The organism is Nonomuraea harbinensis (genome assembly GCF_019396385.1).
Classification (GTDB): Bacteria; Actinomycetota; Actinomycetes; order Streptosporangiales; family Streptosporangiaceae; genus Nonomuraea; species Nonomuraea ferruginea.
Genome location: NZ_JAHKRN010000013.1, coordinates 111,064 through 168,298 on the forward strand (window position 1 = coordinate 111,064; position 57,235 = coordinate 168,298).

At 71.2% G+C, this 57,235-nt stretch carries 51 protein-coding genes (2 of these 51 running past the window's edge); 29 read left to right on the forward strand and 22 right to left on the reverse strand.

Annotated elements, in window-relative coordinates:
* The 7 genes from KME79_RS16460 to KME79_RS16490 all read right to left on the reverse strand — a co-directional run.
* A protein-coding gene (locus tag KME79_RS16460; RefSeq protein ID WP_219545160.1) for a bifunctional glycosyltransferase/CDP-glycerol:glycerophosphate glycerophosphotransferase crosses the window boundary here: on the reverse strand, window positions 1-2,709 show its 5' portion. 81 nt of this gene lie to the left of the window's left edge; only the first 2,709 of its 2,790 coding nucleotides appear in the window; it begins with the start codon at window positions 2,707-2,709; the stop codon falls past the left edge of the window.
* 87 nt (window positions 2,710-2,796) lie between these two features.
* Window positions 2,797-3,492 carry an SRPBCC family protein gene (locus KME79_RS16465; RefSeq protein ID WP_219545161.1) on the reverse strand — a complete coding sequence of 232 codons (696 nt, stop codon included), beginning with the start codon at window positions 3,490-3,492 and terminating at the stop codon, window positions 2,797-2,799.
* Window positions 3,493-3,565: 73 nt separating this feature from the next.
* Complete coding sequence (locus tag KME79_RS16470; protein ID WP_148036878.1) at window positions 3,566-4,420, reverse strand: FAD binding domain-containing protein; 855 nt, start codon at window positions 4,418-4,420, stop codon at window positions 3,566-3,568.
* On the reverse strand, window positions 4,417-6,744 hold the full coding sequence (locus KME79_RS16475; RefSeq protein WP_219545162.1) for a xanthine dehydrogenase family protein molybdopterin-binding subunit: 2,328 nt from the start codon (window positions 6,742-6,744) through the stop codon (window positions 4,417-4,419). The genes KME79_RS16470 and KME79_RS16475 overlap by 4 nt, the downstream gene beginning before the upstream one ends.
* A complete protein-coding gene (locus KME79_RS16480) occupies window positions 6,741-7,223 on the reverse strand; it encodes a (2Fe-2S)-binding protein (RefSeq protein WP_148036880.1) in 483 nt (160 codons plus the stop codon). The genes KME79_RS16475 and KME79_RS16480 overlap by 4 nt, the downstream gene beginning before the upstream one ends.
* A gap of 75 nt (window positions 7,224-7,298) precedes the next feature.
* The gene (locus KME79_RS16485) at window positions 7,299-7,502 is read right to left on the reverse strand and encodes a hypothetical protein (protein ID WP_148036881.1); all 204 of its coding nucleotides are present in this window, start codon (window positions 7,500-7,502) and stop codon (window positions 7,299-7,301) included.
* Entirely contained in the window at window positions 7,492-9,654 is a 2,163-nt protein-coding gene (locus KME79_RS16490) for a PspC domain-containing protein (RefSeq protein ID WP_219545163.1), read from the reverse strand. Before KME79_RS16490 ends, KME79_RS16485 begins: the two co-directional genes overlap by 11 nt.
* 112 nt (window positions 9,655-9,766) lie before the next feature.
* On the opposite strand from KME79_RS16490, the gene KME79_RS16495 reads away from it, so the two are divergent.
* The 9 genes from KME79_RS16495 (at window position 9,767) to KME79_RS16535 (ending at window position 16,773) form a co-directional block, all read left to right on the forward strand.
* Window positions 9,767-10,975 (forward strand): ATP-binding protein, encoded by a 1,209-nt coding sequence (locus KME79_RS16495; protein ID WP_219545164.1) that lies wholly within the window; start codon window positions 9,767-9,769, stop codon window positions 10,973-10,975.
* Window positions 10,972-11,604: a response regulator gene (locus tag KME79_RS16500; protein WP_148036884.1), complete on the forward strand. Its 633-nt coding sequence runs from the start codon at window positions 10,972-10,974 to the stop codon at window positions 11,602-11,604. The genes KME79_RS16495 and KME79_RS16500 overlap by 4 nt, the downstream gene beginning before the upstream one ends.
* A gap of 156 nt (window positions 11,605-11,760) precedes the next feature.
* A complete protein-coding gene (locus KME79_RS16505; protein ID WP_219545165.1) occupies window positions 11,761-13,224 on the forward strand; it encodes a glutamate-cysteine ligase family protein in 1,464 nt (487 codons plus the stop codon).
* A 5-nt stretch (window positions 13,225-13,229) separates the two neighbouring features.
* The gene (locus tag KME79_RS16510; RefSeq protein ID WP_148036886.1) at window positions 13,230-13,883 is read left to right on the forward strand and encodes a neutral zinc metallopeptidase; all 654 of its coding nucleotides are present in this window, start codon (window positions 13,230-13,232) and stop codon (window positions 13,881-13,883) included.
* A gap of 75 nt (window positions 13,884-13,958) precedes the next feature.
* Entirely contained in the window at window positions 13,959-14,216 is a 258-nt protein-coding gene (locus tag KME79_RS16515) for a WhiB family transcriptional regulator (protein WP_219545166.1), read from the forward strand.
* Window positions 14,217-14,259: 43 nt separating this feature from the next.
* On the forward strand, window positions 14,260-14,970 hold the full coding sequence (locus KME79_RS16520) for a CPBP family intramembrane glutamic endopeptidase (RefSeq protein WP_219545167.1): 711 nt from the start codon (window positions 14,260-14,262) through the stop codon (window positions 14,968-14,970).
* Window positions 14,970-15,956 (forward strand): DUF2804 domain-containing protein, encoded by a 987-nt coding sequence (locus tag KME79_RS16525; RefSeq protein ID WP_148036889.1) that lies wholly within the window; start codon window positions 14,970-14,972, stop codon window positions 15,954-15,956. Before KME79_RS16520 ends, KME79_RS16525 begins: the two co-directional genes overlap by 1 nt.
* Before the next feature lie 194 nt (window positions 15,957-16,150).
* Window positions 16,151-16,351, forward strand: a complete 201-nt coding sequence (locus tag KME79_RS16530; RefSeq protein ID WP_219545168.1) for a type II toxin-antitoxin system VapB family antitoxin — start codon at window positions 16,151-16,153, stop codon at window positions 16,349-16,351.
* A gap of 8 nt (window positions 16,352-16,359) precedes the next feature.
* The gene (locus KME79_RS16535; RefSeq protein ID WP_308248935.1) at window positions 16,360-16,773 is read left to right on the forward strand and encodes a PIN domain nuclease; all 414 of its coding nucleotides are present in this window, start codon (window positions 16,360-16,362) and stop codon (window positions 16,771-16,773) included.
* Between the two features lie 6 nt (window positions 16,774-16,779).
* Here KME79_RS16535 and KME79_RS16540 read toward each other — a convergent pair whose 3' ends face one another.
* The gene (locus tag KME79_RS16540; RefSeq protein WP_219545169.1) at window positions 16,780-17,499 is read right to left on the reverse strand and encodes a PIG-L deacetylase family protein; all 720 of its coding nucleotides are present in this window, start codon (window positions 17,497-17,499) and stop codon (window positions 16,780-16,782) included.
* Between the two features lie 124 nt (window positions 17,500-17,623).
* Here KME79_RS16540 and pcrA point away from each other — a divergent pair, with 124 nt between their 5' ends.
* Window positions 17,624-19,846, forward strand: a complete 2,223-nt coding sequence (pcrA, locus tag KME79_RS16545; RefSeq protein ID WP_219545204.1) for a DNA helicase PcrA — start codon at window positions 17,624-17,626, stop codon at window positions 19,844-19,846.
* A 9-nt stretch (window positions 19,847-19,855) separates the two neighbouring features.
* On the opposite strand, the gene KME79_RS16550 is transcribed toward pcrA, so the two are convergent.
* The 3 genes from KME79_RS16550 to KME79_RS16560 form a co-directional block, all read right to left on the reverse strand.
* Complete coding sequence (locus KME79_RS16550; protein ID WP_148036893.1) at window positions 19,856-20,815, reverse strand: L,D-transpeptidase; 960 nt, start codon at window positions 20,813-20,815, stop codon at window positions 19,856-19,858.
* A 198-nt stretch (window positions 20,816-21,013) separates the two neighbouring features.
* Window positions 21,014-21,895, reverse strand: coding sequence for a hypothetical protein (locus KME79_RS16555; protein WP_219545170.1), 882 nt, complete (start codon window positions 21,893-21,895; stop codon window positions 21,014-21,016).
* 122 nt (window positions 21,896-22,017) lie between these two features.
* Window positions 22,018-22,845 carry a hypothetical protein gene (locus tag KME79_RS16560; RefSeq protein ID WP_219545171.1) on the reverse strand — a complete coding sequence of 276 codons (828 nt, stop codon included), beginning with the start codon at window positions 22,843-22,845 and terminating at the stop codon, window positions 22,018-22,020.
* A 270-nt stretch (window positions 22,846-23,115) separates the two neighbouring features.
* On the opposite strand from KME79_RS16560, the gene sucC reads away from it, so the two are divergent.
* The 3 genes from sucC to KME79_RS16575 all read left to right on the forward strand — a co-directional run bounded on the left by sucC (window position 23,116) and on the right by KME79_RS16575 (window position 26,965).
* Window positions 23,116-24,297 (forward strand): ADP-forming succinate--CoA ligase subunit beta, encoded by a 1,182-nt coding sequence (gene sucC / locus KME79_RS16565; protein WP_148036896.1) that lies wholly within the window; start codon window positions 23,116-23,118, stop codon window positions 24,295-24,297.
* Window positions 24,298-24,300: 3 nt separating this feature from the next.
* Window positions 24,301-25,176, forward strand: coding sequence for a succinate--CoA ligase subunit alpha (gene sucD, locus KME79_RS16570; RefSeq protein ID WP_148036897.1), 876 nt, complete (start codon window positions 24,301-24,303; stop codon window positions 25,174-25,176).
* A gap of 163 nt (window positions 25,177-25,339) precedes the next feature.
* The gene (locus KME79_RS16575) at window positions 25,340-26,965 is read left to right on the forward strand and encodes a cell division protein PerM (RefSeq protein WP_219545172.1); all 1,626 of its coding nucleotides are present in this window, start codon (window positions 25,340-25,342) and stop codon (window positions 26,963-26,965) included.
* Here the strand turns inward: KME79_RS16575 and KME79_RS16580 are convergent, their stop codons facing one another.
* Window positions 26,966-27,385 carry a hypothetical protein gene (locus tag KME79_RS16580; protein WP_261809072.1) on the reverse strand — a complete coding sequence of 140 codons (420 nt, stop codon included), beginning with the start codon at window positions 27,383-27,385 and terminating at the stop codon, window positions 26,966-26,968.
* Between the two features lie 76 nt (window positions 27,386-27,461).
* Here KME79_RS16580 and purN point away from each other — a divergent pair, with 76 nt between their 5' ends.
* The 3 genes from purN (at window position 27,462) to KME79_RS16595 (ending at window position 29,930) form a co-directional block, all read left to right on the forward strand.
* A complete protein-coding gene (gene purN, locus KME79_RS16585; RefSeq protein WP_261809073.1) occupies window positions 27,462-28,091 on the forward strand; it encodes a phosphoribosylglycinamide formyltransferase in 630 nt (209 codons plus the stop codon).
* Complete coding sequence (purH, locus tag KME79_RS16590) at window positions 28,088-29,629, forward strand: bifunctional phosphoribosylaminoimidazolecarboxamide formyltransferase/IMP cyclohydrolase (RefSeq protein ID WP_148036900.1); 1,542 nt, start codon at window positions 28,088-28,090, stop codon at window positions 29,627-29,629. The genes purN and purH overlap by 4 nt, the downstream gene beginning before the upstream one ends.
* 118 nt (window positions 29,630-29,747) lie before the next feature.
* A complete protein-coding gene (locus KME79_RS16595; protein ID WP_148036901.1) occupies window positions 29,748-29,930 on the forward strand; it encodes a hypothetical protein in 183 nt (60 codons plus the stop codon).
* Here KME79_RS16595 and KME79_RS16600 read toward each other — a convergent pair.
* From KME79_RS16600 to KME79_RS16610, 3 genes are read right to left on the reverse strand one after another with little or no spacing between them, the layout of a single operon-like run.
* On the reverse strand, window positions 29,909-30,838 hold the full coding sequence (locus KME79_RS16600) for an ROK family protein (protein WP_219545173.1): 930 nt from the start codon (window positions 30,836-30,838) through the stop codon (window positions 29,909-29,911). The two genes, KME79_RS16595 and KME79_RS16600, sit on opposite strands and share 22 nt — an antisense overlap.
* On the reverse strand, window positions 30,835-31,623 hold the full coding sequence (locus tag KME79_RS16605) for a DUF7158 domain-containing protein (RefSeq protein ID WP_219545174.1): 789 nt from the start codon (window positions 31,621-31,623) through the stop codon (window positions 30,835-30,837). Before KME79_RS16605 ends, KME79_RS16600 begins: the two co-directional genes overlap by 4 nt.
* Complete coding sequence (locus KME79_RS16610) at window positions 31,620-36,023, reverse strand: glycoside hydrolase family 38 N-terminal domain-containing protein (protein ID WP_219545175.1); 4,404 nt, start codon at window positions 36,021-36,023, stop codon at window positions 31,620-31,622. The genes KME79_RS16605 and KME79_RS16610 overlap by 4 nt, the downstream gene beginning before the upstream one ends.
* Before the next feature lie 115 nt (window positions 36,024-36,138).
* On the opposite strand from KME79_RS16610, the gene KME79_RS16615 reads away from it, so the two are divergent.
* From KME79_RS16615 to KME79_RS16625, 3 genes are all read left to right on the forward strand, one after another.
* Entirely contained in the window at window positions 36,139-36,990 is an 852-nt protein-coding gene (locus tag KME79_RS16615) for a bifunctional methylenetetrahydrofolate dehydrogenase/methenyltetrahydrofolate cyclohydrolase (protein ID WP_148036905.1), read from the forward strand.
* 129 nt (window positions 36,991-37,119) lie between these two features.
* Window positions 37,120-38,094 carry a DUF8094 domain-containing protein gene (locus tag KME79_RS16620; protein ID WP_219545176.1) on the forward strand — a complete coding sequence of 325 codons (975 nt, stop codon included), beginning with the start codon at window positions 37,120-37,122 and terminating at the stop codon, window positions 38,092-38,094.
* Window positions 38,095-38,193: 99 nt separating this feature from the next.
* The gene (locus KME79_RS16625; protein WP_219545177.1) at window positions 38,194-38,976 is read left to right on the forward strand and encodes an IclR family transcriptional regulator; all 783 of its coding nucleotides are present in this window, start codon (window positions 38,194-38,196) and stop codon (window positions 38,974-38,976) included.
* 22 nt (window positions 38,977-38,998) lie between these two features.
* Here KME79_RS16625 and KME79_RS16630 read toward each other — a convergent pair whose 3' ends face one another.
* Together KME79_RS16630 and KME79_RS16635 are read right to left on the reverse strand one after the other, a co-directional pair.
* The gene (locus KME79_RS16630) at window positions 38,999-39,868 is read right to left on the reverse strand and encodes a MurR/RpiR family transcriptional regulator (RefSeq protein ID WP_148036908.1); all 870 of its coding nucleotides are present in this window, start codon (window positions 39,866-39,868) and stop codon (window positions 38,999-39,001) included.
* Window positions 39,865-41,295 carry a glycoside hydrolase family 3 protein gene (locus KME79_RS16635; protein ID WP_219545178.1) on the reverse strand — a complete coding sequence of 477 codons (1,431 nt, stop codon included), beginning with the start codon at window positions 41,293-41,295 and terminating at the stop codon, window positions 39,865-39,867. The genes KME79_RS16630 and KME79_RS16635 overlap by 4 nt, the downstream gene beginning before the upstream one ends.
* A gap of 88 nt (window positions 41,296-41,383) precedes the next feature.
* Between KME79_RS16635 and KME79_RS16640 the strand changes: the two genes are divergently transcribed.
* Window positions 41,384-42,913, forward strand: coding sequence for a glycoside hydrolase family 10-like protein (locus tag KME79_RS16640; protein ID WP_219545179.1), 1,530 nt, complete (start codon window positions 41,384-41,386; stop codon window positions 42,911-42,913).
* 4 nt (window positions 42,914-42,917) lie between these two features.
* Window positions 42,918-44,039, forward strand: a complete 1,122-nt coding sequence (locus tag KME79_RS16645) for an anhydro-N-acetylmuramic acid kinase (protein ID WP_219545180.1) — start codon at window positions 42,918-42,920, stop codon at window positions 44,037-44,039.
* On the opposite strand, the gene KME79_RS16650 is transcribed toward KME79_RS16645, so the two are convergent.
* Window positions 44,013-44,654, reverse strand: coding sequence for an FHA domain-containing protein (locus KME79_RS16650; RefSeq protein WP_148036912.1), 642 nt, complete (start codon window positions 44,652-44,654; stop codon window positions 44,013-44,015). The genes KME79_RS16645 and KME79_RS16650 overlap by 27 nt on opposite strands.
* Window positions 44,655-44,835: 181 nt before the next feature.
* Here KME79_RS16650 and KME79_RS16655 point away from each other — a divergent pair, with 181 nt between their 5' ends.
* The 4 genes from KME79_RS16655 (at window position 44,836) to KME79_RS16670 (ending at window position 48,680) form a co-directional block, all read left to right on the forward strand.
* A complete protein-coding gene (locus KME79_RS16655; protein ID WP_219545181.1) occupies window positions 44,836-45,957 on the forward strand; it encodes a citrate/2-methylcitrate synthase in 1,122 nt (373 codons plus the stop codon).
* Window positions 45,954-46,259: a DUF3017 domain-containing protein gene (locus tag KME79_RS16660; protein WP_219545182.1), complete on the forward strand. Its 306-nt coding sequence runs from the start codon at window positions 45,954-45,956 to the stop codon at window positions 46,257-46,259. Before KME79_RS16655 ends, KME79_RS16660 begins: the two co-directional genes overlap by 4 nt.
* 51 nt (window positions 46,260-46,310) lie before the next feature.
* Window positions 46,311-47,525 carry an NADP-dependent isocitrate dehydrogenase gene (locus tag KME79_RS16665; protein ID WP_219545183.1) on the forward strand — a complete coding sequence of 405 codons (1,215 nt, stop codon included), beginning with the start codon at window positions 46,311-46,313 and terminating at the stop codon, window positions 47,523-47,525.
* Window positions 47,526-47,678: 153 nt separating this feature from the next.
* A complete protein-coding gene (locus KME79_RS16670) occupies window positions 47,679-48,680 on the forward strand; it encodes a polysaccharide deacetylase family protein (RefSeq protein WP_308248936.1) in 1,002 nt (333 codons plus the stop codon).
* On the opposite strand, the gene KME79_RS16675 is transcribed toward KME79_RS16670, so the two are convergent.
* Both KME79_RS16675 and KME79_RS16680 read right to left on the reverse strand, forming a co-directional pair.
* Window positions 48,677-49,735 carry a hypothetical protein gene (locus KME79_RS16675; RefSeq protein WP_219545185.1) on the reverse strand — a complete coding sequence of 353 codons (1,059 nt, stop codon included), beginning with the start codon at window positions 49,733-49,735 and terminating at the stop codon, window positions 48,677-48,679. The genes KME79_RS16670 and KME79_RS16675 overlap by 4 nt on opposite strands.
* Window positions 49,732-51,264 (reverse strand): hypothetical protein, encoded by a 1,533-nt coding sequence (locus tag KME79_RS16680; RefSeq protein WP_219545186.1) that lies wholly within the window; start codon window positions 51,262-51,264, stop codon window positions 49,732-49,734. Before KME79_RS16680 ends, KME79_RS16675 begins: the two co-directional genes overlap by 4 nt.
* 254 nt (window positions 51,265-51,518) lie before the next feature.
* Between KME79_RS16680 and KME79_RS16685 the strand changes: the two genes are divergently transcribed.
* From KME79_RS16685 to KME79_RS16695, 3 genes are all read left to right on the forward strand, one after another.
* The gene (locus tag KME79_RS16685; protein WP_219545187.1) at window positions 51,519-52,049 is read left to right on the forward strand and encodes a hypothetical protein; all 531 of its coding nucleotides are present in this window, start codon (window positions 51,519-51,521) and stop codon (window positions 52,047-52,049) included.
* Window positions 52,050-52,157: 108 nt separating this feature from the next.
* Entirely contained in the window at window positions 52,158-54,230 is a 2,073-nt protein-coding gene (locus KME79_RS16690) for a serine/threonine-protein kinase (RefSeq protein ID WP_219545188.1), read from the forward strand.
* Between the two features lie 55 nt (window positions 54,231-54,285).
* A complete protein-coding gene (locus tag KME79_RS16695; RefSeq protein ID WP_148036921.1) occupies window positions 54,286-55,260 on the forward strand; it encodes a malate dehydrogenase in 975 nt (324 codons plus the stop codon).
* Window positions 55,261-55,305: 45 nt separating this feature from the next.
* Here the strand turns inward: KME79_RS16695 and KME79_RS16700 are convergent, their stop codons facing one another.
* Together KME79_RS16700 and galE are read right to left on the reverse strand one after the other, a co-directional pair.
* A complete protein-coding gene (locus tag KME79_RS16700) occupies window positions 55,306-55,455 on the reverse strand; it encodes a hypothetical protein (protein ID WP_219545189.1) in 150 nt (49 codons plus the stop codon).
* A gap of 59 nt (window positions 55,456-55,514) precedes the next feature.
* A complete protein-coding gene (gene galE, locus KME79_RS16705) occupies window positions 55,515-56,462 on the reverse strand; it encodes a UDP-glucose 4-epimerase GalE (protein WP_219545190.1) in 948 nt (315 codons plus the stop codon).
* An 86-nt stretch (window positions 56,463-56,548) separates the two neighbouring features.
* Here galE and KME79_RS16710 point away from each other — a divergent pair, with 86 nt between their 5' ends.
* Window positions 56,549-57,235, forward strand: the 5' portion of a protein-coding gene (locus KME79_RS16710; RefSeq protein WP_148036923.1) for a hemolysin family protein. The gene runs 627 nt beyond the window's last position; 687 of the gene's 1,314 nt are visible here — the first part of the coding sequence; its start codon is at window positions 56,549-56,551; the stop codon falls past the right edge of the window.

A 57,235-nucleotide genomic window follows, 5' to 3' on the forward strand; every position in this document is an offset into this window, starting at 1 on the left:
TGAACTCGCGTACCCGGAGGAAGCGACGGGCCGGACGTTCCCGGACGGGCTCGCGTTTCCGGACGGGCCCGCGTCCTTGGAAGGGCTCGCGGCGAAGAAGTCCGTGACGATTCTGGCGGCGGCGTCGCCGTGCTCGTCGGCGCACCACAGCTCGCGGAAGGCCGCGTACCGCGCGGCGTGGGCGGCGTGACCGGCGGGCAGGTCGCGGAGCCGGTCGACGAGCTCCTCCGTGGTGGTGACGCACGGTCCCGGCGCGATGGACGGCAGGTCGTGGTAGACGCCCCGTTCCGTGAGCCGGTACTCGTCCCAGTCGTCGATGAGGAAGAGCATCGGCTTGCCGGTGATCGCGTAGTCGCACATCACGGACGAGTAGTCCGTGAGCAGCGCGTCCGAGACCAGCATCAGGTCGTTGATCTCCGGGTACGTCGCGGCCGGCCGCACGAAGTGGAGCAGGTGCTCGGGCGGCCGGTACCGCTCGACCGGGTGGGTGCGCAGGATGACCACCCACTCGCCGGCCAGTTCCTCGGCCATGAGCTCCAGGTCCGCCCGGACCGAGCGGCCGCTGCTCTTGGCCCGGTCGCGGTACGTGGGCGCGTACAGCAGGACCTTCTTGCCGGCGGGCAGCTCCAGTCGCGTGCGCGGGTCACCGGCGAACTCGCCCCTGACCAGCGCGTCGCAGCGCGGCGTGCCGTGCCGGTAGACCGGGCCGGTGTAGCCGTTCGACGGGACGAACCGGCGGGAGAACTCGGCGCTGGGCGAGATCAGCGCGTCCCAGCGGGCGACCGCGGCCCGCCACCGCGCGCGCGGCCCGTCGAAGTCGCCGCGCAGGTCGGGCGCGTCGAAGCCGATGGACTTGATGCCCTGCCCGTGCCAGGTCTGCAGGTAGCGGGTGCCGCGCGGTTTGGGGTAGTCCAGCGGGAAGCCGTGGCTGTCCACCCAGTAGCCGGCCCTGGCCAGCGTCCATACGTACTTCCAGCCGCCGCGCCGGACCCCGCGCGCGCCGGTCGGCGCCTCGCCGCGGCCCTTGGCCACCGACCAGACCACCTCGACGGGCAGGCCGCGCCGGCGCAGCTCCTCGTACAGGGCCCTGGGGCTGCCGGTGCAGCCCTTGCCGACGTCCGACTCGAACAGCGCGAGGTCGCGGCGCGGCCGCAGCACCTTGATCATCAGCTTGTACGCGCGCAGCTTCATCGCCGGGGTGCTGATCCTCCTGATCAGCGCCCGCTTGACCCGTCCGGGCAGCGCCCGCCGCCGGGCGGAGCGTCGCACGCGCAGGTAGGCGGCGTGGCCGTCGCAGCCGACCGTGGCTCCCGGCAGCTCGATCGGCGTCATCTTCGGGTCCACGATGAGCCGGTCGGTGGTAGTGAGGCCGTCGGCGAGCCGGGTGAAGCCGATGCGCGGCTCGCAGGAGCCGTCCGGGGTGAAGGTCACCTCGGTGACGTAGCCGCCGTCGCCGGACGGGTGCGGCCGGAGCGGGACCCGCCGCCCGCCGAGCTTCAGGAACGCCTCCCAGTCCACCGGCAGCACGCCGAAGGGATCGTACGTGCGCACGGTCATCCGCACCCGGCGGCCGTCGCCGGCGATCTCGGTGACCTCGTGCCGCAGCCGCGACGCCGAGAACGGCAGCTCGGCCAGGCGCAGCGGGGTGATGTCCAGGCCGGGCGAGACCGTGGTGCCCCAGTAGGTGCGCCCGCCGAGCTGCACGGCGGCGCGCGGCACGGCCCGCGGCCCGGTCAGGCATCCGGCGGCGACGCGCAGGTCCTCGGCCCGGTCGTCCATGATGAGCCGGCAGCACACCTTGACCAGCGGGTCCACCCGCTCGTACACCTCGGCCGGTATCCCCTCCAGGTACGGGCGGACGACGGCGGCGAACTCCTTGACCCACACCAGGTCCCTGGAGGGCAGCGGGTTGAGGTAGACGCACAGGTCCTGCCGGAGGAAGCGGTGCTGCCGCTCGGGCACCAGATCGGCGGCCCCGTGCCGGCGCAGCGCCTCGTCGCTCAGCCTGGCGGCGGTCACGCGGTGGCGGACGTTGTCCATCTCCTCGATCGACAGCGAGATGGACGAGGCGCCGCGGGCCCGGCGCCAGTGGTAGACCACCCACGGCACGATCGCGAACCGCCGCGCGTGCGCGTACAGCTCGGTGGCGAAGACGTGGTCCTCGTAGTGGATGTCCTCGGGGAAGCGCACCCCGCTCTCGCGCAGGAAGCGCACGTCGTACAGCTTGTTGGTGCTGAACGAGTCCAGGAACAGCTCCGGGTCCTCCCGGATGCCCTCGACCACGCGCCGCCGGGCGAACAGCGTCGGGTAGTACGGGCGCAGCCGCCCGTTCCATTCGTACAGCCGGGAGATCTGGCCGGACACGAAGTCGGCCCCGGTCCGCTCGATCTCGGCCAGCAGGCTCTTGCAGGCGTGCCGGGGCAGCTCGTCGTCGCTGTCGAGGAACATCACGTACGGGGCCGCGGCGGCGTCCAGGCCGTCGTTGCGCGGGGCGCCGCAGCCGCCGCTGTTGCGCTCTCTGCGCAGGTAGCGGACGCGCGGGTCGGACGCCGCCAGCCCGGCCGCGACCTCGGGGGTGTCGTCCGTGCTGGCGTCGTCGGAGATGATCACTTCGAGGTCGCGCAGTGTCTGGCCGAGCACCGAGCGGACCGCTCTGGGCAGCCGGGGGGCGTCGTTGTAGGTGATCACGACAACCGTGCAATCCGCCATGCCTACCCCCCGTGCGTCACGACGTGGGAGTAGGCATTCCCGGCACTTCAGGAGGTACGGCCGAATGGCAGTGTTTTTTGCCCAAAATCATCGAATAAGGCGACGAATCACCCAAACAATGACAAGTAGCGCGGCGACTCCGCCCAGCACCGGCGCCAGCCGCTTGAGCAGCGGTGCGCCCGCGATGTCGAGCAGGTCGAGCGCCTCCTCGTCGGGCGTGCGTGACGTGCGCATGGTGCCCGCCGGGTGGGCGTCCTCGCCGGGCGCCGGCACGGCGGCCAGGTGGCGCTCCGCCGGTTCCTCGGCGACGGCCTCCTGCTGCGGCTCCTGCGCGGGCTCGGCGAACAGGTCGGCGAGGTTCGCCGCGAACCGGTCGATGAGCTTCGCCCCGACCTCGGCCATCACCCCGCGGCCGAACTGGGCGGGCCGCCCGGTCACGTTGAACGACGTCTCGACCGTCACGGACGTGGCGCCGTCGACCGGCGTCAGCCGCGCCTTGACCGTCGCGGCGGCGGTCCCGGAGCCGCGCGCCTCCTTGCCCGAGGCCTGGATGGTGAGCGTGTGGGAGTCCTTGTCGACGTCCTCGAACGCGGCCGAACCCCGATAGGTGACGGTGATCGGTCCGACCTTGACCTTCATCCTGCCCGTGAACTGCTGACCCTCGACGCTGTCGAGAGCCGCCCCCGGCAGGCACGGGGCCACTCGCTCGACATCCAGCAGGACCGCCCAGGCCTGCTCGATGGGGACCGGGACCGTGAACTCGTGCTCGAACCGCATCGCCATCGATTCGCTCCTTCCCGCTGCTGCGAGACTACGTGCCGCGGGGGCGCCCCGGAAGAGGGGCGCCCCCGCCTGATCAGGGTGCTCCGGCCGCGGTGCGGACCGCCCGGTGCGTCAGCACCCTGGCCAGATGCCGCCGGTAGTCCGGCTGCGCGTGCAGATCGGCGGGCGGCGAGGTGTCCGCCGCCGCCTCCTCGCACGCCTGCCGGAGCCCGTCACCCAGCTCCAGACCCTCCAGCGCGGTCTCGGCCGCCCGTGCCCGCACCGGTGTCGTCCCCATGTTGGTCAGCCCGATCCTGGCCTCCTGGATCGAGCCGTTGGAGCGCCTGACGGCCGCCGCCACGCCGACGATCGCCCACGCCTGAGCGGTGCGGTGGAACTTCTCGTAGTGGAAGCCCCAGCCGTCGCCCAGTTTCGGGATCTTCACGCCCACCAGGACCTCGCCCTGCCGCAGCGACGACTCCAGATAGTCGACGAAGAAGTCGGCCGCCGGGATCTCCCGCTCGCCCTGCGCCGAGCGGGCCACCAGGACGCCCTCCAGCGCCAGCACCACCGCGGGCAGGTCGCCCGCCGGGTCGGCGTGCGCCAGCGACCCGCCGAACGTGCCCCGGTGCCGGACCGCCGGGTCCGCCACCATGGCGGTCGCCAGCGCGAGCAGCGGGGCGCCCGCGGCCACCACGCCGGAGCGCATCACCTCGTCGTGCGTGGTCATCGCGCCGATGAACACGTGGTCGCCGCGGTCGTGCACGCCGGCCAGCTCCGGCAGCCGTGCCACGTCGACCAGTTTCGTCGGGTACGCCAGCCGCAGCCGCAGCAGCGGCAGCAGCGACTGCCCGCCCGCGATCACCTTGGCGTCCTCGTCCGCCGCCAGCTCCTGGCAGGCCTCCGCCAGCGAGCCGGGGCGCACGTAGTCGAACGATGCCGGGATCATGCCCGCCCTCCTTCCAGCGCGCGCCACACCCGCTCGGGCGTGCACGGCATCGGCACGTCCCGCACGCCGTGCGGCCGGAGCGCGTCCACGATGGCGTTGACCACCGCGGGCGTCGAGGCGATGGTGCCCGCCTCGCCGACGCCCTTGGCGCCCAGCGGGTTGCTGGTGGCCGGCGTCTCGGTCCTGTCGGTCACGAAGTCCGGCAGGTCCGCCGCCGACGGCAGCAGGTAGTCGGCCAGCGTGGCGGTGAGCAGGTTGCCCTCCGCGTCGTAGACGGCCTCCTCGTACAGGGCCTGCCCGATGCCCTGCGCGATGCCGCCGTGCACCTGGCCCTCGACGATCAGCGGGTTGACCACCTTCCCCACGTCGTCGACCGCCACGTACGAGCGGATCTTGACGTGTCCGGTCTCCGTGTCCACCTCCACCGCCGTCAGGTGGGTGCCGTGCGGGAAGGAGTAGTTGACCGGGTCGAACGTGGCGTCCGAGTCCAGCCGGGCCTCCGCCCCCTCGGGCAGGTTGTGCGCGGCGAACGCGGCCAGCGCCAGCTCCTGGATCGTCGTCTGGGAGTCGGTGCCCTTCACCTTGAACGCGCCGTCGGCGAAGTCGAGGTCGTCCGGCGAGCACTCCAGGAGGTGCGCGGCCAGCTTGCGTGCCTTCTCGCGCACCTTCTCGCACGCCTGCAGCACCGCGACCCCGCCGACCACCAGCGAGCGCGAGCCGTAGGTGTCCATGCCCTTGTGCGAGATCGCGGTGTCGCCGTGCACCACCGTGACGTCCTCGAACGGCACGCCGAGCGCGTCGGCCGCGATCTGGCTCCACGAGGTCACGTGGCCCTGCCCGTGCGGCGACGTGCCGGTGACGACCTCCACCTTGCCGGTCGGCAGCATCCGCACCGACGCGTGCTCCCAGCCGCCCGCGCCGTAGTTCGCCTCGCCCAGCATCCGCGACGGCGCCAGCCCGCACATCTCGGTGAACGTGCTGACGCCGATGCCGAGCTGCACCGGGTCGCCACGGTCACGCCGGTCGGCCTGTTCGGCGCGCAGCTTGTCGTAGCCGAACAACTGCAGCGCCTTGTCGGTCGCCGCCTCGTAGTTCCCGGAGTCGTAGGTCAGGCCCGCGATCGTGGTGTACGGGAACTCCTCGTGCTTGATCCAGTTGCGCCGCCGCACCTCGATCGGGTCGAGCCGCAGCTCCGCCGCGAGCTCGTCCATGATCCGCTCGATCGCGAACGTGGCCTCGGGACGGCCCGCGCCCCGGTAGGCGTCCGTCGGCATCTTGGTGGTGAACACGCCCTTGCAGGCGAACTCGTACGCGTCCATCTTGTAGATGCCGTTGAACATGGTCGCGCCGAGCATCGGGACGCCCGGGGTGACCAGCATCAGGTACGCGCCCATGTCGGCGAGCAGGTCGACCTGGAGCCCGCGGATGCGGCCGTCGGAGTCGGCCGCGAGCCTGATGTGCTGGAGCTGGCCGCGCCCCTGGTGGACGGCCAGGTTGCCCTCGGTGCGCGACTCGGCCCACTTGACGGGCTTGCCCAGCTTCCGGCAGAGCAGCAGGCAGAGCACCTCTTCGGCGGTGACCTGCAGCTTGGTGCCGAACCCGCCGCCGACGTCCGGCGCGATCACGCGGAGCTGGTGCTCGGGGACGCCGGTGACCATGGCCAGCATCACCCGCAGCACGTGCGGGATCTGCGTGGACGTCCACATCGTGAACGTGTCGCCGTCGGTGGAGACCAGCACCGCCCTGGGCTCCATGGCCGCGCCGATCAGGCGCTGCTGCACGTACGTCCGGTCGATGACCACCGGGGCGTCCCTGAAGGCCGCGTCGAGGTCACCCGAGGTGATCTTGACGGAGAACGCCTGGTTGCCCGTCTCGTGCACCTTCGGGCTGTCCGGCGAGAGCGCCGTCTCCAGGTCGATCACCGGCGGCAGCGGCTCGTAGTCGACCTCGATCGCCTCCAGGGCGTCGGCCGCCTTGAACCGGTCGGTGGCGACCACGCAGGCCACGATCTCGCCCGTGTACCGCACCTCCGTCACCGCCATCGGCGGGTGCTCGGGGATGACGATGTCGTCCGACACCGGCCACGCGCACGGCAGGCTGCCCTGCTCGCCGGCGACGTCCTGGCCGGCGAACACCGCGACCACGCCGGGCAGCTCGCGCGCCGCCGACACGTCCACCCCGGTGATCCGCGCGTGCGCCATCGGGCTGCGCAGGAAGGCCACGTGCAGCATCCCCGGCTGCTGCAGGTTGTCCGTCCACCGCGTGCGCCCGGTCAGCAGCCGGGCGTCCTCCTTCCGCCTTCTCGCCTTGCCCACCTCGGTCATGACGACTTCACCGCCTGACCCATCTCCTGGGCGCCCCGTTTCACCGCTCTGACGATGTTGCAGTAGCCGGTGCACCGGCAGAGGTTGCCTTCGAGCCCTTCCCTGATGGCCTCCTCCGACGGGTCCGGAGTGTCTCTCACCAGGTCGATCGCGGCCATGACCATGCCTGGCGTGCAGAATCCGCACTGCAGCGCGTGTTCCTCGTGGAAGGCCCGCTGCATCGGGTGCAGCGACCCGTTCGCGGCCAGGCCCTCGATGGTGACGATGTCGGAGCCGTCGGCCTGCACCGCGAGCACCGAGCAGCTCTTGACGGTCTTGCCGTCGAGCATCACGGTGCAGGCGCCGCAGTTGCTGGTGTCGCAGCCGGCGGGGGTGCCGGTCTTGCCCAGCCGTTCTCTTAGTAGGTGAACGAGAAGAAGTCGCGGTTCGACGTCCTCCTCGTAGGCGATTCCGTCCACTTTGACGGATATCCGGGGCATACGTCCTCCCTCACAGGAGCAGGGGAAAGGCGGACAAGGCCAACGTATGCCCGTGTTTGTCTCGGTAGTCAAGGGTTACTTACCACGAATAACCCTCGCCAGGATCGCCACCAGCCCCGCGAAGCCCAGGCCCGTCACCAGCACCGGCAACAGGACCAGCGGATCCGTGATCGACCGCGTCATGATCAGGATGCCCAGCACGACGAACAGGGTCCCGCTCAGCAGCGCCATCCAGTCGGTCCTGTGCAGGCGCCGCGGCCGGTCGACGTCACGCGGCACGCCGCACCTCCAGGTCTCCGACGCCGCCCCGGATGTGCAGCACGATCGTGGCCGGCTCGCCCTCGGGCGCGACCTCCGGCTCCATCACCCTGTCCAGCTGGACCTCCAGGCCGCCCCGGAGCGACTGGTCGACCTGGATGTCGCCGACCTTGTTGGTCGCGTGCACCTCCACCCGCGCGTCGGGCGGCACCACCACGTCCAGCGTCCCCACCGAGACCGCGGCCCGCACCTCGACCGTCGACCCCGGCTTCAGCGCGAGCTTCGACAGGTCCAGCTCGCCGTCTCCCACGCCCACGTCGAACACCTGGCGCGTCTCCTCCACGGTGAGGGGCTGCCACACGGCCGACCCCACCTTCGCCGGGAGCCCGCCGAACATCAGCCCGACGCCGATCAGCAGCGCCACCGTGGTGCCCGCGGCCACCAGCCCGGCGCCCTTGCCCCACCAGGCGGCGATCAGCAGCCCGGCCCCGATGGTGACGAGCACCGCGCCGCCGACGATCGTGGGCTGCACGCCCGAAGGCGATGCCGCCTGCACGGCCACGAGGATCCCTCCAATGATGGTTGCCAGCAGGATGGTGATGGCGCCGATGAACGACTTCGGCCGTTTCTGCCGCTTCGGCAGCGGCACCCCGTACAGCGCGGGGTCGTACGGCGAGTAACCTCCGCCGCGCTTGGCCGGGTCCAGCGGCTGGTACGGCCCGTGCGGCGCGAACGGCTCCCCGTACGAGCCGTACCGGGTCTCCCGGTGCTTGGCGAGCGGCCGGTATGCGGGCATCTCCCGCGTCTCACCCGCCGCGAACACCGACTCCTCCTGCACCCCGTACGACCGAACCCGCTCCCCCTCGGCCCCTTCGCCGGTCGCGGATTCGGCCCTGAAACCGGCCCCGGACCCGGTCCTGGAACCCATCCCGGACCCGATCCCGGCCCCTTCCTCGGTCCCGGACCCGGACCCGATCCCGGCCCCTTCGTCGGTCCCGGTCCCGGCCTTGTCGCCGGTCCTCGTACCGGTCTGATCGGCACTTTCGCCCGTACCGGCCTCCGCTCGGAAGCCCGCCCCCGCCGGCTCCTCACCCGGGGCACCGTGCCGCGGCAGCTCAACCGCGGGCTGCGCCACCGTCTCGTCGCCCCGGTCCGCCTGCGCCCGGTCGCCCTCGGCGGCCGTCTCCGCCCCCGCGTCGGGGGAAGCAGCGGCGTGTGCGGCTGCGGCGGGCGGCGCGGTTGCCTCGTCTCGCCCCGTTTCAGGCCGGCCGTCCTGTGCGGCCACGTTGGGTGGAATGTTCGTGGGCGTCGCCGCCTCGTCCCTCCCCGTTTCGGGCTGGTCGTCCTGCGTGGGCGATTCCGCCGCGTCGGGTGAGACGCCCGTGGGCGTCGCCGCCTGGGCCTGCCCCGCTTCGGTCAGGCCGTCGGTCGTCTCGTCCTGGTTCGGTTCCGTACGGTGGGGGGTCTTCGGTGAGACGTGGGCGTGGACCGCGCTGGGTCCGGCGTCGGTGAGGGGGACGGCGCGAGGGCCCTTGCCGGGCTCGGCCGCCGGGTGGGACGCGTCCTCCCACGTACCGGACTCGTCCGTACGGGGCTGGTCTGAGAGCGGGGGGCCTCCCGCGCGGGGCCCCGGCGGGCGGTGACCCATCGGGGGAGTCGCCTGCGCGTACGGAGGCACGCGGGGGGTTTCCTGGTATCCGTCCAGGTCCATCGCCCGGGGCCGCCGGTTGAGGCGTTCGGGCATCGAGCGCACCAGCCCCAGCAGGTCGACCCCGTGCGCGTGCGCCGCCAGCAGCGCGACGGCCAGGAACAGCCCCGCCACCAGAGTCCCGGTGTCCAGCCACACGGTCGACAGGTTGATGCCCAGCCCGAGCGCCAGCACCGCCGTCAGCAGCGCCATCACCGTGTCGGCGTCGAAGTCGCGGTGGGTCCACTGCTCGATGAGCCCCGGCCGCCCACTGGGCTCCTTCATCAGCAGAAAAGCCGCGATGTACAGAAACAGCCCGATACCGGACCCGAACAGCAGGATCACGAACCCCACGCGGAACACCACGGGGTCGATGCCGGTGTGCCTGCCGAGCCCGGCGCACACCCCCATGAGGAATCGTCCCTCGCTGCTGCGGCGCAGCACGCTGGGGGGCGCGGCCGGTTCCCTGGGCGGTGCTTCTGTCATGGAACCATCGTGACCCACCCCCAAGGGGGCACGCATCGGGGAGACCCCTGACCCGACCCGGGGGTTGTTCCCTGATGCCCCCAACGCTGCGACATGTGACGATGGCGGTGTTATGACAGACCAGAAGACACTCGCCGAGCCCGAGACCAGCGGGCCGTACCGCCGCATGATGCGCCCCATGGAGGGCCGGCTCGTCGGCGGCGTCGCGCAGGGCCTGGCCGCGCAGCTCAAGCTCGACCCCGTCGTGATCAGGCTGGTGTTCGTGCTGCTCAGCGTGGTCGGCGGGGTCGGCGGTGTGGCGTACGCGGTGCTGTGGATGATCACGCCGCGCGAGCCGTACAGGGGAGAGCCGCCCGCCCGCGACTGGAGCCAGCTCGCCGCGTTCACGGCGATCGGGGTGGCGCTGCTCGCGTTCGGGTTCCTGACGGGAGCCTCGCGGGGCGGCATCGGCATGCTGCCGTTCGCGGTGGGCGGCATCGGCGGGCTGATCCTGTGGCAGCAGGCCGATCCCGACCGCCGCAAGAACTGGGTGAGCGGCGCGACCAAGAGCATCAGGAAGAACCGGGTGCGCACGCTCCTCGGCGTGATGCTCGTGGTGGCGGGCGGGATCGGCTTCCTGGTGGTCGAGGGCCAGCTCCAGGAGGCGGGCCAGGGCCTGCTGTTCACCGCGGTCGTGGTCGGCGGGCTGGCGGTCATCGCCGCCCCGTGGCTGGCCGGCCTGTGGAAGGAGCTCCAGCTCGAACGGCGCGAGCGCATCCGTCAGGAGGAGCGCGCCGAGGTCGCCGCGATGGTGCACGACTCCGTCCTGCACACGTTGACGCTCATCCAGCGCGTCGCGCACGACTCGCGCGAGGTCACCCGCCTGGCCCGCTCCCAGGAGCGCGAGCTGCGCAACTGGCTCTACCAGCCGGCCCAGGACGCCGACGCCACCCTCGCCGCCGCCGTACGGCGCATCGCGGCCGAGGAGGAGGACGCGCACGGCGTGCCGATCGAGGTGGTCTGCGTCGGCGACATCGACCTCGACTCCGGCGGCAGGCTCGGGGCCATGCTCAAGGCGGCCCGGCAGTCGATGGTCAACGCCGCGAAATACTCTGAGAGTCCGTCCATTTCCGTGTACGCGGAAGTAGAGGGTGAAGAGGTCACGATTTTCGTGAAGGATCGGGGCAAGGGGTTCGACCTCGACGCGGTGCCGGTCGACAGGATGGGGATCAGGGAGTCCATCATCGGAAGGATGGAACGTCACGGCGGCGCCGCCAGGGTGCGTACCGAGCCTGGCGAGGGCACTGAAGTGATGCTGACGATGAAGGTGGAAAAGCAATGACGCGGGTGCTGATCGTGGACGACCACCGGCTCTTCCGCTCCGGCGTGCGGGCCGAGCTGGGCGACTCGATCGAGGTCGTGGGCGAGGCGGAGGACGTCGACTCGGCGGTCAAGGCCATCGCCGAGCTGCAGCCGGACGTCGTCCTGCTCGACGTCCACATGCCCGGCGGCGGCGGCCAGGAGGTGCTGCGCCGCGTGCTCGGCGCCGGCTCCCAGGTGCGCTTCCTCGCCCTGTCGGTGTCGGACGCGGCCGAGGACGTGATCGGCGTCATCCGCGGCGGCGCCCGCGGCTACGTCACCAAGAACATCAGCGGCAAGGAGCTGACCGACGCCATCAGCCGGGTCGCCGACGGGGACGCGGTCTTCTCGCCGCGTCTGGCCGGCTTCGTCCTCGACGCCTTCGCCTCCTCCGAGGCGCCTCCGATCGACCCCGAGCTCGACTCGCTGACGCAGCGCGAGCGCGAGGTGCTGCGGCTGATCGCCCGCGGTTACGCGTACAAGGAGATCGCCAAGGAGCTGTTCATCTCGGTCAAGACGGTGGAGACCCACGTCTCGTCGGTGCTGCGCAAGCTCCAGCTCTCCAACCGCCACGAGCTCTCCCGCTGGGCCACCGCCCGCCGCCTCGTCTGACCGCCGGGGAGAAAGTCGTCCATGAACGACTCCGGCTGGGCGTGGGCGGGGCTGGCGGCACGGGGAAGTCGGGGCGTGGGCGCCTTGCCTCAGCCCAGGACGAAGGCTGGGCGTGGTGGGGTGGTCTAACAGGGGACGGCGTGCGACATTCCAGGTATGGGCAGGGATGTGCCGATCGTCGTGTTCAGCCGGGACGACCGACGGAAGTACCGCGAGAAGGTCCACCGTTGCCTCGACGTCTTCGCGGAGCTGCTCCGGGAGTCGAAGTTCGAGGTCGACCGGTCGCTCGCCGGTCTGGAGATCGAGCTCAACATCGTGGACGGCGCCGGCGAGGCGTGCATGCGCAACGCCGAGGTGCTCGCCGCCATCGCGCGGCCTGACTGGGCCACCGAGCTGGGTCAGTTCAACGTCGAGATCAACATCGAGCCGCAGGAGCTCGGCGACGGCGGGGCCCGGCGGCTGGAGGACGACGTGCGCGCCCGGCTCAACCACGCCGAGGAGCGCGCCCGGTCGCAGGGCGCCCGTCTGATGCTGGTCGGCATCCTGCCCACGCTGCGCGAGCGGGACATCGGCGAGGGCACGCTCTCCGCCAACCCCCGCTACAAGCTGCTGAACGAGCAGATCTTCGCGGCCAGGGGCGAGGACCTGCACCTGCGGATCGAGGGCGTCGAGCTGCTGGACACGCGCGCCGACAGCATCACCCCCGAGGCCGCCTGCACCAGTGTCCAGCTGCACCTGCAGGTCAGCCCGCCGGCCTTCGCCGCGCACTGGAACGCCGCCCAGGCCATCGCCGGCCCCCAGGTCGCCGTCGCCGCGAACTCCCCGTACCTGTTCGGCAAGGAGCTGCACCGCGAGACCAGGATCGCGCTCTTCGAGCAGGCCACCGACACCCGTCCGGACGAGCTGAAAGCACAGGGCGTGCGGCCCCGGGTGTGGTTCGGCGAGCGCTGGATCACCAGCGTCTTCGACCTGTTCGAGGAGAACGTCCGCTACTACCCGGCCCTGCTGCCCATCTGCGATGACGAGGACCCGAGGGCCGAGCTGGAACAGGGCCGCGTCCCGCAGCTGCACGAGCTGACCCTGCACAACGGCACCGTCTACCGGTGGAACCGTCCCGTGTACGCGGTGGTGGACGGCCGCCCGCACCTGCGCGTGGAGAACCGGGTGCTCCCGGCCGGCCCGTCCGTGCTCGACATCGCGGCCAACGCCGCCTTCTACTACGGCCTGATGAGCGTGCTGCCGCACGCGGAGCGGCCGGTCTGGAGCCAGATGTCGTTCGCCGCCGCCGAGGAGAACCTCTACAACGCCGCCCGCCACGGCCTGGAGGCCAGGCTGTACTGGCCGGGGCTCGGCGAGGTGCCGGCGGACGAGCTGATCCTGCGCCGCCTGCTGCCCATGGCGTACGAGGGACTGGACCTGCGGGGTGTGGACCACGACGTCTCCGCCCGCCTGCTGGGCGTCATCGAGGGCCGCTGCCTGACGGGCCGCACGGGCGCCACCTGGCAGGTCGAGAAGGTACGGGCGATCGGCGGCGACCGGCATGAGGCGCTGCGGGCGATGACGCTGGAGTACCTCGACCGTATGCACGCGAATGAACCCGTACATACCTGGGCAGTCTGAGGCATGTGACGCCTCCCCTCGTCGTGCGCCTCCTGCTCGTCGTGCTGCTGCTGGCCCCCGTCTCCGCCTGCGGTGTGATCGACGTGCCGTCCAGGGACCGGCGCGGGCTCGACTCGTTCGAGGACGACGTGTGGGGCGCCAGGACGCTGTCGGAGGAGTTCTGGAAACAGCAGTTCGCGGCGTCCGGGATGACCTATCGCCCGGTCAACCGGTTCATCCCCTACTCGGGGACGAACGGGCCGCGTTGCGGCGGGCAGCCGTCCGTGCCGAACAACGCCTTCTACTGCTCGGCGGGACATTTCATCGCCTACGACGAGGAGTGGATGCGGGCGCTGTGGAGCCGGATGGGCGACGGCTCCGTCTATCTGATCATCCCGCACGAGTTCGGCCACGCCGTGCAGGCCCAGCTCCGCACCAGTTTCCGCCTCAACGTGGAGATGGAGCTGCAGGCCGACTGCTACGCGGGCGGCACGCTGCGCGCCCTGATCGACTCGGGGGCGCTGGTGGCCGAGCCGGGCGACGAGGACGAACTCCTGCTCAACCTCGCCGCCGCCGGCGACCCGACCGACGACTGGCTCGACCCGGCGGCCCACGGTACGGCCGAGCAGCGCCAGCGGTCGTTCGCCGTCGGCTACACCCGCGGCGTGAGCGCCTGCTGACACCTCCCGCGATGTAGTCGCGTGTCAATCCCCAGGATGATGCGACTGATCTTGTACACGTCATAGCGTTAGCCCATGCCATTGGAGGAGATCGGCTGGCTGCGCAGGGGGGCCTGCAGATCCAGCGACCCGGAGCTCTTCTTCCCCCTCGCCCCCTCACCCGTCCAGGAGGCGCGGGCCAAGGCCGTCTGCGCGACGTGCCAGGTCCTCACCGAGTGTCGTTCGTACGCGTTGAAGGCGGGCGAGGCCGATGGCATCTGGGGTGGGCTCACCCCGGAGGAGCGCCGCCGCTCCCGCGTTCCCGAAGGTGTGCGCCGCCCCGCGGCCTCGTGACCCTCCGGCGCGGGTTAAGAGTGAGCGCGACTAATCTTCAAGGGTGCTGCTTCGCTCGATCGCCGTGCTGACCGCGGCCAACGTGCTCAACAACCGCGTCGCGCCACGGCTCGGCCCCCTCACCTCCGCCGCGGCCACGGCGGCGCTGGTGGCGATGGCCCGCCAGTCGGGGGTCACGTGGGAGGAGCTCGGGTTCGAGCACGGGCGCCGGGGGGCCGTCATCGGCGGGGTGCTGGTGGCGGGCGTGGCCGCGGTCTACACCGTCGGCATCACCCTCCCTCGCACCCGCCCGCTCTTCCACGACGAGCGGGCGCTGTCGCTCACCCGCGCCCGCGTCCTGGAGGAGGCCCTGCTCCAGGTCCCGGTCGGCACGGTGCTGCTGGAGGAGGTCGGGTTCCGCGGGGCGCTGCACGCGATGCTCCGCCGGGCCCACGGGCAGGCCACCGCCACGGCGGTGTCGTCGGCGCTTTTCGGCCTCTGGCACATCCTGCCGGCCGTCGACATGGCGCGCGCCAACCCGGCGCTGGGAGCCGTCGTCGCGGGCGAGTCCCCCGGGCGGCTCGACACGGCGCGGGTCGTGGCGGGCAGCGTGGTCTCGACGGCCGCCGCCGGGGTCCTGTTCACCGAGCTGCGCCGCCGGGGCGGGCTCCTCGCGCCCTCCATGCTGCATCTGGCGACCAACTCGCTGGGCTACCTCTTCGCCCGTCTCGCCGCGACCAAGACCGAGCCCGTCCAGCAGGAGGTCTCCCACTGATGACGACCCGCGAACGGGAGATCACCGAGCCCGTGGACCTCTGCCTGCCCGACGGCCGGCTCAACCCGGCCGCCGTCGGCTGGACGCGGAGGCCGCTCCACCGGGCCAACCTGCGCGGCTGGGGCCGCACCAAGCGCTGGGAATACTGGGGGATCGTCACCCCATCCCACATCATCGGCGTCGTGGCGTCCTCGCTCGACTACGCGGGCGTGCACGGCCTCTACGTCCTCGACCGCGCCGCCGGCGAGGAGATCAGCAGGGACGTGGTGGTGCCGTTCGCCCGCGGCACCGTCATGCCCGACCGCAGCGGGGAGGGCACCGCCGTCGCGAAGGGCGGCGGCGGGCTGGACATCCGGATCACCCAGACCCCCGGCGCCACCGCGCTGCGCGCCCGCGCGGAGGGCATCGAGGTCGACCTGGAGATGCCGTCGCGCGAGGGCCACGAGTCACTCGGCGTGGTGGTGCCGTGGGGCCCGCGGCGCTTCCAGTACACGGTCAAGGATGTCGGCCGCCCGGTCCGGGGCAGGCTCGTGCTCGGCTCGGTCCCGTACGAGGTGCGCGAGGAAGACTCGTTCGCCGTGCTCGACCACGGGCGGGGGCGCTGGCCGTACTCGATCGCCTGGAACTGGGCGGCGGGCAGCGCGCCCGGGAAGGCGATCCAGCTCGGCGGGCGGTGGACGGCCGGCACCGGGATGACGGAGAACGCCCTGTTCATCGGCGGCCGGCTGCACAAGATCGGCGAGGAGCTGGCGTGGAGCTACGACCGCGCCGACTGGATGCGGCCGTGGCGGATCACCGGTCCCCGGGTGCAGGTGGAGTTCACGCCCTTCTACGAGCGGGTGGCCCGCACCGAGCTGGTGGTGGTGGGCTCCGAGACCCACCAGTGCTTCGGCCACTTCGCCGGGCGCGCCCAGGCCGACGACGGCACCTGGGTGGAGCTCGACGGGCTGACGGGGTGGGCGGAGGAGGCCCGGCAGCGCTGGTGATGTTCTCCCGGTGGTGAGGGTGCTTTCCGCCCCGGGATGAGGATCCTTCACCTCGCGGCCCTGGCCTGCGTTCATGCTCTTTGCCGCGGCTTTAAAGTCACTGCCGCGCCTCAACGTGTTCGATCAAACACGGAGAGTGCGTATATCAAGATCACAATCCGTGATATACGCTGGAGGTACGGAGGTGGTTTTCCATGCGAACAGTCGTGGATATCGACAAGGACCTGTTGCGGCGTGCGCAGCAGGAGTTGGGGACGGACACGATGAAGGAGACGGTACACGCGGCCCTTACGGAGGTCGCCGAGCGGGCAAAGCGTCGCGAAGCGTTCGAGTACTGGACCTCGCGGGACAATACGGATCTGCTGGATCCGGAAATCAGGAAGGAAGCGTTCTAGCGGTCGGCGTGGTCTACCTCATCGACAAGAGCGCTCTGGCACGCATGCCCAACCCCGTGGTGGCACGCGCCCTCGAGCCGCTCATGCTCGACAAGATGCTCGCCGTCTGCGTCGTCACACAGCTCGAGGTCCTCTACAGCGCCCGCGACCCCGAGGGCTACGCGCGGGACGCCTACCACCTGCGCGAGGACTTCCGCCATCTGCCGGTGGACCCGGCGGTGCAGGCACGGGCGCTGGAGGTGCAGGAGCTCCTGGCCCAGAAGTCGCAGCACCGGGGGATAAGCCCCGGAGACCTGCTCATCGCCGCCTGCGCCGAGGTGTACGGCGCGACGGTGCTCCACTACGACCGCGACTACGACCGGATCGCGGAGGTCACCGGGCAGCCGTCGCTGTGGGTGGTGCCGCCCGGTTCGGTGCCGTAAGCCGGCCTACGTCGTGTTGACGACCTGGAAGCCCTCGGCGTAGTGCCCGTCGGGGAAGCCCGCCTGCCGCGCCCAGGCGGCGAAACGGTCCCTGACGATCTCCGCGAACCCCTCGATGTGACCCACCTGACTGGCGTGCGACTGCAGCGCCGCCAGTTTGCGGTCGACGACCGGCGTGATGTCCACCCAGTGGTTGCGGGTGGGCCCGCCCATGAGCCACACCTCACGCACCGTCCACGCCTCCAGGCCCTCCTCCTCCACGAGTTCGGGGAAGGCGTACGGGTTGCGCGCGTCGGGATAGACGGCGTCCAGGGTGGCGCCGCCGACCGCCCGGTGGTCGGGATGGCTGGGGGCGATGAACTCGTAGTTGCGCTCGGGGTGATGGGTGATCACCAGCTCGGGCCGTACCTGCCTGATGACGCGGGCGATGTCCCTGCGCAGATCCAGCGACGGGACGACGGTCCCGTCGGCGCGGCCGAGGGAGCGCAGGTCGGTCACGCCGACGCACTTGGCCGCCGCGGCCTGCTCGGCGCGGCGCAGTTCGGCCATGCCGGAGTGGTCCAGGGAGCGGTCGTTGCCGCCCGCGTCGCCGTCGGTGACCAGCAGGTAGGTCACCTCCACGCCCTTGTCGGCGAACAGCGCCACGCTGCCGGCCGCGCCGAAGTCGGCGTCGTCCGGGTGCGCAGTCACGACGAGGACCCTGGTGATCTCACTCTCCGGCAGCATGGCTCCCCTTTCTGAGGCGTCTGTCCGCACAACGGGAGCCCGGTCCCCGGCATTCCGGGCGCCGATTGTCGGTGAGGGGGCCTAACCTAGGGGCGTGCCCACCCAAGTCTCTGTTGACCACCCTTTGCTCGACGGCCTCAACCCTCAGCAGCGCGAGGCCGTGCTCCACCACGGCAGCCCGCTGCTGATCGTCGCGGGCGCCGGGTCCGGCAAGACGCGGGTGCTCACCCACCGCATCGCCTACCTTCTGGCCGAGCGCGACGTCCATCCGGGCGAGATCCTGGCCATCACGTTCACCAACAAGGCCGCCCGCGAGATGAAGGAGCGCATCGACAAGCTCGTCGGCCCGCGCTCGCGGGCGATGTGGGTGATGACCTTCCACAGCGCGTGCATGCGCATCCTGCGCCGCGAGGCCAAGCGGCTCGGCTTCCCTTCGAGCTTCTCCATCTACGACCAGGCCGACTCCCAGCGCCTCATGGCCATGGTCTGCCGCGAGATGGAGCTCGACCCCAAGCGCTATCCGCCCCGGTCGTTCTCCGCCCAGGTCAGCAACTTCAAGAACGAGCTGATCGACTACGAGACCGCGATCGAGCGGGCGGGCTCCCACCTGGAGAAGACGCTCGCCCAGGCCTACAAGAGCTACCAGCTCAAGCTCACCGAGGCCGGCGCGATGGACTTCGACGACATCATCATGAACACGGTGACGCTCTTCCAGCTCTTCCCCGAGGTGGCGGAGCACTACCGGATGCGCTTCCGCCACGTCCTCGTCGACGAATACCAGGACACCAACCACGCGCAGTACATCCTGATCAGGGAGCTGGTCGGGTTCCCCGAGCTGCGCACCGCCGACGGCGACCAGGTGCGCTCCGGCACCAGCCAGTCGGAGCTGTGCGTGGTCGGCGACGCCGACCAGTCGATCTACGCCTTCCGCGGCGCGACGATCCGCAACATCCTCGAGTTCGAGCGCGACTACCCCGACGCCCGCACGATCCTGCTGGAGCAGAACTACCGCTCCACCCAGAACATCCTGGCCGCCGCCAACGCGGTCATCTCCCGCAACGAGTCGCGCAAGCCGAAGAACCTCTGGTCCGACCAGGGCGACGGGCCCAAGATCGTGGGATACGTCGCCGACAACGAGCACGACGAGGCCGTGTTCGTGGCGCAGGAGGTCGACCGGCTGGCCGACGAGGAGGACGTCAGGCCGGGCGACGTCGCGGTCTTCTACCGCACCAACGCCGCCTCCCGCGTGTTCGAGGAGATCTTCATCCGCACCGGCCTGCCCTACAAGGTCGTCGGCGGGGTGCGCTTCTACGAGCGCAAGGAGGTCAAGGACCTGCTGGCCTACCTCCGGGTGCTGGCCAACCCGCTCGACGTGGTGTCGCTGCGCCGCATACTCAACGTGCCCAAGCGCGGCATCGGCGACCGGGCCGAGGCGATGGTGGAGGCGTTCGCGGCGCGCGAGCGGATCCCGTTCTGGGAGGGCCTGCGCCGGGCCGACGAGGCGCCGGGCATGGCCACCCGCTCGCTCAACGCGATCAGGGAGTTCGTCGCGATGATCGATGAGCTGATCGCCAAGGGCGAGGGCGTGCCGCCGTCCGCGCTGGCCGAGGAGGTGCTGGTGGCCACCGGCTACCGCGCCGAGCTGGAGGCGTCCGAAGATCCTCAGGACGAGTCCCGCCTGGAGAACCTCCAGGAGCTGGTCTCGGTGGCCGGCGAGTTCGAGGAGGCCAACCCCGAGGGCACGCTCGTGGAGTTCCTGGAGCAGGTGTCGCTGGTGGCCGACGCCGACCAGATCCCCGAGCAGGACGGCGGCCAGGGCGTGGTGACGCTGATGACGCTCCACACCGCCAAGGGCCTGGAGTTCCCGGTGGTGTTCCTGACCGCCATGGAAGACGGCGTCTTCCCCCACATCCGCTCCATCGGCGAGCCGAAGGAGCTGGAGGAGGAGCGCCGCCTCGCCTACGTCGGCATCACCCGCGCCCAGCAGCGGCTCTACCTGACGCGGGCGGCGGTGCGCAGCTCGTGGGGCGCGCCGTCGTTCAACCCGGCCTCGCGGTTCGTCACCGAGGTGCCGGCCAAGCTGGTCGAGTGGCGCACCGACCCCGACAAGTCCGCGTGGAGCGCCGCCACCCGCCGCGAGCCCGTCCCGGCCGCGGCCCCGAAGAAGACCGGCGGCCGGGCCGTCCCGTCGCTGACGCCGGGCGACCGGGTCACCCACGACGCGTTCGGTCTCGGCACCGTGGTGTCGGTCGACGGCGTGGCCGAGAAGACCAAGGTCAAGATCGACTTCGGCTCGGGTGGTGAGAAGACGCTCCTGCTCGCGTACGCGCCGCTGGAGAAGCTCTGACCTCGTGCGTCAGCTCTGGGCGGTGCGCAGGGCGCTGCCCTTCTTCCACTGGGTCCAGTTGAGCTGCCAGTAGCTCCAGCCGTTGTTCCACTGGAGCTTGCGCTTGGTGCCGACGATCTTGACGACGTCGCCGCGCTGGCTGATCTGGTAGAACCACTTGGCCCCGGCCGGGGTGGCGCGCACGCAGCCGTGGCTCTGGTTGGACCGGCCGAGATACTGGTAGTCGCCGAAGCTCTGGTGGACGTACTCGCCGCTGTCGGAGATGCGCACCGCCCACGGGATCTCCTCCTTGTAGTAGCGGGGGTCCTTCGGGTCGGTCACCCCCATCCACGACGAGGTCATGGTCTCCACGGCCTTCTTGCCCATGGTCAGGTGGACGCCGCTGGTGGTCAGGTAGACGTCGACGCCGTTCCTGACCAGCCCGCCGCGGCCGGCGCTGATCGGGATCTTCTTGGCCAGCTTGCCGTTGCGGTAGACCTTCATGACGTGCTTGCGGGTGTCGACCAGCGACACGTGCTTGGCGCCGACGGCGAAGCGGCGGCTGACGTTCTTCGCCTTCTCGTTGCCGGGGATCTCGCTGAGCAGGGCCTTGAACAGCACCTTCTGGTAGGGCTTCCAGTAGGTCTTGGTGCGGTAGATGACCTTGCGCGGCGACACCCACCGCCAGGCGCCCTCGACGGGCTGCTCCGCCTCGACCTGGAGCACGGACTCGACGGCGGCCTTGTCGGGCACGTCGCGGTCGAAGGTGACGATGATGGGGAAGCCGACGCCCACCTTCTCCGTCTTCTCGCCCATGGGGGTGATGTCGGCGATGCCTATCTTGAACTTCTTCTTCGCCTTCGTGACGGTTTGAGCCGCCTGCACCGTCTGCGGCCGGGCGGCCTGCTGAGCGACGGGGGCGCCCTCCGCCGCGCAGGCCACCGCCGTCACCAGCGCGGCGGCGGCGAGAATCCGGGGGAAGACATTCACGGGTCGTACTCCTGAGCTATGGTTCTCCGCGTTACGCGTCTGTACGTGTGACAATTGGGACGCGTGTTTCGACGGCGGATAACTCGTCACGATGTTGTAACGGTCCAAAGGAGCACGAACCCGACCTCCGTACCCGCGGGCTCTCGTGCCCGGGGGACGGGCACGAGAGCGCTCACTCGTACGGGAGAGGAAAGGGAACTAGCCGCCCAGCATCCCGGTCTTGGCGCCGTTGAGGATGTCGAGGTTGTCGAGGGTCTCCTCCGAGCCCTCCTTCGGCTTGCTGCTGGCGTCGCTGTCGGTCGGCGCCTTGATGCTGACCTTGGTGCCCCAGCCGGTGTAGCGGGTGTCCACGCTCACCATCTCGCTCTTCTTCGGCGTGCCGTTGGTGATGCCGAACGGGAACGTGGTCACCAGCCGCGTCGGCAGGCCCTTGGCGTCGACGCTCAGCCGCCAGGAGATCTCGGTCTTGAGCACCTTGGCCGGGAACTTGTCCCGCAGGACCGTGGCACGGAACCACGGAGAGACCTTGCGTGCCTGGCTGACGGTGATCTTGCCGGAGTAGCCGCCCCTGGCCGCCTTGGCGTTCTTGAGCATGGCCTTCAGCGTGGCCGGCTCGGCGACGTTCAGCAGCTGGCCGTAGCCGCCCGTGATGCCGCCGGTCGGGCCGTTCGGCAGCTTGAACCACGTCTTGTCCTCGGGCAGCAAAGCGGACCAGATCCCGCCCGACAGGTAGGAGGTCTTGCCCAGCCAGATGGTCCGCTCGGGGCTGAGCATCGCCTTGGCCAGGTCGGAGTCGTCCTCGCCGAGGTCGCTGGCCTTGATGTTGAACTTGCCGGTGATGTCCGACGCTGCCACGCCGTTCTTACGGAAGCCGATGGTGCCGGTGCGGCGGATGAAGACCATGCGGGCGACAGGGTCCTCGACGGTGGTGCGCTCGGTGAACTTCACGCCCTTGCCCGCGACGAGTTGCTTCTTCACGGCGGTGAGCGGGTTCTTGGGCGCAACCTGAGCCTGTGCGGGAACGGCCGTGACGAAGGTCGCGGCCGAGGCCACAGCGAGGCCCGCGATCAAGCGCTTCATGCGATTTTCTCGATTCATTGAGGGGGATGTGGCCACTCAGGGGCCACGACAAGTGAACGAATCACCCCATGCCCTTCACAGGCATGGGGGTGTTACGTCTCTCGTACGGAGAGAAAGGGGAGCTAGCGGCCCACCCCGAGAGAACTGATCGCGTTGTCCGGGATCTCCGACGGCACATCGCTGTCGGTCCTGCCGGAGAGCAGGTCGGCGCTGTCGATCCATTGCGACTTCGGCGGAGCCGTGATCTTCACCTTGGCGCCCCACGCGGTGTAGCGGCTCTCGGTGACCGAGCGGCTGCGGCCCATGATCCCGTAGTCGAGCGTCCAGTCGCTCACCACGCGGGTGATCAGGCCCTTGCCGTTGGTGTCGATCAGGTAATTGACCTTGACCTTGGCGAAAGTGCCCGACAACTGCACGCCCTGGAGCGAGGCCAGGTGCTTGAGCGTGGTCGTGCCCTTGTAGTCACCCTTGACGTTCTTGGCCTTGGAGACCAGACCCTTGAGCACCTTCGGGTTGAAGATGTCGACGAGCTGGTTCGTCTGGTAAGTCGTGGCGCCTTCGTAGCGGATCCACTTCTTGCCCTCGGGGAGCTCGTCCGCGAACAGGCCGCCCTGCATGTAGGTGGAGCCCCCCGCACTGATCGTGCGCGTGGCGCCGAGAATCGAAAGGAATGGATCGCCCTGCTTGCCCCGCGGCGACTTGTAGCGGTTGCTCAGGTCGGCGCCGACCACTGCGGACTTGCCGAATTCGAGCTTCCCGGTCGTTCGGGTGACGCCGGCGGCCTTTCCGTCATTGAAACTACGGACCGTTTCGGAAACGCGCACTCCGTGTCCGGGCTTGAACTGCTGCTTCAGCGTTTTGACCGGATTCGCCGGTGCGGCCTGCGCTGGCGCCACCGTGACCAGCGTCGCCGCGGTGGCCAATGCCAGCCCGGTAATGACTCTTCTCATCGTTGTCCTCGGTTGAAAAGGAAGGGGAAAAAGGTATCTTGCCGATCGAAGATCACAGCGATATCTCAATAGGCGGACAAGAGCTGATGATTCGGTGCACATTTCGTGCAGGCGGAGTGAGATCACCGTCACATCCAGGCACAACCGCGACCCGGTGACCGGGAAGGGTCAAGTCTGGGGCTAGGCTTCACTGGCGGAAACGCCCGGCACGGACGTACGGGGTGGCCCGGGCCGTCGAACATTCAGTCGGAGAAGCAAGGACGGACCCTCGTGGACCTGTTCGAACATCAGGCGAAGGAACTCTTCGCCGACTACGGCATCCCGGTGCCACGCGGCATCGTCGCCCACACTGTGGAGGAGGCACGCGCGGCCGCCGAGGAGCTCACCGGTCGCGTCGTCGTCAAGGCGCAGGTGAAGACCGGAGGCCGCGGCAAGGCCGGTGGCGTGAAGGTGGCCGACGACGCCGCCGACGCCGTCGAGAAGGCCCAGGCCATCCTGGGCATGGACATCAAGGGCCACACGGTGCACAAGGTGCTCGTGGAGGAGGCCAGCGCGATCGCGGAGGAGTACTACTTCTCCTTCCTGCTCGACCGCGCCAACCGCACTTTCCTGGCCATCTGCTCCGCCGCGGGCGGCATGGACATCGAAGAGGTCGCCCACTCGACCCCCGAGAAGGTCGCCAAGGTGCCGGTCTCGCCGCTGACCGGCGTCGACCGCGCCACGGCCCGCGAGATCGCGGCGGCCGGCGGGCTGCCGGAGAAGGCGCTCGACGGCGCGGCCGAGCTCATCGAGAAGCTCTGGTGCGCGTTCGTCGACGAGGACGCCAGCCTCGTCGAGGTCAACCCGATGATCCTGTCGGCCGACGGCCAGGTGAAGGCCCTCGACGGCAAGGTCACGCTCGACGACAACGCCTCCTTCCGCCAGCCCGACCACGAGGCCTTCGTCGACCAGGCCGCCGAGGACCCGCTGGAGGCCGCGGCCAAGGCCAAGGACCTCAACTACGTCAAGCTCGACGGCACCGTCGGCATCATCGGCAACGGCGCCGGCCTGGTCATGTCCACGCTCGACGTGGTCGCCTACGCGGGCGAGGCCTTCCCCGGCAAGCCCGCCCCGGCCAACTTCCTCGACATCGGCGGCGGCGCGTCCGCCGAGGTCATGGCGGCCGGCCTGGAGATCATCATGTCCGACCCGTCGGTCAAGTCGATCTTCGTCAACGTGTTCGGCGGCATCACCGCCTGCGACGCCGTGGCCAACGGCATCGTCTCGGCGTTCAAGCTGCTGGAGAGCCGCGGCGAGTCGGTCAACCACCCGCTGGTGGTCCGCCTCGACGGCAACAACGCCCAGCTCGGGCGACAGATCCTGGCCGACGCCGCGCTCCCGCGCGTCGAGCTGGTCGACACGATGGACGACGCGGCCAAGCGGGCCGCCGAGCTCGCTGCGGTAGGTGCGTGACACATGGCAATCTGGCTGACCGAGAACAGCAAGATCATCGTTCAGGGCATGACCGGCTCGGAGGGCACCAAGCACACCCGCCGCATGCTCGCCGCCGGCTCCCGCGTCGTGGGCGGCGTCAACGCCCGCAAGGCCGGCACCACCCACGAGGGCCTGCCCGTGTTCGGCACGGTCAAGGAGGCGATGGAGAAGACGCGCGCCGACGTGTCCGTCGTCTTCGTCCCCCCGGCGTTCACCAAGGACGCCGTCAAGGAGGCCGTCGACGCCGAGATCCCGCTCTGCGTGGTGATCACCGAGGGCGTGCCGGTCCACGACACCACCGAGTTCTGGGCGTACGCGACCGAGAAGGGCAACAAGACCCGCATCATCGGTCCCAACTGCCCCGGCATCGCATCGCCCGGCGCCTCCAACGCCGGCATCATCCCCGCCGACATCACCACCGCGGGCCGCATCGGCCTGGTGTCGAAGTCCGGCACGCTGACCTACCAGCTCATGTACGAGCTGCGTGACTTCGGCTTCTCCACCGCCGTGGGCATCGGCGGCGACCCGGTCATCGGCACCACGCACATCGACTGCCTCCAGGCGTTCCAGGACGACCCCGGCACCGACGCGATCGTGATGATCGGCGAGATCGGCGGAGACGCCGAGGAGCGCGCGGCCGCCTACATCGAGAAGCACGTCACCAAGCCGGTCGTCGCCTACGTCGCGGGCTTCACCGCGCCCGAGGGCAAGACCATGGGCCACGCCGGCGCCATCGTCTCCGGCTCGGCCGGCACCGCCCAGGCGAAGAAGGAGGCCCTGGAGAAGGTCGGCGTGCGCGTCGGCAAGACCCCCTCCGAGACCGCCCGCCTGATGCGGGAGATCATGCAGTCACGCTAGACAGCGGCGAAGGCCCCCACGGACGGCTCGTTCGTCCGGGCGGGGCCTTCCGCGTGTCCGGGGCTCGGAAAGCCCGTGCCCGTCGCGGAAACACCGTATAAACCGGGCGGGTGCGGCGCGTCAACCAAGCGCCGGTCGGGAAAGATTGAGAAAATCACTTGTTGTGACGGCGATACTCGACCAGCTCCGCACCGCCCCCCGGTCGGTTCTCGGCAAGCTGCCGGGGGTCTCGGGTGACGACGAGTCCCGCCGGCCCCTGCCCGTGTCCGGCATGCTCGCCGCCGCCATCGCGCTGGGCGCCGGGCTCGCCGTCCTCACCACGCTCACCATCGTCGGCTGGATGGCGGCCCCGCGCGGCGCGCTCGGCCAGGGGCTGCCCGGCGTGTTCCGCACGGCCGCGCAGATCTGGCTGGCCGCCCACCACGCGGGCTTCGACATCCCCGGCGGCCGGGTCGGGCTGCTGCCCCTGGGCCTGATGGTGCTGCCCGCCCTGCTGCTCTACAAGGCGGGGCGGTGGATGGCCCGCGACGCCGACCTGCGGCTGCGGCTGCCGGCCCGGCTCCCGAAGAACAGCCCGAAGGAGAAGGCCAACGCGCGGCGCCGGGCCCAGCTCGTGCTGGTCGTGCAGGCGGGCGTCTCGCTCGCGGCCCCCTACGCCATGCTGGCCGGCGGCATCGCGCTGGCCACCACCAACGACCTCACCAAGCCGTCCATCGGCGAGGCGCTGATCAGCCACTTCCTCCTGGCCTTCCTGGCCGGCACGCTCGCCGTCGCGCGCACGATCGGGCCGTGGCGGGTGATGCCGAGGCTGCTGCCCGAGCGGGTGCGGGCGGTGACCGTCGGCACGGCGGTGGCCACCGCGATCATGCTCGCGGCCGGGCTGGTGCTCGTGCTGGTCGCCATCGTGCTCAACTTCGACCAGGTGCGGGAGCTGTCCGACGTGCTCGCGCCGGGGTTCGTGGGCGGCGTGCTGCTCCTGCTGGTGCAGCTGCTCTACCTGTTCAACGTGGTCATCTGGGGGCTGTCCTACATCGCCGGGCCGGGGTTCGCGGTCGGCGCCGACACGCTGGTCGCGCCGACGGGTGTGCAGCTCGGCACGGTGCCGAGCCTGCCGATGCTGGGCGCACTGCCCGACAGCGGCCCGGCGCCCGTCTGGATGATGGCGGTGATCGCGCTGCCGTTCGCGGCGGGCGCGGTGGCGGGCGTCGTGGTCGCCAGGATCTCGCCCTCTCCCGCGTACGAGGCCGCGCCGCTCTGGGGTTTCCTCACCGGTGTCACGACCGGGCTGGTGGCGGCGGCGCTGGCCGCGTTGTCCGGCGGGCCGATCGGCGGCGGCAGGCTGACGGTCGTCGGGCCGCCGGTGTGGGAGGTGGCCCTGTCGGTCGGGCTGGAGGTGGGCGTGGCCGCCGGCATCTCCGCCGGCGTGACCAACCTGCTGCTGCTCAGCCGCAAGGCCCGCGCCCCGCTCGACAAGGCCGCCGCGCCGGTGCGGAAGGCGGGGGCGGCGATCGCCAGGGCGGCGAGCAAGGTCGGGCTGGCCGAGTCGGACGCCCGCCCGCTGCCCGGCCACTGGATGGACGCCACCGAGGCCGACACGCAGCCCATCCCGGTCATCAGGGACGACTGGCAGGACGAGCACGCGTCGGCCGCCGCCGAGACCCTGGCCCAGGCGCGCCCGCGCGCTCCGCTGGACGAGGCGCCGCGGAGCCGCAAGGACATCGTGGACGAGTCGGACGACAAGGGCGGCCACGTGATCTACGTGGACCCGTACGCCTGGGACCGCGACTGATCAGGGCTGCGCCGCGCCGAGCAGCTCCAGCACGTCGGGCGGCAGCTTCTTCTCGGCCGCCTCCCTGAACTGCACGAAGCACTCGCCCTGCGACTGAACCGTGCCGGCGCCCTTCATGCACTCCTGGTAGGCGGAGTTCTCGTCCATCAGGTAGACCTGCATGCCGGTGGCCCCGGCGGAGAGCAGCAGCGCGGCCGTCGCCACGGCGATGCCGCCCGACGCCACGCCGGTGGGTTTGCCCGCGCCTCTCAGCAGCGGGAGCGCGCGGATGCCGGCCACGAGCGCGAACACCGCCATGACCAGCCCGGCCAGCGGCAGCATGAACGTCATGGCCAGCGCTGCGATGGACAACCAGATCGCTCGGCGGCCCGCGGACTCCGCGGGCTGCTGACCGGCCGGTGCTTGCACCGGTGTCGACACCTGACCTCCTCTGCGTCACCGGGCGAGTAACGGATACGCTTGCAGCCCCACCCCACGATTGTCCATGGGAGAGTGCGTGTCTAAGGCTGGGCGGCTCGTCGTCCTCGTCTCCGGCTCTGGAACAAACCTACAGGCCCTGCTGGACGCTTCCGCCGATCCTTCGTACGGGGCCCGCGTGGTGGCCGTCGGTGCCGACCGCGATGGGATCGAAGGTTTGGCCAGGGCGTCACGCGCAGGCGTACCCACTTTTGTGCGAAATTTGCGTGATTATCCGAATCGTGAGGATTGGGATGCCGCGATCGCCGCGGAGATCGCGGCCCACAAGCCCGATCTGGTGATCTCGGCCGGCTTCATGAAGATTCTCGGCGCTCCGACGCTGGACTCGTTCCCGGTCGTCAACACCCACCCCGCGCTGCTGCCGTCGTTCCCGGGGGCTCACGGTGTGCGCGACGCGCTCGCGTACGGGGTCCAGGTGACGGGCTGCACCGTGATGCTGGCCGACGCCGGCGTCGACACCGGGCCGATCATCGCCCAGGAGGCCGTGCGCGTGCTGCCGGGCGATGACGAGTCCGAGCTGCACGAGCGCATCAAGACCGTCGAGCGCCGACTGCTCGTCGACACTGTCGGCCGGATGGTCCGCGAGGGCTGGACGGTCAGCGGACGCGTCGTCCGCATCGGCAACAACATTGGAGGGGAAAACTCGTGACCCGCATCGCCATCCGGCGTGCCCTGATCGCCGTGTACGACAAGTCGGGGCTGGAAGAGCTGGCCAGGGCTCTTGACGGTGCGGGGGTGGAGATCGTGTCGACGGGCGGCACGGCCGCCGCCATCGCGTCCTACGGCATCCCGGTGACCAAGGTCGAGCAGCTCACCGGCTTCCCCGAGTGTCTCGACGGGCGCGTCAAGACGCTCCACCCGAGGGTGCACGCCGGGCTGCTCGCCGACCTCGGCAAGCCGCACCACGTGCAGCAGCTGGAGGAGCTGGAGATCGACCCGTTCCAGCTCGTGGTGGTCAACCTCTACCCGTTCGAGCAGACGGTGGCCTCGGGGGCGTCGCCGGAGGAGTGCGTCGAGCAGATCGACATCGGCGGCCCGGCCATGATCCGCGGCGCCGCCAAGAACCACAACACCTGCGCGGTCGTGGTCGACCCCGGCTTCTACGGCGAGGTGTCCGCCGCGCTGGAGCAGGGCGGGTTCAGCAAGGCCGAGCGCAAGCGGCTGGCGGGCATCGCCTACGCCCACACCGCCGCCTACGACGTGGCCGTGGCCTCGTGGTTCGGCAGCGCGTACGCGGCCGAGGAGGAGTGGCCCGCGTTCATGGGCGCGACCTGGCGGCGCAAGGCCGAGCTGCGCTACGGCGAGAACCCCCACCAGGGCGCCGCCCTCTACACCTCGGGAGCGGACGGGCTGGCCAACGCCGAGCAGCTGCACGGCAAGGAGATGTCCTACAACAACTACCTCGACGCCGACGCCGCCTGGCGGGCCGCGTGGGACTTCACCGACCCGTGCGTGGCCATCATCAAGCACCAGAACCCGTGCGGCATCGCCGTCGGCGCCGACGTGGCCGAGGCGCACCGCAAGGCCCACGCGTGCGACCCGGTCTCCGCCTACGGCGGCGTGATCGCCGTCAACGGGCCGGTCACGGCGTCCCTGGCCCGGCAGATCGCCGAGGTGTTCACCGAGGTCGTGGTGGCGCCCGCGTTCGAGCCCGAGGCGCTGGAGATCCTCACCAGGAAGAAGAACCTGCGCCTGCTCGTCTGCCCCGCCGGCCCGGCCAACGCGGCCGAGTTCCGCCGGATCGACGGCGGCCTGCTCGTCCAGCAGGTCGACCGGGTCGACGCGGCCGGCGACGACCCGTCCACCTGGCAGCTCAAGGCGGGCGAGCCGGCCTCTCCGGAGATGCTGGCCGACCTGGCGTTCGCCTGGCGGGCCGCGCGCTCGGTCAAGTCCAACGCGATCCTGCTGGCCAGCGACGGCGCCACCGTGGGCGTGGGCATGGGGCAGGTCAACCGGGTCGACTCCTGCCGCCTCGCGGTCAGCCGGGCGGGCGAGCGCGCGACGGGCGCGGTGGCCGCGTCCGACGCGTTCTTCCCGTTCCCCGACGGGCCGCAGGTGCTCATCGAGGGCGGCGTGAAGGCCATCGTCGAGCCCGGCGGCTCCGTACGCGACCAGGAGGTCATCGACGCGGTGGAGAAGGCGGGCGTCACGCTCTACTTCACCGGCACGCGGCACTTCTTCCACTGATCGACGGCTCGGCGGGCCGGACCCCCGGCCCCCGATTTGCCGGAAAAGTGCGGCGGCATGCCGCTTGTCCGGTTAATCTGATGCGCGTTGCGTGTCTCATTCCCCTCGGAGTGTCTCCATGACGCTGCTCGACGCATCCCTGAACGTCCTCCTGGCCGTGAACGGATTCGCCACCAGCCCTTTCGTGCTCATCCTGCTGGCCTTCATCGGCGCCTACCTCGGCGGCCGGGCCATGGAGCTGATCCCGTTCACCCGCAGGATCATCGAGCGCCGTGAGGCTCAGCTCGCCGAGCGGGAGTAGTCCCAGGCCAGCTTGGCCGCCCCGGCGAGGCCGGCCCGCACCCCCAGCGTGGTCGGCCGCACCTCGACGGCCCTGACGAACCCCAGCCCGCCGACGTCGTCCAGCGCCGCCTCCAATGGGCCGAACAGCACCGGCCCCGCCTGGGAGACGCCCCCGCCGACGACCACGGTGGTGATCTCGACCGCGGCGGCCGTCGAGGCGATCATCCCGGCCAGCGCCCGCGCCCCCCGCTCGAACGCGGCCACCGCCACGGGATCACCTGCGGCGGCATCCCCCGCCAACGTCCGCGCGTCCGCGACCACGGGGTCGCCGGTCGATGCCCGGCCGGGGGTCCAGCCGTTCTCCAGCGCCCAGCGGGCCATGTTGGGGCCGCTCGCGTACCTCTCGACGCAGCCGCGTCCGCCGCACTCGCAGCGCTCCCCGTACGGGTCCACGCTCATGTGGCCGACGTGACCGGCGTTCCCGGTGGGGCCGAGCAGTGGCGTGCCGCCGACGACCAGGCCGCCGCCGATGCCGGTGGAGACCACGATGCCCAGCAGCGCGCGGGTCTCCTGGCCCGCGCCCAGCCAGTGCTCGCCCAGCGCCATGCACTGCGCGTCGCCGGCGAGCACGGTGGGCAGGCCGGTCAGCTTCCGCACCTCGTCCCGGAGCGGGAAGCCGCGCCAGCTCGGCATGTTCACCGGGCTCACGGTCCCGGCGGCGAGGTCCAGCGGCCCGGCGCACCCGATCCCGACGGCCCCGGGCTCCGGCCCGCCCTCGGTCACCTGCTCGATCAGGCCGCGCAGCGCGGCCATGACCTCCTGCCCCGGCGTGGGCCGGGTGCCGGAACGCAGCACGGATCCGCTCGCGTCCACGAGCGCGGCGGCGAGCTTGGTCCCGCCGATGTCAATGGCAAGTACGTGATTCATGAGTGTTTGTGGTGGTTGTCGGGCTGGCGAGGGTCGCCAGGATGCTCAAGTCCGGGCACGAGCCGCACCGTCGCGGCCCGCTTCTCATCGATCCACCGCGCGAAGGCGAGCCGCCGCGCCGCGTCGAGCCGGGGTGCCCCGGCGCCGCTCTCCGAAGCGGGCGTCTCGCCGTCGAGGGCCGCGACGTCCAGCTCCGAGCGCTCCGCCACCGCGACATGCCACCCCAGGGCGTCTCCTACGGGGCCGGTGAGCTCTCCGGGAGGCCGGGAGCGGAGGGCCGCGGCGAGCGCGGCGGGCAGCGACTCCAGGGTGACCGCGCCCAGCGGTTCCAGGTCGGCCGGGGTGGCCGTCCGGGCGGTCTCCCTGTCCTCGAACAGCCCGTGCAGCACCAGGTAGCGGGTCTCCCGATCGTCCCGTACGGGGGAGGGACGCCAGGCGGCGGGCACCTCGGCGGTGGCGGTCACGTGCCGGTACATCGCGCGCACCCACGGGCTGCCGTGATAGGCGGCGGCGTTGACGGAGCCCAGCTCGACGGCGGCGATCCGGTCGAGTGGCGGCCCGTCCACGGGGGCCAGCCCGAGGCGCCCCGCCTCGTCCTCGCACAGCGCCTCGGTGAGGATCACCTGGGTCAGCCACCGGGCCAGCTGGCGGTCCTCGGCGCTGCCGGGCGTGGGCAGCGCGGCGCGTGACGGCCCGGCCCGCAGCTCGGCGATCCGCCGGTCGAGCGCCTCCCGCCCCACGGGCCTGTCACCGACGTACCCGATCTCCGCAGGAACGGCGGTCACCGGGTCACCTCCAGGCGGACGGTGGCGGCGTACTGGCAGCGGCCGAACCACATGACCTTGGGCAGCGCCCAGAAGTGCCCAGCCGTCGCGTCCGGCGGGACCTCCACGGGGAACGTCACGTCACAGGTCCCTCCGGCGGCCACCGTGAACCCCCTGATGACCGAAGGGAGCAGCTCCCACGTCCCCCATGGAGCGGCGAGCTGGGCCTCGCCCCGGATCTCTCCGTGGGTGCCGTTCGCGAGCCGTACGGTCAGAGCGGCGCGGTCGCCGGGGCGGAGGGTGAGCGCGTCCGCGAGCGTCGTCACCGACAGGCCGGTGGGGCGGGCCTCGTCGGCCGTGGTGCCCCGGACGGCGTCGACGGGGGCGGGCGCGGGGCCGGGCACGGGCAGCTCGGGGGCGTCGCCGAGCGCCACCGTGACCACGTCCTCGATCACCTGCCCGCCGACGCCCGTCCGCGCGGACACGAAGTGCAGGCCCCGGCCGGGTGCTGGGGTGACGGTGGCGGGGAGCCGGACGTGCCCGCCTGGCTCGACGCGGAACGGCCGCCGCGCCGGCAGCACCGTCCACCCATCGGGTACGTGCAGCTCCACGACGCCTTCGTGCGCCGCGTCGGTCAGCTGCGACGACACGACGACGTCCAGCTCGAACGGTCCGTCCGGGGTGACCAGGCCGGGAGTCAGGGTGACCGACACCGGCAGGTAGCCGAGCGGCGCCGGGCCCTTGTTGTGCAACCAGTAACGCGCGTACACCGGCTGCGCGGTCTCTCTCACCGCCCCCAGCTCGGGCCCCGTCTCCATGGGCTCGGCGGCGACCAGAAACGTGCCCACCTCGGCCCCGCCCAGCCACACGGCCCCCGGGTGGTTCCCCTCGGGATCGAAGAGCGGCCGGCGCGTCCTCGAACCTCTCACCCGCTTCGGCAGCACCGACCCGTCGAAGCCTCCCGCGGCGGGATGGGGCGCTGTCGGCGGGAGAGGACGTTCGAGCAGGTCGGCGGGCGTCAGAGCGGAGGGCAGAAGAGGGGAGTGGACCTTGGCCTCAGAGCCGAGACCAGTGGCCTCCACCAGGCGCAGGGTGACCGTCTCGGCGTCGTGACGGGCGCGCCCGTGGGCGTGCGGGTTGCCGGTGGCCTTGAGCGTGCCCAGGAGCACGTCACGAGCAGGCTCCACGCGCAGCAACGAGCACACCTGCGGTAGCACTAGACCAGTCGCGCCCGTCAGCGACCTCGCTGTGGCGCGCGGCGGGGACGCGCCCGCGTGCGGCGCCACTCCCGCCGGACCGGTCGCGCCCATCAGCAGCCGGTCCGTCGCGTGTGGTGGCTCGCTCGCTGGGTTGGTCGTGTGCGTCGGGGGTCTGTTCGCCGGGGTGACGACGCGGGGCAGCAGCGGGGTGGTGAACTCCTGGCCCGAGGAGGGGAGCCGGTTCGCCCGCCAGTCGCCTGGTCCGGCCACGAGGGCGTACGAGAACTCGTGGGTCCAGTGCTGGAGCTGGAACGCCGACCCGTCGGGGCCGGTGCGGCGCGGGGGGTCGAGCCAGACGCCGGAGGGCCAGCCCGTGCAGGACCGCATGAGCGACAGGTGCAGAGCCCCCGACGGGTCCACCGCGAAGCCCGGCAGCCCGTACGCCAGCAGCGCCACCGTCCGGTCGTCGAGCCGTTCGGAACCGGCCGGGCAGAGCGCCGGGATGACGGCGCCGGCCAGGTCGTCCACCAGCTCGTCCACCAGCTCGTCCACCGGCCCGGCGACGATGAGGGCGGGCAGGGAACGCAGGTCGCGCAGGTCCGCGCTGGGCCGCCACACCTCGGCCAGCGGCCGTTCGGCGGGCACCCACACGCGCGGCGCGCCCGACGTCAGAGCCTCGGAGAAGACCGGGTCGCAGCGGGACAGCAGCTCGGCGGCGACCGGGTTGGTGTCCGGCCCGCCGAGGACGATGCGCGTGTCCGGCAGGTTCGAGTCCACGTGCAGCCACCCGTACCGGGTGCCCGAGGCGGTGGAGGTGGTGGCGGTGACGCCCACCCGGGCCAGCGCCGCGACGAGCTCGCGGGCCCGAGGCGCGTCCGAAGGGCCGGGCACCACGATCTCGGCCACGCCGATCGCCCGCGCGCCGGCCGGGCCGAGGTCCACCCGGGCGGTGGAGGACAGGCCGAACCAGGTGTTGGCCGGGTTGTCGAGCGTCCACGGGTGTTCGGCGGAGTCCACGTCCGGCAGCGCGAAGCCGCGCCCCACGACGGCGCCCGCCACGTCCGACACCGGCAGCGCGCCCTCGACGTGCGCCGGGAACCGGACCCTGAGCAGGCGGTCGGCGCCGGTGTAGTCGACCACGCGGGTGGTGAGGTCCACCCGGTGGGAGCCCGCCAGGAGGGTGACGACCTGCTCGTACGCGACCTCGCCCACCTGCCCGGTGACGATGATCCGCTGCCCGACGGGGGAGGTCTCGGCCCGTACGGAATCCGCGGGGGCGTCGCCGGACCCGAGTGAACTGCCGGTGGGCATGAGGTGCCACGGCCCCTCGCCCATGTCCGGATGCTGCGGGTACTCCTCGTACAGGCGCAGCTCGTTGCCCAGGCCGGTGAGCAGTTCGCGGCCGGTGGCCAGGTCGGTGACGGAGGCCAGCGCGCCGCCCCTGGCGGGGTCGGCGACGATCCGCCAGCGCTCGTTCTCGATGGTCGTGCCGGGCAGGTCCTGCCACGGGTCGGCCCGGCCCTCGACGATCCGGTACGTGCGCCAGCCCGTCGCGGGCACGTCCCTGGCCGTGAACGTCAGCGTGCCGTGCTCGGAGACGGCGGGGATCTCCACGCCCGCCGGGTCGGCGACGCGCAGTCCGGGCCCGAGGCGCACGCGCACCAGGCCGTCGCGGGCGAACGGCAGCGTGTTCGTCACCACGACGCTGCGCCCGTCCACCGCCACCTGGCCCATCAGCGCGTCGAGGGCCCGGTCGCGGGCGTCCGCCGCCAGGTCGTACGCCTCGCGCCAGCCGGTCAGCAGGTCGATGTAGACCTGGTCGGACTCGGAGCCGGTGATCGCGTCGTGGTGCGCCCCGTACGCGAGCTGCCGCCACACCTTGTCCAGCGCGGTGTGCGGGTAGCGGCCCAGCCCCAGCAGCGCGGCGAGCGCCGAGAGCCGCTCGGCGTCCAGCGCCGCCACCTCGGCGGCCCGCTGGGCCTGCTTGGTGTCGATGTAGGAGACGTCCTTGCCGGTATAGATCGGGTTCATGTCCCGTGATTGCGGGCTTAAGGCCGAAATTTCGGTACGAACCGCGTCCAGGAAGTCCCGAGGCGTCCCGCACACGAACCGCGGCCACACGTACCGCGCGTTCCAGGCACGGTGGATCTCGGTCACCCACTTGTTCGGCGGGGTGTAGTCGGTGCCGACGGGCAGCAGGATGTTCCGGGTGGCGGCGACGGGCTTGAGCGACCGGTACAACTCGTACACCGCCGCCATGGCGGCCTCCAGCGTCGGCGCCGAGTCCATCCACCAGCCGGCCGAGTAGTGGGCGGGCATGTAGTGCGTCAGCACCCCCAGCCCGGACGGCGCGATCCATTCGAACTCGCTGGGGAACTGCATCAGGGTGGCGTCGTTCCCGGCCGCGCCGAAGTTCTTGTCGATCGGCCCCCACTGGTGGAACGGCCCGCGCGCCCACGCGCTCCCGGTCAGCCCGGCCGCCGCCAGATAACCGGGGAACTGCGGGTCGTGCCCGAACGCGTCGAGCTGCCAGGCGGTGCGCGGGTCGCCGCCGAGGATGTCGCGCTGGTAGCCGATGCCGTGGACGAGGTTCCTGATGGTGGTCTCGGCCCCGGTCAGGTTGGTGTTGGGCTCGTTGTACGTGCCGCCGACCAGCTCGGCCCGGCCCTCGGCGAGCAGGGCGCGCAGGTCGGCGCGGCGCTCGGGATGGGTGTCGAGGAACGGCTTCAGGTAGTCGACCTCGGCCAGCACGAACCGGTAGTCCGGGTCCCGCAGGGCCAGCTCGATGTGCGCCTCGACCAGCGCGAACGCGTTGAACTCCCAGAGCGGCCTGGTGGTCGCGTCGGCGGCCAGCAGCTCCCACGGGCTGGTGTAGGCGGCCTGGGTGTTCCACCAGACCGGGTCGTAGTGGAAGTGGGAGACCATGAACATGGTCCAGCCGGGAGACTCGGCCGTCACGGTCACGTCCAGCGTCTCGCCCTCCAGGGTCACCACGCACGGCACCACCGCGCCCGGCGGCGTCTCGGCGTCGAGCGGCACCTCCAGCGTGACCGGTCCGTCCCCGGCGGGCACGGTCGCGTGCCCGCGCACGCCGTCGCCGCGCACCTCCAGCGCGGCCTCGCGCCCGTCCCGCGCGACGGTGACCTTCAGCACCTGGCGTGGCCGGTCCGCCGGCCCCACGAACAGATCGGTCGGCTCCGCGGACAGCAGGCGAACAGACAAATCAACCCCTAACACCCAGACCGGCGACGGCCACACTATGCCTTCCGTGGGTCCATGACAACGATGTCATCGGCCGGGAAACGCGCGCCGGCGGAGCCATGGAAGGATTGGAAGCATGAGCGCAGTCAGACTCGACGGCAAGGCCACCGCGGCGAAGATCAAGGCAGACCTCACGGCCCGGGTGTCCGCCCTCAGAGAGCGCGGCATCACCCCCGGGCTCGGCACGGTCCTCGTCGGCGACGACCCCGGCAGCCAGATCTACGTCGCGGGCAAGCACCGCGACTGCGCCGAGGTCGGCATCGCCTCCATCCGTGTCGACCTGCCGGCCACCGCCACCCAGGCCGAGGTCGAGGCCGCCGTCGACGAGCTCAACGCCTCGCCCGAGTGCACCGGCTACATCGTCCAGCTCCCGCTGCCCAAGCACCTCGACACCATGGCCCTGCTGGAGCGCATGGACCCGGCCAAGGACGCCGACGGCCTCCACCCGGTCAACCTCGGCCGCCTGGTCCACATGGTCGACGCGCCGCTGCCCTGCACGCCGCACGGCATCGTGCTGCTCCTCCAGGAGTACGGGGTCCCGATCAAGGGCGCCGAGGTGGCCCTGGTCGGCCGGGGCATCACCGTGGGCCGCTCGCTCGGCCTCCTGCTGACCCGGCGCAGCGAGAACGCCACTGTGACCCTCTGCCACACCGGCACCCAGGACCTGGCCGGCCATGTGCGCCGCGCCGACATCGTGGTGGCGGCCGCGGGCGTGCCCGGCCTGATCACCAAGGACATGGTCAAGCCGGGCGCCGCCGTGCTCGACGTCGGCGTCTCCCGGGTCAACGGCAAGATCGCCGGCGACGTGGCGCCCGACGTGGCCGAGGTCGCGGGCTTCCTCACCCCCAACCCCGGCGGGGTCGGCCCGATGACCCGCGCACTCCTGCTGGCCAACGTCGTGGAGGCGGCCGAGCGGCTGCACGCCTAGGGGCTCGTACAGGGTCCGGGGCTGGGTTCTTCGTACGTTCGACAACCGCTGTTGATATCTTTGGCCGCTTTAGTCCAGAAATATCGTGAGGCGGTCTAGATGCGGAGATTTGTGTGGATGGTCGGGTGCTTGGCTCTGGCGGGATGCTCCGTCCTGCCGGGGCTCGGCTCGGAGTCGGCGCCGACCGTGACGGCCACCGCCACCCCGACGCCCGCGGCCGCGCCCGTCACCGCCCAGGAGGTGGCCTCGGTCCTGGAGGACTACGTCAAGCGCAACAACGCCGCCAACAAGGCCGTGAGCGACAAGCTGCTCGCGGGCTACGAAGGCGGCTCCAGCCTGGCCATCGACAAGGCGGGCTACGCCTCCGTCCGCAAGCTGGGCGGTCGCCAGGCCGCCTACCAGCCGTTCGGCTACACCGAGCCGGTTCACACCGTGCCCGTCGGCCCGGAGGGGCGCTGGTTCCTGACCACGACGCACTGGAAGGGCAAGAGCGAGACCGCCAAGGAGCCGACCTACCTGCTGTTCACCCGTGACGGAGAGTCCTGGAAGCAGGTGTACGCCCCCGACGTCTTCGAGGGCAAGGCCGCCGAACTCCCCGAGATCGTCGCGGACGCCTCGGGAACGGCCGAGGAGGTGGCCCACTCCGACACCGCCGGGCTGATGATGTCGCCCGCCGCGTTCGCCAAGAGCTACGCCGCCCACCTGGTGAACAAGGGTACCGCGGCGTCCAGGACCCGCTTCGCGGCCGACCGGCTCACCACCGGCGCCGCGTCCAACCGCGTCAAGATGAAGGAGTACGCCAAGGTCGTCGAGAGCGCCCGCCCGGCCACGGCGTATCCCTCCTACGCCCTGCGCACGGCCGACGGCGGGGCGCTCGCCTTCACCACCCTCCAACGGACCATCCGCTACGACGTGCACCAGGGGCCGGGGCGCAAGTACGTCTTCCAGAAGAACAACGGGTTCCTGCGCGGCAAGTTCTACACGTACATGAAGTCCACCGCGCTGATCCAGGTCGTCGCGCACATCCCGCCGAAGACCGCCGAACCCGCCCAGGTCGAGGTGCTCGGCTCCTACAGCGGCATCATCTCCGGCAGCGGACGCTAGCCCGCCACCGCGAGGCGTGTTCGGCATGCGTACACTTATTCACTGGCCGAACATTTCGGGGAGAGCTGCGCCTCTGCCCGCCGGTGTCAAGGGAACCTCATGGTCGAACACGTGCAGTCGCTGGCCCGCGGCCTGGCCGTGATCCGCGCCTTCAGCGCCACCGCCCCCCGGCTGACGCTGAGCGAGGTGGCCCGCGCGACCGGCCTCACCCGCGCCGCCGCGCGCCGTTTCCTCCTCACGCTCGCCGACCTCGGCTACGTGCGCACCGACGGGCGGCTGTTCTCCCTCACGCCGCGTGTCCTGGAGCTCGGGTACGCCTACCTGTCCAGCCTGTCGTTGCCCGAGGTCGCCGCGCCCCACCTGGAACGCCTGGCCGCCGAGGTGCACGAGTCCGCCTCCGTCGCGGTGCTGGACGGCGAGGACGTCGTGTACGTGGCCCGCGTCGCCACCGCCCGGATCATGCGCGTGTCGATCAGCATCGGCACCCGCTTCCCCGCCTACTGCACCTCCATGGGCCGCGTCCTCCTGGCCGGCCTCCCCCCGGCGGACCTCGACGCCTACCTGGACCAGGCCGACCTGCGCCGCCTCACCTCCCGCACCATCACCGTCCCGTCGGCCCTGCGCGACGAGCTGGACGGCATCCGCGAGCAGGGCTGGGCCATGGTCGACCAGGAGATGGAGGAGGGTCTCCGCTCGATCGCCGCCCCGATCCGGGACCGTTCCGGGGCGGTCGTCGCGGCCGTCAACGTCTCCACCCATGCCAGCCGCACCACCCTCCAGCAGGCCAGACGTACGCTCCTCCCGCCGCTGCTGGCCACGGCCGCCAAGATCGAAGGCGACCTGTCCTCGCTCACCTCTCCGGCGAAAAGGGACACGAGCTGACCAGCGGGCCGGCAGACGACGGTCACGTGCGCTGACGGTAGCGGTCGGTGGCCTGGCGGGTGGCGCGGATGGCCGCGTCCGCCTTGTCGTAGGTCCGCTGCGCCAGCCCCACGAAGATGCAGTCCACGATCAGCAGCTGGCTGATCCGGCTGGCCAGCGCGCCGGGCCGGAACGCGGTCTCCCTGCCCGCCGACACCAGAGTGTGGTGGGCGAGCGCGGCCAGGGAGGAGCGCGGGTTGTTGGTGATGGCGACCAGCAGCGCCCCCGTCTCGGCCGCCGTGCGGGCCGGGACGAGGACGTCCGGCGTCTCGCCGCTGCAGCTGATCGCCACCGCCACGTCCCCGGGTTTGAGCAGGGCGGCGCTCGTCAACGCCAGGTGGGCGTCGCTGAACGGGTGGCTCGACAGCCCGATCCGCAGGAGCTTCTGCGACATGTCGGCGGCCACCAGGCCGGAGGCGGCGACGCCGTAGACGTCGACCCTGCGGGCGCCGACGATGGCGGTGACGACCTCGTCGAGCCGGTCCGGGTCGAGCTGGGCGGCGGTGTCGGCGAGGGCTTCGGACTCGGCGCGGGCGACCTTGGCGATGACGTCGGTGAGCGGGTCGTCGGGGGCGAGGTCGCCGGGGACGAGCCGTTCGGGCTCCTTGGCGACGGCGGCGGCCAGCGCGAAGCGCAGTTGCGAGTAGCCGGTGAAGCCGAGCGCTCTGGCGGTACGGACGATCGTCGCCTCGCTGGTGCCCGACACCGTGCTGAACTCGGTGATGGTGCTGCGCACGACGAGGCCGGGGTCGTCCAGGATGATGCGGGCGATGGCCTGGGCCGCGGGGGTGAGCGACGGCAGGACGGCGCGCACCGCGGCGACCGGGTTGGCCGGTTCGGTGGTGCCGGTCACGAGGTCAGCCGTTCGGCCGCCGCCTGGGCGGAGACGCGGGAGATGCCGTGGGTGGCGAGGTGGGCGGCGCCGGCGGGTTCGGCCGGGATGCCGGTGTCGATGACGACGATGTCGGGACGCTCCCGTACGGCCTGCTCGATGCGCTCGCGTACCCAGGGGTGGCGGGCGGCGTCGTGCACGACGAGGACGGCGGGGCCGGTGCCGAGGGGCGGAAGCGCGGCGCCGGGCTCCAGCGGGACGCGGCGGGTGCCGGGCAGCGCGGCGGCCAGGGCGGCGGTGACGCCGGTCGGGTTGACCTGGTCGACGGCCTGGCTGTGACGGGTGTTGACCTCGACCACGAGCGGCGGGCCGGTGAGCCGGGCGGCGCCGGTGACGGTGAGGGCGGCGCGGGCGGCTTCGAGACCGGCGGGGTCGTCCGGTTCGGCGAGCGCCTGGTCGCGGAGCGCGGCCTGGCCGGCGTACCAGGCGGAGACGGCGCGGACGCGGGCGGCGGCCTCGGCGAGGCGTTCCTCGGGCAGCGTGCCGGAGCGGACGGCCTCGACGACGGCGTCGCGCAGCGCGTACAGGCCGTCCTCGGTGACGTGGCCGGCGCAGACGGCGTCGGCGCCGGCGGCGAGGGCGCGTACGGCGATCTCGCCGGGCTCGAACATGGCGGCCACCGCCCGCATCTCGATGGCGTCCGTGACCAGCATGCCGTCGAAGCCGAGCTCGCCCCGCAGGAGCTCGGTGAGGGCGGCGCGGCTGAGTGTCGCGGGCAGGTCCGGGTCGAGGGCGGGCACGAGCAGGTGGCCGCACATGATCGACCGCACGCCGGCCTCGACGGCGGCGCGGAACGGCGGCAGGTCGCGTTCGGCGAGCAGGTCGCGGGAGGCGTGCACGGTGGGCAGCGCCAGGTGGGAGTCGGTGGTGGTGTCGCCGTGGCCGGGGAAGTGCTTGGCGCAGGCGGCCACGCCGGCGCCCTGGACTCCGGCCACGTAGGCGGCGGTGTGGCGGGCGACCAGGTCAGGGTCCGGGCCGAAGGAGCGGACGCCGATGACGGGGTTGGCCGGGTTGGCGTTCACGTCGGCGGTCGGCGCGTAGTCGAGGGTGACGCCGGCGCCGGCGAGCATGCGGCCGAGCTGCCGGCCGACGCGTTCGGTGAGCTTCACGTCGTCGACCACGCCGAGCGCCCGGTTGCCGGGGACGGAGCTGCCGTGCTCGACCTCGAAGCGGGTGATGGTGCCGCCTTCCTCGTCGACGGCGACGATCGCGTCCGGGCTGTGCGCGCGGATCTGCCGGGCGGCCCGGTCGAGCGGGTGGTTGCGCGCGAACAGCACGACGCCGCCGAGCCCTTGATCGAGCGCCCCGCGCATCCAGTCGGGAAGCGAGGCTCCCGCGTACCCCGGCTGGAGCACGGTCATGGCCAGGCGGGACAGGTCTGGGGTCATGCGGCATTTTCCTTCACAGTTGTTGAACTGAAGGTAATTTTCTGTCATCGTCGCCCTCGACACAACCGCTTCCGGGAGGCCACCCCCCATGCCCAGCCGAAGGACTCTCCTGAAGGGTCTCGCCCTTGCCGCCGCCGCCACGGCGGTTCCCCTGCCCGCTTTCGCGTCCGCCGAGTACGTTCCCCCGCTGCGCCAGATGCGCGGCATGTGGATCGCGTCCGTGGTGAACATCAACTGGCCCTCCAAGCAGGGCCTGAGCGTCGAGGAGCAGAAGGCCGAGTATCTCGCCTGGCTCGACCTGGCCGAGCAGCGCAAGCTCAACTCGGTGTTCGTCCAGATCAGGCCGACCGCCGACGCGTTCTGGCCGTCGCCGTTCGAGCCGTGGTCGCACTGGATCACCGGCGTGCAGGGGCAGGACCCTGGCTACGACCCGCTCGGGTTCGCCGTCGAGGAGACGCACAAGCGCGGCCTGGCCTTCCACGCCTGGTTCAACCCGTACCGCGTGTCGATGCAGGACGACCCGAACCAGCTGCACCCCGACCACCCCGGACGCAAGAACCCCGACTGGATCCTCCCGTTCGGCGGCAAGCTCTACTACAACCCCGGCATGCCGGAGGTGCGGAAGTTCTGCCAGGACGCGATGCTCGACGCGCTGGCCCGCTACGACATCGACGGCCTGCACTTCGACGACTACTTCTACCCGACCAACAGCACGGCCTTCGACGACGCCGAGGAGTTCGCCAAGTACGGCGCGGGCTTCCCCGACCTGGCGGCCTGGCGGCGCAACAACGTCGACCTGATGGTCTCCGAGATGCAGCAGCGGGTCCGCGAGGTCAAGCCGGAGGCCGCCTGGGGCATCAGCCCGTCGGGCATCTGGCGCAACAAGGGCACCGACCCGCTCGGCTCCGAGACCAACGGCGGCCAGTCGTACGACAACCTGCACGCCGACACCCGCGGCTGGGTCAAGAAGGGCTGGCTCGACTACATCGCGCCGCAGCTCTACTGGTACATCGGCCAGCCGCCGGCCGACTACTCCAAGCTCGTGCCCTGGTGGTCCGACGTCGCCGACGGCACGAAGACGATGCTGTGGATCGGGCAGGCCGCGTACAAGGCGGGCGACCCCGCGCAGGCGCCCGAGTGGCAGGACCCGAAGGAGCTGTCCGACCACCTCACGCTCAACCGCGACCACCCGCAGATCAGCGGCGACATCTGGTACAACGCCAACGACCTGCGCCAGGACCGGATCGCGTCGGTGAGCACCGCCGTCGCCGACCACTACGTCCGGCCCGCGCTCGCCCCGGTGCTGCCGAGGCTGGCGACGGGCAAGGCGCCGAACCGTCCCGTGCTCGCCTACGCGCTGCGCAAGCGCGGCGGGGTCGAGGTGCGCGCGGTGGCGACCGGTAGGCAGGAGCCGTTCCAGTTCGCCATCTTCCGCTTCCCCGGCAGGGCGCGGGACGCGCAGTTCGCCGACGCCCGCCACCTGGTCGCGGTCGTCCCCGGCGACCGGCAGGTGGTCTGGCAGGACCCCGACGGCAAGCGCGGCGACCACTACCACGTGGTGGCGGTCGACCGGGCCAACCGGACCAGCAAGCCCAGCAACGGGTTCCCGGTGATCTGAGATCATGCGGGTTCTCGGCCTCATCTCGGGCACGTCCCACGACGGCATCGACAGCGCCGCCGTGGACTGGACGCTCGACGCCGGCGTGCTCACCGGCAGGATCGAGCACACGGGCGAGCGGCCGTACGAGCCGGAGCTGAGAGCCCGCATCCGGGCCGCGCTGCCGCCCCACCGCGTCGACCTGGGCGAGGTGTGCGCCCTGGACACGCTGATCGGGCAGGCGTTCGCCGGCGCCGCCGCCGGAGCGCCGCCGTGCGAGCTGGTCTGCTCGCACGGCCAGACCCTGTTCCACTGGGTGGAGGACGGCCGGGTGCGCGGCACGCTGCAGCTCGGCCAGCCGGCCTGGATCGCCGAGCGCACCGGCGTTCCCGTCGTGTCGGACGTACGGGCGCGCGACGTGGCCGCCGGAGGCCAGGGCGCGCCCCTGGTGTCGTATCTCGACCTGCTGCTCATGGCAGGGCTGCCGGGCCGCGCCGGCGCGCTCAACCTGGGCGGCATCGCCAACCTGACCGTGCGCGAGCCTCCGCTGGCCTACGACACCGGGCCGGGCTGCGCCCTGCTCGACGCCGCCGCGCCGCCGTACGACAGGGACGGCGCGCTGGCGTCGGCGGGCACGGTCGACCGGGACCTGCTCGACCGGCTGCTCGCGGAGCCCTACTACCTCCAGGAGCCGCCGAAGTCCACCGGCAAGGAGTTGTTCACGCCGGACTACGTGAAGGCGGACCTGCCCCTGCCGGACCTGGTGGCGACGCTGACGGCGCTGACCGCCGAGACGGTCGCCGCGGAGATCCGCAGGCACCGGCTCGACACCGTGATCGTGTCGGGCGGAGGCGCCCGCAACCCAGCGCTGATGAGCATGCTCCGCCTGCGCGCGACGCCGGCCAGGTTTCTGACCAGCGACGAACTCGGGGTGCCGGCCGACAGCAAGGAGGCGATCGCCTTCTCGCTGTTCGGCTGGCTCACCGCACACGGCCTGGCGGCGACCGTGCCCGGGTGCACGGGCGCGTCGGGCGCCCGGATCCTGGGCACGATCACGCCGGGTTCCGGTCCGTTGACGCTGCCGGAACCCCTCGCCGAAGCCCCGGTCGCGATCCGCTTCTCAGGAAGCCCTGCGGCCCGCCGCTGACGGCTCCGCGGTGGTGCCCGCCCGCTGCGGGGGAACCACGGGGGTCGGGCGCACCAGGCCGAGCGCGACGACCTCGTTGGCCAGTCGCGTGCGCCGGTTGGTGCCTTCGGGGATCCTGAACTTCTGATACAGCCGCAGCAGGTGCTGCTTGACCGCGGCCTCGGTCACGACCAGGTCGTCGGCGATCTCCCGCGCGGTGGCCGGAGCGACGAACGCCTCATCCGACAGGGCCGGCCGGCAGAGCGAGGTGAGCACGTCGACCTCGCGCCTGGTCAGCTCGGGCGCCGCCGCCCTGCGGAGCTCCACTTCGGGCGCGAAGTCCTCACGGGGGACTCCGCCGACCCGTCCTCGCGCGGCCCCGAACGAGACGACGTCGCCGTCGTCGAGCACCCTCCGGGCGATCGGCCTGCCGTTCACCCGTGTGCCGTTGCGGGACAGGCCCAGGTCAACGACGTACAGGTAAGGCCCTCGCCTGACGAATTCGGCATGGAGCCGAGAGACGCTGGGATCGGTGAGCCGGATGTCGACACCGCGGCCCCTTCCCACCGTCGTGATCTCGGGGCGCAACGGGATCACCTCGCCTGTGTCCTCGATGCGTATGAACGGCCCCTCCACGGCAGTTCCTCCCCAGGTAGCCCGCCGTAACTCTTACTACAGCTCCGGCTTACCCAAACGTGGGGATGCGGAATCGCCTTTGCCGAAAGCAGAATCGCGCGTGAAATTGGTCTGGACCTCTGCGGACGGTTTTGCCTGCTCACGGGTAGACTTCGGGCGAAGATAAGCGGAGGAAACACTCATGGCGGACAAGCCCACCAAAGGCCTGGCTGACGTCGTCGCCGCGTCCACAGCGCTCAGCGACATCGACGGAAAAGCAGGTCGGCTGTTCTACCGGGGATACGACATCCACGATCTGGCCGGCCGCGCGACCTTCGAGGAGACCGCGTACCTGTTGCAACGAGGCAAGCTGCCCGACCGCGCCGAGCTCCAGGAGTACGGCGACGACCTCGTGCGCGGCCGTGACCTCGGCGAGCTGGTCTCGGCGAACATCTCCGAGATCGCCGAGAAACAGAAACCGATGGAGGCGCTGCGCAGCTACGTGTCGCTGTCCGGCGCGGACGACCCTGACAAGGACTCGAACGCCCCCGGCGCCAACCTGCGCAAGGCCGCCCGCCTGACCGCCCAGCAGCCCCTGCTGGTGGCCCGCTACCACGCGGCCCGCACCGGCGCGACCGCCCCCGATCCCGACCCCTCACTGAGCACCGCGGCGAACTTCCTGTTCCAGATCACCGGGCGCGTCCCCTCGCAGCGCGAGGTGGAGATCTTCGACACCTGCCTGGTGCTGCACGCCGACCACACGATGAACGCCTCCACGTTCGCCGCCCGCGTCTGCGCCGCTACCCTCTCGGACATGCACTCCGCCATCGTCGCGGCCATCGGCACGCTCAAGGGCCCGCTGCACGGCGGCGCCAACGAGCAGGTCATGAAGACCCTGGAGTCGATCTCGCCGACCGGCGTCGCCCAGGCGGTCCGTGACAAGCTCGGCGCCGGCGAGAAGATCATGGGCTTCGGCCACCGGGTCTACAAGACCGAGGACCCGCGCGCCACCCATCTGCGCCGCATGTCGCAGGAGCTGGCCGAGTCGGCCGGCGACGACACCTACTACCGGATGTCCAAGGAGATGGAGGAGGTCGTCTTCGAGGAGAAGGGCCTCTATCCGAACGTCGACTTCTACGCGGCCTCGGTTTACCACTACCTTGGCATCCCGACCGACCTGTTCACTCCCGTGTTCTCGATCAGCCGCATGTCCGGCTGGACGGCGCACGTGATCGAGCAGCACGCCGACAACAGGCTGATCCGCCCGGACAGCGAGTACATCGGCGAGACCGACCAGAAGTGGAAGCCGATCGACGAGCGATGAGCCTGCGTGACGACGTCGAACGCGAGGGCTGGGGGCCGTACCCGCTGATTCTGGCGGGTGCGGCCGTCGCCGTGGGATTGGTGTTCCTGATCGACCCGCGCTGGGGCGGATTCGCCCTGGGCGGTGTCATCATGATCGGTGCCGCACTGCGCTTCTCCGGATTCGGCGGGCCCCTCGCGGTGCGCGGCCGGAAGGCGGACGCGGTCACGCTCGGGCTGGCCGGGTTCATGCTGGTGCTGACTTCGCTGCTGCTCGACAACTCGGCTGCGAAGGCCCTGATCGAGTCCCTTTTCTCTCGCTGACGAGGCGTCCGATAGCCTCAACGCATTCATTCATGAAGGGGAACCGTTCGCATGCCCAAGATCAAGGTGGAGGGCCCGGTCGTCGAACTCGACGGCGACGAGATGACCCGGATCATCTGGCAGTTCATCAAGGACCAGCTGATCCTTCCCTACCTGGACATCGACCTTAAGTACTACGACCTCGGCATCGAGCACCGTGACGCCACCGACGACCAGGTGACCATCGATGCCGCCAACGCCATCAGGAAGCACGGCGTGGGCGTCAAGTGCGCCACCATCACCCCGGACGAGGCGCGGGTCGAGGAGTTCGGCCTCAAGCAGATGTGGAAGTCCCCCAACGGGACGATCCGCAACATCCTCGGCGGCGTCATCTTCCGCGAGCCGATCATCATGTCCAACGTGCCGCGGCTCGTCCCGGGCTGGACCAAGCCGATCGTCGTCGGCCGTCACGCCTTCGGCGACCAGTACCGCGCCACCGACCTGAAGGTGCCGGGCGAGGGCACCCTCACCCTCACCTTCACCCCGAAGGACGGCTCCGAGCCGATCGAGCTCGACGTGTACGACTTCCCGGGCCCGGGCGTCGCGATGGCGATGTACAACCTGGACGAGTCGATCCGCGACTTCGCCCGCGCCTCCATGCGCTACGGCCTGGACCGCAACTACCCGGTCTACCTGTCGACCAAGAACACGATCATGAAGGCCTACGACGGGCGCTTCAAGGACATCTTCGCCGAGGTGTTCGAGAGCGAGTTCAAGGACGACTTCGCCAAGGCCGGCATCACCTACGAGCACCGCCTGATCGACGACATGGTCGCCGCCGCGCTCAAGTGGGAGGGCGGCTATGTCTGGGCGTGCAAGAACTACGACGGCGACGTCCAGTCCGACACGGTGGCGCAGGGCTTCGGCTCGCTCGGCCTGATGACCTCCGTGCTCATGACGCCCGACGGCCGCACCGTCGAGGCCGAGGCGGCACACGGCACCGTGACCCGCCACTACCGCCAGCACCAGCAGGGCAAGCCCACCTCCACCAACCCGATCGCCTCGATCTTCGCGTGGACCCGTGGCCTCGCCCACCGCGGCAAGCTCGACAACACCCCCGCGGTGACCGAGTTCGCCGACACGCTGGAGCGGGTCTGCGTCGAGACGGTCGAGGGCGGCCAGATGACCAAGGACCTCGCGCTCCTGGTCGGCGACGACGCCGAATGGCTCACGACCCAGGACTTCCTCGCGGCCCTGGACGAGAACCTGAAGAAGAAGATGGCCTGACCGCCGTCTCACGTGAAGGGCCGCCTCCGGGCGGCCCTTTCCGCTTCCCGGACGATCCCTTGGTGCGCCGCGGTTGATCAGCTGGGTAAGAGCCCTCCATAACAGTCGTGCGCGTCTCGGGGGGTTCGAATGCGACTGCGTTTCATCGGTGGCGTGGGTGCGGTCGCGGTCGCCGTGATCGTGTCGGGGTGCGGCTCCGAGCCGGTCACCCAGGTGAAGGACGCCAAGGCCGACAGCGCCGCCAAGCAGCAGCTGTTCAAGGCCGCCCAGGCGAAGGCGGCCGCGGCCGTGAAGGCCAACGAGCTGGGCCAGGTCCCGGTTCTCATGTACCACCGGATCGTCGACAAGCCGGGGACCACCGACGACCGCACGCCCGCCCAGTTCCGCACCGAGCTCGAACGGCTGGCCAAGGAGAACTACGTGCCGGTCACCGCGGCCGAGTTCGTCACCGGGAAGATCGACATCCCGGCAGGCAAGCACCCGGTGGTGCTCACCTTCGACGACTCCTCCCCGTCCCAGCTCACGCTGGACGCGATGGGCACGCCCAAGGCGAACACCGCCGTCGCCATCATGCGCGAGGTGGCCGCCAAGCACTCCGGCTTCCGCCCGGTCGCGACCTTCTACATCACCCGCGACATGTTCGGCAAGCACGTCCGCGAGGAGCAGGCGCAGACGCTGCTGTGGCTCAAGTCGAACGGCTTCGACCTGGGCAACCACACGCGCGACCACTACAACCTGCGCGCCCGCACGCACGACCAGGTCGAGGAGCAGATCGGCTCGATCGGCAAGGAGATCAACGAGCTGGCCGGGGTCAAGCCGGTGACGATCGCGCTCCCGTACGGGGTGCAGCCGCGCAAGAAGGAGTGGGCGGCGCGCGGCAAGTCGTACCACCACCAGGGCGTCTTCCTGGCCGGTTACACGCCCGCGGCGTCGCCGTTCAGCAAGTCGTTCGACGCGCTGGGCATCCCGCGCATCAGGGCGATGGACAAGAAGGGCGACTGCGCGCAGTTCTGCTCGACGGCCTGGCTCGACTGGCTGAAGGCCAACCCCGACATGCGCTACACCTCCGACGGCGACCCGTCGACGGTCGCGTACCCGAAGTTCAAGAACCCGTTCCTGCGCGCCTCGTACAAGCCGAAGGCGCTGGCCTACTAGCGGACCGACCCGATCAGCACCGAGAGCTCCGCCGGGGCGAGCATGTAGTCGGAGACCGGGGCCATGGCGACGCGGAGGTCCCGTGCGGCCCCGGTGGCGAGGTCCACGACGTGGTAGGAGATCTTGCCGTGACGGTCCTCGGCCCGGACGAGCAGGGCGTCCTCACCTTCCCAGCGGATGAGGGCGTCGGCCCGCAGGCCCTCCGGGAGCCGCGGCACGATCGTGCGGAGGGTCTTTCCGGTTCCGGTGCCGGTCAGCAGGATGCCGGTGCTGACCACGTCGTGCGGGGCGATCTCCTTCGCGAGCGTCGCCAGCGTGCGGGCCGACGGTGACGGCAGGCCGTGGGCCAGGTTGCCGGGCACGGTGAAGCGCCGCACCACCCGGCCGCCGGGGGAGCGGATCACGTACGTGGCCGAGGTGGCATAGCCGGGCAGGTCGCGGGCGGGTTGGTCGGTCACCAGGGCGAGCCCTTCCGTGGTCCAGCCGGCGACCCGCTCGCCCTTCGGCAGGCGGCGCACGGTGCCGCGCCGGATGTCGACGATCATCGGGCGCTCCAGCACGACCTCGACGTCCTCGTCCAGGTGGTCGTGCTGGACGAGCAGGTGGCGGCCGTCGAGGGAGAGCAGCGGCTGCTGGGCGCCGAAGATCTCCCCGACCGATTCCTCCGTTTTGATGGGCAGTTCCGTGACCGTGCCGGTGGTCAGGTCCCTGGCGACGAACCGGTCGCCCAGAGGGTGGACGACCAGGGTGCCGTCGGCGGAGAGCGCGAACGGGGCGTCGTCGTGGGCGCCCTCCACCCACCACTGCTGACCCGTCGCCGACACCAGGATGTGGTGCCGGCAGCCGTCGGTCCCGTCGTTGCAGTGCGGCTCGTACGCGTACCGGACGGGGGCGGGCGCGGGCCCGGTCAGCTTCACCGCGGCCGGGGCGGGGGTGGCCGGCGGGGCCGGCTCCGGGCTCAGGAACTCCACCGGCGGCGGGCCGCCGCCGTAGATCAGCCACGCCGCGGCGAGCGCCGCCGCCGCGGCCACGCACAGCCGCCAGAGCGCGCTCACGGGATCAGCCCGAACACGCCGTGGTCGAGCTTGTCCATGACACCCTTCATCGGGCTCGACCTGCCGGTGCCCGGGTCGACCAGGTGGTAGTGGCCGTCGTCGCCGTCGGGCTCGATCAGCACGGCGAGCCTGCCCTCCGCCGACCAGCCCAGCGGCTCCGGCGGGCCGTGGTGACGGGGCAGCTTCAACGCCGCCCGATCGGTCACCCGGCCCGTGCGCGCGTCCATGGTGACGGCCTCGTCGTCCGTGAACACGATCAGGGAGCGTCCGTCCTGGGTGGCCAGGGCTGGGAGGGTGGGGTCGAAGGGCGCCCGGCTGCGCACCCGGCCCCGCGGGTCCAGGGTGACCAGCTCGGTGCCGGGCGCGCCGGGCAGGGCGCGGTGGCCGGTGGTGCCGACCACGCCGTACGGGCCGAGGCCGAGCACGCGCCTGACGCCGGGCAGGGCGGTCCTGCCACCCGTGGCGGTGTCGACCAGTTCGGTCCCGGTGGCGGAGACCAGCGCCGCGAGGCGGCCGTCGTGGGAGAGGAGCGGCCGGGGGACGGCGTGGGCGGGCAGCGGCCCCGTGAGGTCGCGCCGGGTGGCGTCAGGGAGGTGCTGCACGACCAGGCGGTCCGTGACGGAGTCGAGGTAGACGACGTGGTGGCCGTCGCCGCTGAGCGCCAGCGGCCCCTCCTGTCTGCCCCCGTCGCCGGTGGCGAGCCGGGCGACGGCCCTGTCCAGCGAGAACCCGCCGAAGTCCCAGGTGCTCTCGTCCCACTCGTCGTCCGGTTCGCGGCCGTCCGGCATCGTGGCGATCTCCCATGGGCTACCCGGGGTGACGTAGGCGAACAGGGCCGCGTTGGCGTAGGGCTCGGTGAGAGGCGACTGCGGCTGCTCGTCCGGCTCGTCGACGGCGGCGTTCCAGCCGGCCGCGAGGACGGGCATGAGCAGCACGGCGGCGACCACCTGCCACCGGAGCGGCCGGCCCGCCTGGGTGAGGCGTTCGGGCGAAAGTGTCATGTACCAGGCCAGCAGCGACACGACGAGACCGATAAGCGAGCGGATGGACTCCGCCTGGGAGGACCAGCCGCCACCCGGCGCCGACCAGATCGCCACGATCGTCCCGCCGGCCAGCAGCAGGCGCGCGGACCGGGACCGCATGGCCCACTCGGCGGACACCAGGTCGGCGGGCCCCGCGCGGAGCGGTCGCCGCCGCAGCCCCATGACCAGCAGGTTCACCGCCAGCACCACGACGAGCGTGAACACCGCCCAGCCGCGCTCGGCCAGCTCCACCTCCGTCCGGAACGAGCGCAGCACGGAGGCCAGCGCGATCGCGCCGGACACCATGGCGGCGAACACCCACAGCCCGGTCGCCCGCGGCGGCGCCAGCCGCAGGCCGAGCGGAGGCCCCAGAGGCCCGCCCCGGCGAGCCAGCACCATTTCGGCCGCGGCGAAACCGCAGAACCATCCGGCGATCGGCCAGAAAGGGCTGACGGTGAACGATTCTCCGGGGGCCTGCGCGAACATGACGGCGAATCCGACGCCCATTCCGGCCCACATCAGACCCTGTGTGACATGCAGATAACGCAGAATCGCCGTGCCGTTGTAGGGAGTGACTTCAACCTGGTGTACGCGGGAGAAATGGTTCATCGCCTCCCGGGTCACCGGCCCGGATTGGGCACGGAGTGTGAGCGGGACCGCGACCGCCAGGAACACCAGAAAAAGAATTAACCCCACGAAATACCCCTCGTCACCCCGGGAGAAAGTAGCAGAATGCCCATCAAGGTGACAGGGGTGCATGAGTGATATCCGACGACGTGTGGGACCGGCTGGATCACAGCGCGGGGACGGCCGGTAAGCGCGAGGTCCGGCGCGCGTTCGGCGCCCTCGCTGCCGTGGTGCTGCTGATGCTGGGCGCGTCGGTCAGCGGGCTGGCCGTGCCCAGGCTGACGCACGGCACACCTGAGCCCCACATCTCCGTGCTCAGCGACGACGCCGGCCGGATCCGGTACACGAGCATGCGGCTGCGGCACACGGTCGTCAACGACGGCTGGTTCCCCGTCACCGTCACCGGTGTCGGCCTGCTCGCGGACGGGATCCGGCTCGCCGAGGTCGAGAGCCCCGCCTCTCCCGTGACCGTCGGCTCCGGGGAGAAGCTCTCGATGACGCTCGGCCTGGAGGTCGTCGACTGCGACCGGGCCCAGGCGACGGTCCCCGAGCTGGTGCTGCGGGTGGAGCGCTGGTGGGGGAGCCAGACCACGAGTTCCCGTGAAGACCCGCTCTTCGGCGAGTCCAGCTGGGAGTTCTACCTCCGGTCGCCCTGCGACAGGTGAATCTGTCCGCGAAACGTGACGTCACGAACGGTTAACGGTTCTCTGGGAAGTTCCGCGACGTCGTAAAGTTTGCCTCGTCGGGCTTCATTGGACACGTGGGGAAGTGGAATGCCGCAGATCTCGCCGCTCGTGGCCGGCGATCCCACCCAGCTGGGTTCGTTCCGGCTGACCGGAAGGATCGGCGAGGGCGGGCAGGGCATCGTCTTTCTCGGAGTCGACCAGCACGGCGAGCGGGCCGCCGTCAAATTGCTGCACGTGAAATTCACCGGCGACAAGAGCGCACGCTCCCGCTTCGCCCGTGAGTTGAAGGCGGCCAAGCGGGTGGCGTCGTTCTGCACCGCCAGGGTGATGGAGGCCGACCTCGACGGCGACACTCCATACATCGCCAGCGAGTACATCGACGGGCGGGCGCTGCGCGAGATCGTCGAGACCGACGGGCCGCTCACCGGCACCGTGCTCGACCGGCTGGCCATCGGCACCGCCACCGCGCTCACCGCCATCCACCACGCCTCGATCATCCACCGCGACCTCAAGCCCGACAACGTCCTCATCGCCGCCGACGGGCCGCGGGTGGTCGACTTCGGCATCGCCCGCATCATCGACTCGACCGGGACGATCACCAGCCGGGCCATCGGCACCCCCGCCTACATGGCTCCCGAGCAGATCGCCGGCGAGGAGATCGGGCCGTTCACCGACGTGTTCGCGTGGGGGGCGACGATCGCGTTCGCGGCCACCGGGGTCGCCGTGTTCGAGGGCAACTCGATCGCGACCGTGCTCAACCGGATCCTCACCCACGAGGTGGACGTGGGGATGATGCCGGAGCCGCTGCGCGGCGTGGTGCGGGGGGCGCTGTCCAAGTCGGCCGCCGACCGGCCGTCCGCCGACCAGATCCTGCTGCGGCTGCTCGGCCAGCCCGAGACGGTGGGGGCGTCCACGGCGCTGCTGACCCGGGGGGTGCAGGTGGCCGGCGATGACACCACCCCGTTCAGCCGCGTCTCGGTCCCCGCCCCGGGCACGGCCTCGGCCGTCACCGGCTTCCCCGCCGTCTCCGGCCGCACGGGCGCGCAGGACCCGCCCGGCCACGCCGCCGCCGGCGCGGTCCAGGGTCACGACAGCTCAGGTACGGGCGCGTACGGGACTCCGGGAGGTACGGGGACGTACGGACCGGCGCAAGGCACGGGCGCGCACGGAACTCAGGGGAGCACGGGCGCGCAGGGTCTTCCGGCCCATGGCGGCACGGGCGCGCAGGGCGCCGGGGTCCCGACGCGGGAGGCCGGAGGCGGTCAGGCGCCCGCGCCGCCCAGGAAGCGGGGACGGGCGAAGTGGTGGGTGGCGTTCGCCGCCGCGCTGGCCGTGGTCGCGACGATCGCCGCGATGACGGTGGTCAAAGGCTGGCCGCTGAACGCCCTCGGCCCGGATCCCGGCTCCACGGAGGACCCGCTGCCGCCCTCGTACGCGAGCGTCGCCGAGAAGGTGGCCGCGACCGGGAAGATCGTGATCGGGGTCAAGGCCGACCTGCCGGGCGTCGGGCTGCGGCGCGGCGACGCGTTCGAGGGCTTCGACGTCGACGTGGCCCGCCGCGTCGCCGAAGGGCTGGGGGCCCGGGACGTCGAGTTCGTCGCCGTCTCCCCGGCGACCAGGGTCCGCGCGCTGGCCGAGGGCAGCGTGGACCTCGTGGTGGCCACCTACTCGATCGTCGACGACCCCGAGGTCGCCTTCGCCGGCCCCTACTACCTGGCCCACCGGGACGTGCTGGTCCACCGGGGCCCCATCGACTCGCTCGGCGACCTGAAGGGCAAGAAGATCTGCGCGGTCAACAGCCCGTCGGTGGGCGCCGTGCAGGACAAGGTGAAGGTCCACCCGGTGCCCGCCGGCAACTACGCCGAATGCATGAACATGCTGCTCGACGGCACCGTGGACGCGGTGCCCGGCGACGACCTCATCCTGGCCGGGTTCGCCGGCCGGGAGAACGTGCGCTTCCGCCTGCTCGGCGCCGGGCTCAGCGACGAGCGCTACGGCGTCGGCCTGCGCAAGGGCGACGCGCGGACGTGCAAGGCGATCTCCGGCGTGCTGGCCGACCTCTACCGCAAGGGCGCGGTCAAGGAGTTGCTCGCGAAACACTTCGGCAACGTGGAGTTCGAGCCGGAGACGAAGGTGCCCGCGATGGAAGCCTGCGAATGACGACCGGGTAACATCCGAAAGTCAACGCATCAGCTTGCGAGTTAGGGGAAAGGCCATGGCCACGCCCGTCAAGGTGACCGTCACCGGTGCTGCCGGACAGATCGGCTACGCGCTGCTGTTCCGCATCGCGTCGGGCCAGCTACTCGGGCCTGACGTCCCGGTCAAGCTGAGCCTGCTGGAGATCCCGCAGGCGGTCAAGGCCGCCGAGGGCACCGCCATGGAGCTCGACGACTGCGCCTTCCCGCTGCTGTCCGGCATCGAGATCACCGACGATCCCAACGTGGCGTTCAACGGCACCAGCGTCGGCCTCCTGGTCGGCGCCATGCCGCGCAAGGCCGGCATGGAGCGCGGCGACCTGCTCGGCGCCAACGGCGGCATCTTCGGGCCGCAGGGCAAGGCCATCAACGACCACGCCGCCGACGACATCCGGGTGCTCGTCGTCGGCAACCCCGCCAACACCAACGCGCTCATCGCCCAGCAGCACGCCCCCGACGTGCCGGCCGACCGGTTCACCGCGATGACCCGCCTCGACCACAACCGCGCGATCTCGCAGCTGGCCGCCAAGCTCCAGGTGCCGGTCACCGAGATCAAGCACATGACCATCTGGGGCAACCACTCCGCCACCCAGTACCCCGACCTGTTCCACACCGAGGTGGGCGGCAAGGTCGCCGCCGAGCAGGTCGACCAGGAGTGGCTGCGCGACACGTTCATCCCGACCGTCGCCAAGCGCGGCGCGGCCATCATCGAGGCCCGCGGCGCGTCCTCCGCGGCCTCGGCCGCCAACGCCGCCATCGACCACGTCTACGACTGGGTCAACGGCACCGAGTGGACCTCGGCCGCGATCGTCTCCGACGGCTCCTACGGGGTGCCCGAGGGCCTGGTGTCGTCGTTCCCGGTCCGGGCGGCCGGCGGCAGGTTCGAGATCATCCAGGGGCTGGAGATCGACGCGTTCTCCCGTGAGCGCATCGACGCCTCGGTGCGGGAGCTCGCCGAGGAGCGCGACGCGGTCAAGTCGCTGGGCCTGATCTGATCCGTACCGCGAGAAGGCGCGCGTCCGTGCGGGCGCGCGCCCGGGTCACTCTCCGGTAGGCGCCGGGCAGCTCGCCGAGGAGGCCGGTATGGCCGGCACGGGCTCCGGCGTGGGCTTCGGCGTGGCGAACACCACTCCGGCCGCGGCCGTCGCGCAACCCGCCACGAGTACGGCGCCGAAGAGCACCTTCGTCACCCTTGGTGAAAAGCTCCTCACATTTCGGTATCACAGCACATATCGACCGCCGATAGGGGTCAAATCCCGGAAAGCGCCTCCCAGGCGTCCGCGACGATGTCCCGCAGCTCGGTGCGCTCCGGCTTCCAGCCCAGCTCACGCTGGATCCGCTCCGACGAGGCGACCAGGACGGCCGGGTCGCCGGCCCGGCGCGGGCCGACGACGGCGGGGATCTCGTGGCCGGTGACCTCGCGGCAGACCCCGATCACCTCCAGCACCGAGAACCCCGTGCCGTTGCCCAGGTTGTAGATCTGGTGCTCGCCCTCCCGGCAGGCGCCGAGCGCCAGCAGATGGGCTCTGGCCAGGTCGGCGACGTGCACGTAGTCGCGCACGCAACTGCCGTCGGGCGTCGGGTAGTCGGTGCCGAACACGCTGACCGACTCGCGCTCGCCGGTGGCCACCTTGAGCACGTTCGGGATGAGGTGGGTCTCCACCGCGTGACGCTCGCGGTAGCGGCCGTAGGCGCCGGCCACGTTGAAGTAGCGCAGGCTGACCGCGCCCAGCCCGCGCAGCCCGGCGAAGGCCGTCAGCGCGGTGTCGACGGCCAGCTTGGAGGCGCCGTACGGGTTGGTCGGGCGCGTGGGGTCGCTCTCCCTGATCGGCGACTGCTCCGGCTCGCCGTACGTGGCCGCGGTCGAGGAGAACACGATCTTGCGGACGCCGCGCTCGTGCATCGCCTCCAGCAGCGCCAGCGTGCCGCCGAGGTTGTGGGCCCAGTAGAGTCCGGGCTTCTCCACCGACTCGCCGACCAGCGACCTGGCGGCGAAGTGGAGCACCGCGTCGACGCCGTCGAGCGCCGGCCCCGCGTCCTCGATCGAGGCCCGCACGAACGTCGCGCCGTCCGGCACCGCGTCCGCGTGGCCGGTGGACAGGTCGTCGAGCACGACGACCTCGTGGCCCGCCTCCACGAGCTGCGCCGCGACGACGCTGCCGACGTATCCTGCCCCTCCGGTTACCAGCAGCCTCATGTTGACTCCAGTTCGAATATGTTTGATTTTGTACGGCTTGCCGTTCAGCATACGCGGCAAGAGGCCCGTATACGCTGCCAACCACCATGTTTGACACCGTCGCGGCCAACATCGCCGTGGTCCTGCTGTTCATCCTGATCGGCGGGTTCTTCGCCGCCGCCGAGATAGCCATGGTCTCGCTCCGTGAGAGCCAGGTCCGCAAGCTCTCCCAACAGGGCCGCCGCGGCGAACGCGTGGCCAAGCTCGCCCGCGACCCGAACCGCTTCCTGTCGGCCGTGCAGATCGGCGTCACCGTCGCCACCATGCTCTCGGCCGCGTTCGGCGCCGACCGGCTCAGCGGGCAGCTCAGCCCCTTGCTCGAACGCTGGGGCGTGCCCGTCGCCATCGCCGGCGTGCTCGCCCTGGTGCTCGTCACCCTGGCCATCTCGTACGTCTCCCTCGTGCTCGGAGAACTCGCCCCCAAACGACTCGCGCTCCAGCGGGCCGAAGGGCTGTCGCTGGTCGTCGCCCCGTTCCTCGACCGCCTCGCCGCCCTGTCACGGCCCGTCATCTGGGCGCTGTCCAAGTCCACCGACGGCGTCGTCCGGCTGCTCGGCGGCAACCCCCAGGCCGACCGCGAGGAGGTCACCACCGAGGAACTGCGCGACATGGTCGTCGGCCACGCCGAGCTGACCCCCGACGAGCGCAACCTGATCGCCGAGGTGTTCGCCGCCGGCAAGCGCCAGCTCCGCGAGCTCATGCTGCCGCGCACCGAGGTCGAGTTCATGGAGGCC

Bases quoted from the DNA above. Each gene is read 5' to 3' on its own strand.
- KME79_RS16695 (WP_148036921.1), top strand. From the start codon at position 54,286: ATGGCCACGCCCGTCAAGGTGACCGTCACCGGTGCTGCCGGACAGATC.
- KME79_RS16640 (WP_219545179.1), top strand. From the start codon at position 41,384: ATGCCCAGCCGAAGGACTCTCCTGAAGGGTCTCGCCCTTGCCGCCGCC.
- KME79_RS16625 (WP_219545177.1), top strand. From the start codon at position 38,194: ATGGTCGAACACGTGCAGTCGCTGGCCCGCGGCCTGGCCGTGATCCGC.
- KME79_RS16680 (WP_219545186.1), bottom strand. From the start codon at position 51,264: ATGGGCGTCGGATTCGCCGTCATGTTCGCGCAGGCCCCCGGAGAATCG.
- KME79_RS16645 (WP_219545180.1), top strand. From the start codon at position 42,918: ATGCGGGTTCTCGGCCTCATCTCGGGCACGTCCCACGACGGCATCGAC.
- galE (WP_219545190.1), bottom strand. From the start codon at position 56,462: ATGAGGCTGCTGGTAACCGGAGGGGCAGGATACGTCGGCAGCGTCGTC.
- KME79_RS16490 (WP_219545163.1), bottom strand. From the start codon at position 9,654: ATGACAGAAGCACCGCCCAGGGAACCGGCCGCGCCCCCCAGCGTGCTG.
- KME79_RS16600 (WP_219545173.1), bottom strand. From the start codon at position 30,838: ATGAATCACGTACTTGCCATTGACATCGGCGGGACCAAGCTCGCCGCC.
- KME79_RS16555 (WP_219545170.1), bottom strand. From the start codon at position 21,895: ATGAAGCGCTTGATCGCGGGCCTCGCTGTGGCCTCGGCCGCGACCTTC.
- KME79_RS16505 (WP_219545165.1), top strand. From the start codon at position 11,761: ATGGGCAGGGATGTGCCGATCGTCGTGTTCAGCCGGGACGACCGACGG.
- KME79_RS16595 (WP_148036901.1), top strand. From the start codon at position 29,748: ATGACGCTGCTCGACGCATCCCTGAACGTCCTCCTGGCCGTGAACGGA.
- KME79_RS16660 (WP_219545182.1), top strand. From the start codon at position 45,954: ATGAGCCTGCGTGACGACGTCGAACGCGAGGGCTGGGGGCCGTACCCG.
- KME79_RS16540 (WP_219545169.1), bottom strand. From the start codon at position 17,499: ATGCTGCCGGAGAGTGAGATCACCAGGGTCCTCGTCGTGACTGCGCAC.
- KME79_RS16530 (WP_219545168.1), top strand. From the start codon at position 16,151: ATGCGAACAGTCGTGGATATCGACAAGGACCTGTTGCGGCGTGCGCAG.
- KME79_RS16515 (WP_219545166.1), top strand. From the start codon at position 13,959: ATGCCATTGGAGGAGATCGGCTGGCTGCGCAGGGGGGCCTGCAGATCC.
- KME79_RS16615 (WP_148036905.1), top strand. From the start codon at position 36,139: ATGAGCGCAGTCAGACTCGACGGCAAGGCCACCGCGGCGAAGATCAAG.
- KME79_RS16525 (WP_148036889.1), top strand. From the start codon at position 14,970: ATGACGACCCGCGAACGGGAGATCACCGAGCCCGTGGACCTCTGCCTG.
- sucD (WP_148036897.1), top strand. From the start codon at position 24,301: ATGGCAATCTGGCTGACCGAGAACAGCAAGATCATCGTTCAGGGCATG.
- KME79_RS16665 (WP_219545183.1), top strand. From the start codon at position 46,311: ATGCCCAAGATCAAGGTGGAGGGCCCGGTCGTCGAACTCGACGGCGAC.
- KME79_RS16655 (WP_219545181.1), top strand. From the start codon at position 44,836: ATGGCGGACAAGCCCACCAAAGGCCTGGCTGACGTCGTCGCCGCGTCC.
- KME79_RS16480 (WP_148036880.1), bottom strand. From the start codon at position 7,223: ATGCCCCGGATATCCGTCAAAGTGGACGGAATCGCCTACGAGGAGGAC.
- KME79_RS16465 (WP_219545161.1), bottom strand. From the start codon at position 3,492: ATGGCGATGCGGTTCGAGCACGAGTTCACGGTCCCGGTCCCCATCGAG.
- KME79_RS16560 (WP_219545171.1), bottom strand. From the start codon at position 22,845: ATGAGAAGAGTCATTACCGGGCTGGCATTGGCCACCGCGGCGACGCTG.
- KME79_RS16470 (WP_148036878.1), bottom strand. From the start codon at position 4,420: ATGATCCCGGCATCGTTCGACTACGTGCGCCCCGGCTCGCTGGCGGAG.
- KME79_RS16690 (WP_219545188.1), top strand. From the start codon at position 52,158: ATGCCGCAGATCTCGCCGCTCGTGGCCGGCGATCCCACCCAGCTGGGT.
- KME79_RS16635 (WP_219545178.1), bottom strand. From the start codon at position 41,295: ATGACCCCAGACCTGTCCCGCCTGGCCATGACCGTGCTCCAGCCGGGG.
- KME79_RS16500 (WP_148036884.1), top strand. From the start codon at position 10,972: ATGACGCGGGTGCTGATCGTGGACGACCACCGGCTCTTCCGCTCCGGC.
- KME79_RS16475 (WP_219545162.1), bottom strand. From the start codon at position 6,744: ATGACCGAGGTGGGCAAGGCGAGAAGGCGGAAGGAGGACGCCCGGCTG.
- KME79_RS16495 (WP_219545164.1), top strand. From the start codon at position 9,767: ATGACAGACCAGAAGACACTCGCCGAGCCCGAGACCAGCGGGCCGTAC.